Origin of the sequence: Stenotrophomonas sp. EMP41, from assembly GCF_047495535.1 — a bacterium.
Lineage (GTDB): Bacteria > Pseudomonadota > Gammaproteobacteria > Xanthomonadales > Xanthomonadaceae > Stenotrophomonas > Stenotrophomonas sepilia.
This window is the reverse complement of sequence record NZ_CP179923.1, coordinates 3,110,349-3,168,019: the sequence shown is the minus strand read 5'-3', so window position 1 is coordinate 3,168,019 and position 57,671 is coordinate 3,110,349. Positions and strand designations below refer to the sequence as shown.

Genomic DNA, 57,671 nt, shown 5'->3' with positions numbered 1-57,671 from the left:
GGCATCGAACACCAGCTGCACCAACTGCCCATCGCCGTGATCGTCGTCCTCCAGCAGCACCACATGGGCCTGCCGGTGCATCGTGCCCCAGTGGATGTGCAGCGGCGCCCAGTCGCGCAACGGTGCGGCCAGTGGGGAAAGCCGCAGGCGTACGTCGACGCGACGGGTCGCCCGTAGCGCACGTGGATCGGCGATCCAGTCGCCGCGGTGGATGTCGTCGCGGGCGATGGCGGCCAGGTTCAACGCGCAGCGCTGCCCGGCCATGGCGAGTTCGCTGGGCTGGTTCTGCGCGTGAATGCTGCGTACGCGCACGTCCGTGGCGGCCGGCATCAGCTGCAGATGCTCACCCGCGGCAGCGGTGCCGCCGTGCACTGCGCCGGTCACCAGCGTACCGTGGCCGGCCAGCGAGAACACGCGGTCCACCGGCATGCGGAACAGCTCGCTGCGCAGTTCGGCCTGGCGCATGCTGGCGTCGTCCGACGCCCACGCGTGCAGCTGGGTACGCAACGCGTTGATGCCGGCATCATCGGGCGCCGTGCTGTTGCAGGCGAATACGGGGGAATCCTGCAGCGGCGTGCCGGCCAGCAGCGCGGCGATCTCGATCTCGACCCGGGCGATGCGTGCAGCTTCCACGCGGTCGATCTTGGTCAAGGCCACTACGCCGCGGTCCACGCCCAGCAGCTGCAGGATCGCCAGGTGCTCGAGGGTCTGCGGCATTACACCGTCGTCGGCGGCGATCACCAGCAGGGCGACATCGATGCCGGTGGCGCCAGCCACCATCGTATGCACGAAGCGTTCATGGCCCGGCACGTCGACGAAGCCCAGCGTCGACTCGGCATTCCCGCCGCCTGTGTTCTCCACCTGGACATAGGCATAGCCCAGCTCGATGGAGATGCCGCGCGTGCGTTCTTCCTGCAGGCGATCGGTTTCGACGCCGGTCAGTGCGCGCACCAGGCTGGTCTTGCCATGGTCGATATGCCCGGCGGTGCCGACGATCATGCCTGCAGCGTGCTCCATTGCGCGAGGAAGGCGGCTTCGTCGGTGGGTTCCAGGCAGCGCAGGTCCAGCCAAAGCGCGTCATCGGCAATGCGGCCCAGCACCGGCCGCGGCAGCTGGCGCAAGCGCTTGGCCAGGCGATCCAGCCCGCCGCGGCGCGCTGAGGTGATGCGCAGGCCGGCACTGCCCAGCTGCGCCTGCGGCTGGGCACCGCTGCCGATCTGGCTGTACATCGAGGCCGGTTCAAGCGCGTAGTCGGACGCCAGCGACGCGCGCATCGGCTGCAGCAGGCGTTGTGCCTGCTCGTCGATGTCATCCCGCAGGCGCGAAAGGCTGCGCAGGGTCGGCAGCCGCAATGCCAGCAGTTCCGGTTCGCGGTACAGGGCCAGCACGGCTTCCAGTGCGGCCAGGCCCATCTTGTCCATGCGCAGCGCACGCTTGAGCGGGTTGCGGTTGATCCGCGCGATCAGGTCGGCGCGGCCGGCGATGATCCCGGCCTGGGGGCCGCCCAGCAGTTTGTCGCCACTGAACGAGACCAGATCGGCGCCGGCCGCCAGTGCTTCCTGCACGGTGGGCTCGTGCGGCAGGCCGAAGGCCGCCAGATCGCACAGGCTGCCACTGCCCAGGTCCACCACCAGCGGCAGGCCGTGCTCGTGCGCGATCGCAGCCATTGCCGCAGTGTCGACCTTGGCAGTGAAGCCGGTAATCGCGTAGTTGCTGGCATGCACTTCCATCAGCAACGCGGTACGTGCGCCGATGGCATGGGCGAAGTCGGCCGGGTGGGTGCGGTTGGTGGTGCCCACTTCCAGCAGCCGCGCGCCGGCGCTGCGCATCACATCGGGAATGCGGAAGGCGCCGCCGATCTCCACCAGTTCGCCGCGCGAGACGACCACCTCGCGTCGGTTGGCCAGGCTGTTGAGCAGCAGCAGGACCGCCGCTGCATTGTTGTTGACCACGGTGGCGGCTTCGGCGCCGGTCAGCTCGCAGACCAGCGCCTGCGCGCGTGCATCGCGGTCGCCCCGGCGGCCGCGGGTGATGTCGAATTCCAGGTCAACCGGCGCGGTCATCGCGCGGGTGACCGCCTGCACGGCGACATCGGGCAACAGGGCGCGGCCCAGGTTGGTGTGCAGCACGGTGCCGGTCAGGTTGAACACCGGCTGCAGGTCCAGCCGTGCATCGGCAGCCAGTGCGGCTTCGACCGCTGCCACCAGCGCCGGGCCGTCGACCGCTTCCTGCAGCTGCGCGGTCGACAACTGGCCGCCGCTGACGCCCTCACGCAGCAGCTGCAGGTGCGAACGCAGCAGCTGGGTGATGCGGCTTCGACCGTGGCCTTCGATCAGTGGCGCCAGTGCAGGCAGGCGCAGCAGCCGGTCCAGCGAAGGCAGGGCGGCGGCCGATACCGGCGTGGCGTGCGTGCGTGGCATCGGTCAGTCGCCGTCGGATTGCCACAGCAGCGGGTTCTGGCTGGCGCGCGCATAGCCTTCCTCGGCCAGCAGCAGGTCCAGCGCCAGCGTGCCGAGGTCATCGGCCACCGGCTCCAGTGACGGATCCTTCTCCAGGTACAGGATCTTGCGATAGCTGCGGCAGTGGTCGCAGGTCTCGGCGCGCACCGCACTTTCGCGCACCGCCTCGCCGCTGTCGCCGTCCACCTCGGCCAGGGCGCGATAGGCAATGTCCTTGCCGGCGGCGCCGCACTGGCTGCACTGCACGCGCACGTAATGCCACTGGCAGGCACACAGCGAGCACGACAGGTAGCGATAGGCGGCGTAGGGCGGGCGCGCCTGCACCACGCTGGCCACTGGCAGCGTGCCACAGAGCGGGCACAGGCCTGGCGCATCGGCCAGCGGCTTCAGGTCGGTCGGATGGAAGCTGGCGGCGAGCACCGCCCAGAACACCTGCAGCGCGTTCATCACCAGCAGCGCGGCGACGGCGTCGACCGAGGGCGCGTCATCGCGTTCCAGCACCGCATGCGCCTGTGCATCCAACCACGCATCATCAGCAGCCGCGACGCGTTGCAGCTCCTGCCGGGTTTCCGCCGGTAGGCCCGTTTCGTCGGCACAGTGCTGGCACAGCGTGCGCAGCCAGTCGCGCCAGCGTCCATCCAGCTGCAGTGTGTTGGCCGGCCGCAACGGCATGCCGGCACCGGCCGCCGCACTCGACTGCTGCGCACGCGCCTGCGACTGCAGAGCTTCGCGCTGCTGCGGTGTCAGTTCATCCAGCAGCGCCTGCTGGGCATCAGCGAGCGCCGCCAGCAGCTGCAGGTAGCCGCCGATGGCACTATGCGCGGCCAGGCTGCGCAGGCGCTTGGCGCGCTCGGCGAACAGCGACGTGATATCGGGCAGGATGATGCGCGGTACATCGCGCGAGGCCAGCGTTTCGATCTCACCGGGTTCAAGGATGCGTTGCGCCATGCAGGGCCAGCCAGAAGAACCAGGCTCCATCCTCGCTGTTGTCGGCGTCGGCGTCCAGCGTGTTCAAGCAACGCAGTCGAGCAAAACAGTCGAGTATGGCTCGACTCTACAAAATCCGGTTTCTGTCGTTGCCATGTTCATCGTGTCGACCAAGGTCGACACCCACCAAGAGCAGCTCATGCCATTCCGACAGCAGCGGGAAACTGTCGAAGGCGGAGTGGGTCCGGTTGCGGGGGTGTCTGATCTGGCCCCCTGAAAACGGACGCCATGAAGCCGTTTCAGGCGGCAGCCCGGAGCTGCCGGGCATAGTTGTTAGGCGAGTGGTAGCCCAGCGCCGAGTGTAGCCGGGCTGGATTATAGAAGCCGTGGATGTAAGCAGCGATGGACTGGCTGGCTTGTTCCCTACTGGCGTAAGGCTCGGCAGCCTCTTCTGTCTTGAACGTCGCAAAGAAGCTCTCGGCCACTGCGTTGTCCCAGCAATTGCCAGGCCGGCTCATGCTTTGGACCACGCCATGGGACTGCAGCAGCTGGCGAAACTCGTTTCCCCAGTACTGCCCACCACGATCTGAATGGAAGATCAGGCCGGGTCGTTGTGGATGCAGAGCCCAAGCATTGGCAAATGCTTTCACCACCAGCTCTTCAGTCAGACGCTTGGAAACGCTGTAGCCCAGCACCTGCCGGGTCTGGACGCTGATGACCACGGCCAGATGCAGCCATCCCTGGCGGGTGGGGACATACGTGATATCCCCGACCCACGCCGTCGGTCCGGTTCCGGGGGCAAATTGCCGATCCAGCAGGTTGGGAGCGAGCTGAGATGAGCCGCCAGAGGATTGGGGTCGGAATCGGCCTTTGGTCTTGCCCTGGATTCGCTCCTCGGCCATTAACCGTGCCACGCGCTTGTGGCCGACTGGATGATTCCTGGCTCGTAAAGCCCTGACCAGCCGACGTCGCCCATAACTGCGCTTGCTGGTCACATGAATGGCCCGAAGCTCGGTACGGAGGGCCGAATCGACATCGCACGTTTGGGCACACTGCCGGCGCAGGTAGTCATGGAATCCAGAGACAGAAACCCCAAGAACCCGACACAACAACCTGGTCGGGTAGTGAGTCCTTTGACTGGCGACGAAGGCGTACCTCACTTGGACTCTCTGGCAAAGAACGCCGCCGCTTTTTTTAGGATTTCCCGCTCCATCTTCAGATTGGCGTTCTCGGCCCGAAGGCGGCTGATCTCGCTTTCCAGGTCGGTGGCTGGCCTGCGAGCCTCAGAGGTCAACGACCGGCCAGCACGGACCGCGTCAAGCCAATTTGCCAGCGTCTTGACCGACATCTCCAGCTGACGGGCCGCTGCGGCCGGCCCGAGCGACTCGGCCAGCTCCACGGCTTGGTGCTTGAACTCATCGGTGTAGCTACGACGGGTGATACGGGACATAAGGGGCCTCCAAGTGCGATCAAAGTATCGCTTCTTGGCGTCCGCTGACGGGGGGCCAGATCAGTCCGCGGCATGGATGCCGCGGCCAAGCCCCCAAGGACGGGTTTACGGCGTCCCCCGCAACCGGACCCACCCCGCCACCCCTCAGGAAGCCCGCTCTTGACGTTGACGTTGACGTTGACGTTGACGTTGCCTCTGCGGGTGCAGGGCCGCAGGCCCTGCCGCTAACCCTCTTCCCGGCGCCCGCGCAGGATGTCGCGGAACCACTGCCGGTGGTGCTTGTACGCCCAGCCATAGGTCACCTTGCCCTGGGTCATCGCCCGCACCGATCCCTTGATCCAGAGCGCCGCATAGATGTGCACCACGATCGCACACACCAGTACCCAGCCGAACAGCGCATGGGCGAGGACCGAGAAGCGGATCACTCCGATCGGGAAGAAGTGGCTGAAATACTGCCGCCAGATCACGAAGCCGGTCAGCAGCAGCGCCGACAGGCAGCCGATGATGGCCCAGAACAGCAGTTTCTGGCCGGCATTGAAGCGGCCCACCGGCGGCAGCTTCTCATCTTCGTTGCGCAGTACATCGCGCATGCCGTGCATCCATGCGCGATCGTCGGCGGTCGGCAGGTTGTCGCGCCACATGCGGAACGCCAGCAATGTGAAACCCACCACCATGGCCAGCCCGATGAACGGATGCAGGATGCGCGTCCACGGGCCGCCACCAAACAGCTGGGTCAACGGGAACAGGGCAGGGTGGAACAGCGCCAGCCCGGACAGCGCGGTCAGCACGAAGCAGATCGCCACGATCCAGTGATTGATGCGGGTCGGCGCGCGGTAACGGATGATCTGCCGCGGGTGCGGGGCGTACTTCATGGCCGCTGCTCCTCTTCGATCTTCTTCGCTTCGTGTTCGGCGGCCTCTTCTTCCTCGTCATTGACCGTGTTGCGGCCGATGCCGATGTAATGCAGGAACCCAGCAAAGGCCGTGGCGGCGATCGCCAGCACGCCCAGCGGCTTGGCGACGCCCTTCCAGACTTCCACCATCGGGCTGATGCGCGGGTCCTTGGGCAGGTCGGCGTAGAGCTCGGGCTTGTCCACATGCTGCAGCACGTACATCACATGGGTACCGCCGACGCCCTGCGGGTCGTACAGGCCGGCGTTCTCGTAGCCGCGCGACTTCAGGTCTTCGACGCGGCCGGCGGCATGCTCGGTCATCGCCTGCTTGCTGCCGAAGGTGATCGCCCCGGTCGGGCAGGTCTTCACGCAGGCCGGCTCCTGGCCGACCGCCACCCGGTCCGAACACAACGTGCACTTGTACGCCTTGTGGTCCTTCTTGGAGATGCGCGGTACATCGAACGGGCAGCCGGTCACGCAGTAGCCGCAGCCGATGCAGTTCTCTTCCTGGAAGTCGACGATGCCGTTTGCATACTGGATGATTGCGCCCGGCGACGGGCAGGCCTTCAGGCAGCCCGGGTCGCTGCAGTGCATGCAGCCCTCCTTTCGGATCAGCCACTCCAGCTTGCCCTTCTCGTCCTCGTACTCGCGGAACTTCATCACCGTCCACGACTGGTCACTCAGGTCGGGCGGGTTGTCATAGCTGCCGACGCAGCTGCCGACCTCGTCGCGCAGGTCGTTCCACTCCATGCAGGCGACCTGGCAGGCCTTGCAGCCGATGCACTTGCTCACATCGATCAATTTGGCGACCTGGCCGGTGTGCGCACCGCGCGCCTCCGGCGAGGGCGTGGTGGTAGCCGAGCGGCGGATGATGTCCAGCGATTGCAGTGACATGGCGTGTCTCCTACACCTTCTCGACCTTGACCAGGATGCACTTCGACTCGGGCGTCTGCGAGTTGCCGTCACCGATGGCATTGGTCAGCGTATTGGCGATGTATCCAGGCTTGGCCGCACCGAGGAAGCCCCAGTGGATCGGCACGCCCACCTGGTGCACGGTCTTTCCATCGATCTGCAGGGCCTTGATCCGCTTGGTCACCATCGCAACGGCTTCGATGTGCCCGCGCTTGGAACTCACGCGCACGCGGCTGCCGTTGTTGATGCCCAGCTCGTCGGCCAAGGCAGCGCCGATCTCGACGAACTGCTCGGGCTGGATGATGGCGTTGAGCTTGCCGTGCTTGGTCCAGAAGTGGAAATGCTCGGTCAGGCGGTAGGTGGTGGCCACATGCGGGAACTCGTCCGGCGAACCGATCTGGGCACGGTCGCTGGCGAACACGCGCGCCGCCGGGTTGTTCAGCGTCAGGGCCTGGCCGGGGCTGAGCGGGTTGCTGCGCAGCGGGGTATCGAACGGTTCGTAGTGCTCCGGGAACGGCCCCTCGGCCATGCCGGCCTTGGCGAAGAAGCGGGCGATGCCCTCCGGGTTCATGATGAACGGACCCATGCCACCGGCGGGATCTTCGTCGGCCTTGAAGTCCGGCACATCCACATTGCCCCAGTTCTTCCCGTTCCAGGCCAGCAGCGTGCGGCGCGGATCGAACGGCTGGCCGGCCACGTCGCACGAGGCGCGGTTGTACATCACGCGGCGGTTGGCCGGCCACGCCCAGGCCCAGCCCAGGGTGTTGCCGATGCCGGTCGGGTCACTGTTGTCACGCCGCGCCATCATGTTGCCGGTCGGGCCCCAGGCGCCGATGTAGATCCAGCAGCCGGAGGCGGTGCTGCCGTCGTCGCGCAGGTCGCCGAACGTCGCCAGCTGCTCGCCGGCCTTGCGCACCAGCCTGGTCGGATCCTTCGGATCGAACACGTCCGTCAGCGCCTTGCCGTTGTACTCCATCGCCAGCTCTTCAGGCGTCGGCACTTCAGGGTTGGCATAGTTCCAGGCCAGGTCGCGCACCGGCTCCCACCACGCACCGCCGTCCTTCTCGTACATCGCCTTGATGCGATGGAAAAGCTCAGACATGATCTCGATGTCGCTGCGCGCTTCGCCTGGCGGATTGGCCCCCTTCCAGTGCCACTGCAGCCAGCGCGAGGAATTCACCACCGCACCGTTCTCCTCGGCGAAGGACGTGGTCGGCAGGCGGAACACCTCGGTCTGGATCGTGCTCGGGTCGACGTCGTTCAGTGCGCCGTGGTTCTGCCAGAAGGCGATGGTCTCGGTTTCCAGCGGATCCATGCTGACCATGAACTTCAGCTTGGAGAACGCGCTGATCAGCTTGCCCTTGTTAGGCGCCGAGGCCAGGGGGTTGAAGCCCTGGCAGATGTAGCCATGGATCTTGCCCTCGTTCATCAGCTCGTACGCCTGCAGCATGTCGTACGGCTTGTCGAGCTTGGGCAGGTAATCGAAGCACCAGTTGTTGTCAGCGGTGGCAGCATCGCCCCACCACGATTTCATCAGGCTGACGTGGAACTTCGGGTAGTTCTGCCAGAACGACATCTGGTTGGCGCGCAGGGGCTTCTGCGTGCGCTTGGCGATGTACGCGTTGTAGTCCTGCTCATCCTGTTTCGGCAGCGTCAGGTAGCCGGGCAGCAGGTCGGACATCAGGCCGATGTCGGTCAGGCCCTGGATGTTGGAGTGCCCGCGCAGCGCGTTCATGCCACCACCGGCCACGCCGATGTTGCCCAGCAGCAGCTGCACCATCGTGCCGGCACGCACGTTCTGCGCGCCGATCGAGTGCTGCGTCCAGCCCAGCGCGTACAGGATGGTCATCGCCTTGTCCTTGCCGGCGGTGGACGCGATCATGTCCCACACCTGGCGGATGCTGTCGGCCGGCGTGCCGCAGATGCGCTCGACCATCTCCACGGTGTAGCGCGCGTAGTGTTGTTTCAGCAGGTTGTAGACGCAGCGCGGGTCCTTCAGCGTCGGGTCGCTGCGCACGAAGCCATCGTCACCGTAGGCGTAGTCCCAGCTGGAGCGGTCGTAGCTGCGCTTCTCCTCGTTGTAGCCCGAATACAGGCCGTCCTTGAAGGCGAATTCGTCCTTCACCAGGAACGACATGTCGGTGTAGTTCAGCACGTACTCGTGCTGGATGCGGTCCTCGGTCAGCAGGTAGTTGATCAGGCCGCCCAGGAATACGATATCGGTACCGGTGCGGATCGGCGCGTACACGTCGGCCACCGCAGCCGAGCGGTTGAAGCGCGGGTCGACAACGATCAGCCGGGCCTTGTTGTGGGCCTTGGCCTCGGTCACCCATTTGAACCCGCACGGATGCGCCTCGGCGGCATTGCCACCCATGATCAGGATCAGGTCGGCATTCTTGATGTCGACCCAGTGGTTCGTCATCGCACCACGGCCTAGCGTCGGGGCAAGACCTGCCACCGTCGGGCCGTGTCAGACACGTGCCTGGTTGTCGAATGCCAGCATGCCCAGGGAGCGGACGACCTTGTGGGTCAGCACCGCGGTCTCGTTGCTGGTGGCCGAGGCCGCCAGCATGCCGGTGGTCAGCCAGCGGTTGACCGTCTGCCCGGCCTCGTTCTTCTGCACGAAGTTGGCGTCGCGGTCTTCCTTCATCAGCCGCGCGATGCGATCCAGCGCATCGTCCCAGCTCAGCCGCTTCCACTCGTTGGAGCCCGGCGCGCGGTACTCGGGGTAGAGCAGGCGCGACTTGCTGTGGATGATGTCGGCCAGGCCGGCACCCTTCGGGCACAGCGTGCCGCGGTTGACCGGATGGTCCGGGTCGCCCTCGATGTGGAAAATGCTCGGCTCGGCGTTCTTGGCGCCATCGCCGAGGCTGTACATCAGGATGCCGCAGGCCACCGAACAGTAGGTACAGGTGTTGCGGGTCTCGGTCGAGCGGGTCAGCTTGTATTGCCTGACCTCCGCGAGCGCGATGCCGGGCGCGAAGCCCATCAGTGCCAGGCTGGAGCCGACCAGGGTTGTCCCGGTCACTTTCAGGAACTGGCGGCGGCTCATCGATGGCATGCCGTTCTCCTGGGATGGCGGGGAGGCACGGGCCTCCGGGCTGTCGTTGGGTACGGCCCGGTTATAGCACAGGCCCCCGGATGCCCATGTGGCACAAGGCCCGGCGCCTGCCGGACGGGCGCGCAAACGGGCGCCTCTGGTAAAGTTGCGTGCCCGCACCCCGGGGAAGCGTCTGCCGGGCCTGGTTCCAGGATGTTCCGCGCAGCCCCCGCCGTCCTGGCGCGATCCGCCGCGCCGGACCTGGAACACCGAGGAAAAAAGTTTGCGAAATCAACCCGTTGGATCCCCCGCATGAGCGCCCCGTCGAAACCGTCGGACACCGTTGCGCGCGGCACGCTGTACATCGTGGCCGCCCCGTCTGGCGCCGGCAAGAGCAGCATCGTCAATGCCACCCTGGCGCGTGACCCGCAGATCGCCCTGTCGATCTCCTTCACCTCGCGCGCAATGCGCCCCGGTGAGGTGAACGGCCAGCACTACCACTTCGTCAGTGCCGAGAAGTTCGAGCAGATGATCGCCGCCGGCGACTTCTTCGAGCACGCCTGGGTGCACGGCGACTGGAAGGGCACGGCCCGGCAGTCGGTGGAGCCGCAGCTGGCCGCCGGCCAGGACGTGCTGCTGGAGATCGACTGGCAGGGCGCGCAGCAGGTGCGCCAACTGGTGCCGGGCACGGTCACCGTGTTCATCCTGCCGCCGTCCAAACAGGCCCTGCAGGACCGCATGCGCAAGCGCGGCCAGGACAGCGAAGCGGTCATCGCCCAGCGCCTGGGCGCGGCCCGCGATGAAATGCTGCACTTCAACGAGTTCGACTACGTCATCGTCAACGAGGTGTTCGACACTGCCGTGGACGAGCTGTGCGCCATCTTCACTGCCAGCCGCCTGCGCCGGGAGGCCCAGAAGGTGCGCCACGCCGCCCTGATCCAGGCGCTGCTGACCCCCGATGCGGGTGCAACTGACTGATTCCAAAAGAATCGGGTAGGGGTTGGCTTGATTTTGTCCAGCCCCTGCCAGTACACTCCGTCCCCTTTCCCTCATTCGACTGAGCGGCCGATCGGTCGCCGGGAGCCCGTATGGCCCGCATCACCGTAGAAGATTGCCTGGAAGTCGTTAACAACCGTTTCGAACTGGTCATGATGGCGTCCAAGCGTGCCCGCCAGCTCGCCAACGGCGTGCAGGCCACGCTGGACAACAGCGAGACCGAGGACAAGCCGACCGTGCTGGCGCTGCGCGAAATCGCCGCCCGCAAGATCGACAACGCGCTGATCGACGAAGTCGAGAAGGCCGAGCGTGAGCGCGCCGAGCGCGAAGCGCTGGAGTGGGCTGCCGCCGAAGTGGTCGCCGACGAAGACATGTCCAAGAACGACGATTGATCGCATCGATCAACGTCATTGCTGGATCGCCGAACAGCCCGCCCCGTGCGGGCTGTTTCGCATTCAGGATTTGCCGTAAACGTCGCGCTGGAATAGGCTTCGGGCATGAACCCAGGCCCCACTGCCAAGGTCGCCGCAGCCCCCGCTGCCGCCGTACCCGACTACGTCCTCCAGCTCGAACGCGCCGCCCACTACCTGCCGCCGGAACAGCTGCCGCTGTTGCGCCGCGCCTGGGAAGTCGGAGCCTCCGCGCACGCTGGGCAGACGCGCAAGTCGGGCGAGCCCTATATCACCCATCCGGTGGCCGTGGCCCAGGTGCTGGCCGAGCTCGGCCTGGACGTGGAAGCGCTGATCGCCGCGATCCTGCACGACACCATCGAAGACACCCCGCTGACCCGCGAGGCGCTGGCCGCCGAGTTCGGCGAAGCCGTGGCCGAACTGGTCGACGGCGTCACCAAGCTGGACAAGCTGAAGTTCCGCGACCGCCAGGAAGCGGCCGCCGAAAGCTTCCGCAAGATGCTGCTGGCGATGTCGCGCGACCTGCGCGTGATCATGATCAAGCTGGCCGACCGCCTGCACAACATGCGCACGCTGGGCGCGCAGAGCCGCGAAGCGCGTGGCCGCATCGCCCGCGAGACGCTGGAGATCTACGCGCCCATCGCCCAGCGCCTGGGCATGAGCCTGGTCAAGAGCGAGCTGCAGAACCTGGGGTTCAAGGCGCTCTACCCGTGGCGCCACGCCATCATCGAAAAACACATCCGCAGCCAGCCGGTGGTGCGTCGCGAAGCGATGGCGCAGGTGGAAGTGCAGCTGTCGCAGCGCCTGGCCAAGGAGGGGATCGAGCATCGGCTGATCAGCCGCATCAAGACCCCGTGGAGCATCTACAACAAGATGCGCGACGAGAACAAATCCTTCGACCAGGTGATGGATGTGTTCGGCTTCCGCCTGGTCGTGCGCAGCGTGCCCAGCTGCTACCACGCGCTGGGTTCGGTGCACGCCACCTTCAAGCCGCTCGATGGCCGCTTCCGCGATTTCATCGCCATTCCCAAGGCCAACGGTTACCAGTCGCTGCACACCGTGCTGTTCGGGCCGTATGGCTCGCCGATCGAAGTGCAGATCCGTACCGAGGAAATGGACCTGATCGCCGAACGCGGCGTGGCCGCGCACTGGACCTACAAGTTCGGTGGTGACTCGCCCAACAGCGCGCAGAGCCGTGCCCACGCCTGGATCGTCGAGCTGATCGACTCGCAGCGCGCCGCCGGGTCCTCGCTGGAGTTCCTCGACAACGTCAAGGTCGACCTGTTCCCGGACGAGGTCTACCTGTTCACCCCGAAGGGCAAGATCCTGGCCCTGCCGCGCAATTCCACCGCGCTCGATTTCGCCTACGCCGTGCACACCGACGTGGGCAACATGGCCGTGGCCTCGCGCGTGGACAAGAAACTGGTGCCACTGCGCACCAAGCTGGTGTCGGGCCAGTCGGTGGAGATCATCACCGCACGCTCGGCCACGCCGAAACCGCAGTGGCTGGAATTCGTGGTCACCAGCAAGGCACGCACCGCCATCCGCCACCAGCTCAAGCAGCTGGAGCACGAAGATGCCGTGCAGCTCGGCCATCGCATGCTCGACCGTGCGCTGGAAGCGATGGATTCGTCGCTGGAACGGCTGCCGAAGGGGCGCCTGGACGCGTTCCTGGCCGAGCACCGTTTCCCGCGCCTGGAGGCGCTGCTGGCCGAGGTCGCACTGGGCAACTGGATGCCGACCCAGGCCGCGCAGGCGCTGATGGCCTACGCCGAACTGCGTGGCGGCCCGCATTCGCGCCACCACTCGCAGGAGAAGATCCTGATCAACGGCAGCGAGCGCGGCGTGGTCACCTTCGCCGGCTGCTGCCAGCCGATTCCCGGCGACGAGATCATGGGCTACCACACCGCCGGCAAGGGCATCGTGGTGCACCGCATGGACTGCCCGAACCTGGCCGAGCTGCGCAAGTCGCCCGAGCGCTGGGTGCCGATCGGCTGGGACACCACCGTCTCCGGCGACTACGACACCTCGCTGGTGGTGGAAGTGGAGAACGGCACCGGCGTGCTGGCGCAGCTGGCCGCCGCCATCGCGCAGAGCCACTCCAACATCGAGCGCGTGGACTACCTGGACCGCGACTTCAACGCCGCCGTGCTGGCGTTCAACATCCAGGTGCGCGACCGCAACCACCTGGCCGAGGTGATGCGCCGCCTGCGCCGCCTGTCGGTCGTGCAAGCGGTACGCCGCCAATAACCCTGCTTCGGATCCGGGGTCGGATCCCTCTCCAACGGAGAGGGCTCTGACCCCATCGCGTGACCCGATCTCATGCACGGGGTCAGAGCCGTTTCCCGGCGGGAAACGGATCCGACCCCAGCCGACGCGCGCCCCAGCCGGTACAATCACCGCTCTGTTTTCCCCCAAAGCACCGGAGCGACCCATGTCCCGCCAGATCATCAACACCGAAAAGGCCCCTGCCGCCATCGGCCCGTACTCGCAGGCCGTGCGCGCCGGCAACACCGTGTATTTCTCCGGCCAGATCCCGCTCGACCCGGCCACCGGCGACATCGTCGGCGCCGGTGACGTCGAAGCGCAGGCCCGTCGCGCCTTCGACAACCTCAAGGCCGTGGCCGAAGCCGCTGGCGGCTCGCTGGACAAGGTCGTGCGCCTGGGCCTGTACCTGACCGACCTGGGCGAGTTCGCCAAGGTCAATGCGGTCATGCAGGACTACTTCCAGGCCCCGTACCCGGCCCGTTCCACCATCGAAGTGTCCGGCCTGCCGAAGGGCGCCAGCTTCGAGGTCGATGCGGTGATGGTCATCGACTGACCGCCACGTGGCACGCAAGGCGGCGGTCACTCCGGTCCTGTCACCGTCCGGCGAAGCATCCCTGGCGATGCTCGCCGGCGTCGGTCCGGCCGTGGCCGCCAAGCTGCAGGCGCGTGGCCTGGCCACCCTGCAGGATCTCTGGCTTCACCTGCCGCTGCGCTATGAAGACCGGACCCGGCTGACCCGCATCGAAGACCTGCGCAACGGCGTGCCGGCGCAGGTGGAAGGGCGGGTGGTCGCGGTCGAGCGTGGCATGCGCTACCGGCCGATGCTGAAAGTGGCGGTGGAAGACGAAGGGCAGGGCACCCTGGTGCTGCGCTTTTTCCACTTCCGCCAGCAGCAGGTCGGGCAGTTCGCGGTCGGCAACCGGCTGCGCTGCTTCGGCACGCCCAAGCCCGGCCACCTCGGCCTGGAAATCGTCCATCCCAGCTACCAGGTGCTGGGCCGCAACGACGATCCCGAACTCGGCGACCGCCTCGACCCGGTGTATCCCACCGTCGAAGGCGTCGGCCCGATGACCATGCGCAAGCTGATCGGCCAGGCGCTGGACCGCCTGCCCGAGGAAAGCACGCTGGAATTGCTGCCCAGCGGCTGGCTCGATGGCCTGGGCCTGCCTTCGCTGCGCAGCGCGCTGCTGACCGTGCACCGGCCACCGCCGGATGCCGATCTGGCCGCGTTGGCGGCTGGTACCCACCCGGCGCAGCGTCGCCTGGCGATGGAAGAGCTGCTGGCCCACCACCTCAGCCTGCGTCGCCAGCGCATTGCACTGCAGGCACACCATGCGCCGCCGCTGGCCGGCCCCGGCAAGCTGGCCAAGGCGCTGCTGAAGCAGTTGCCCTTTGCACTGACCGGCGCGCAGGCACGCGTGTTCAAGCAGATCCGCCAAGACCTGTCGCGGCCCAGCCCGATGCTGCGTCTGGTGCAGGGCGACGTCGGTTCCGGCAAGACCGTGGTGGCCGCGCTGGCCGCCATGCTGGCGGTGGAGCAGGGCAAGCAGGTCGCATTGGCCGCCCCCACCGAGTTGCTGGCCGAGCAGCACCTCAACAACCTGCGCGGCTGGCTGGAACCGCTCGGTGTGCGCATCGCCTGGCTGGCCGGCAAGGTCACCGGCAAGGCACGTGCCAAGGTGATGGAGCAGGTGGCCAACGGCGAAGCGCAGGTGGTCGTCGGTACCCATGCGCTGATGCAGGAGGCGGTGGTGTTCCAGGACCTGGCGCTGGCCATCGTCGACGAGCAGCACCGCTTCGGCGTGCACCAGCGCTTGGCCCTGCGCGACAAGGGCGCGGGCGGCAACAGCGTGCCGCACCAGCTGGTAATGACCGCCACGCCGATTCCACGCACGCTGGCGATGTCCGAGTACGCAGACCTGGACGTGTCGGCCATCGACGAACTGCCGCCGGGCCGCACGCCGGTGCAGACCGTCGCACTGAACAATGACCGTCGCCCGGAGCTGATCGAGCGCATTGCGCTGGCCTGCCAGGAAGGGCGGCAGGTGTACTGGGTGTGCACGCTCATCGAGGAAAGCGAAGAGCTGGATGCCACCCCGGCGCAGGCCACCTACGAATCACTGCAGGCGCTGCTGCCCGGCGTTCGCGTCGGGCTGGTGCATGGCCGCCTCAAGGCCGCCGAGAAGCTGGCGACGATGGTGGCCTTCAAGGCCGGCGAGATCGACCTGCTGGTGGCGACCACGGTCATCGAAGTGGGCGTGGACGTACCGAACGCCTCATTGATGGTGATCGAGAACGCCGAGCGCCTCGGCCTGGCCCAGCTGCACCAGCTGCGTGGCCGTGTGGGTCGTGGTTCGGCGGTATCGCGCTGCGTGCTGCTGTACCAGGCGCCGCTCTCGCAGATGGCACGCGAGCGCCTGCAGACCATGCGCGAAACCAACGATGGTTTCGTCATCGCCGAGAAGGATCTGGAGTTGCGTGGTCCCGGCGAATTGCTGGGTACGCGCCAGACCGGCCTGGCCGGCTTCCGCATCGCCGACCTGGCCCGCGACGCCGGCCTGCTGCCCGGCGTGCATGAATTGGCCGAGCGCCTTCTGGAACAGCAACCGGCCCTGGCCGATCGCGTGGTTGCACGCTGGATCGGCACCGCCGTGCGTTACGCCTCGGCGTAAGTGCCGGGGGGCGGATCCCTTCGCACAGCAAAGGGCTCTGACCCCATTTCGGGGACGCACATCCACGCACGGCGTGGATCCACTGTAGAGCCGAGCCATGCTCGGCTGCTGTGCGCGCTGCGCGCGGGAGTCGAGCATGGCTCGACTCTACAGACAGCGCTTTTGATCATTTCCATGTTCATCCACGCATTGCATGGATGTGTCGACCAAGGTCGACACCCACCAACAGCCGCGGAAATCTGTCGAAGGCGGGGTGGGTCCGGTTGCGGGGGCGTGAGCCGCATGGATGCGGCGACCGAGCTTACATGGACGTACTTGCAGCGTCCCCCGCAACCGGACCCACCCCGCCATTCCCCAGGAACCAGCTTTTGCCGTTGCTCTGGCGTTTGCCGTTGATTCGGCGGGTGCAGGGCGCAGCCCTGCCGCCCCCCCCCCCATACTTGCAACGGTCATCATCCCGGTCCACACTTCGTTGCCGATCTGAAGACGGCAACGATGACCCACAAGATCCCCCTGTTGATCGACACCGATCCCGGTGTGGACGACGCCCTGGCCCTGCTGATGGCCTTTGCCGATGAACGGCACGACGTGGTCGCCCTGACCATCGCCGCCGGCAATGTCGGCCTCGAATACACCGTCCGCAATGCCCTCAAGCTCTGCGACATCGTCGGCCGCGCCGACGTACCGGTGTTTGCCGGCAGCCCGGATCCGCTGCTGCATCCCTCCGTTGACGCTGCCCACGTGCATGGCCGTGATGGCTACGGCGACGTGGACCTGCCGCCGCCGAGCCGTCAGGCCGAGGCCGAGCACGCCGCCCTGGCCATCCTGCGCCTGTCGCACGAACACGCCGGCGAACTGATGCTGGTGATGCTGGGCCCGCTGACCAACCTGGCGCTGGCACTGAAGCTGGACCCGACCCTGCCCCAGCGCATCAAGCGCATCGTGGTGATGGGCGGCGCGGTCACCTGCCACGGCAACATCACCCCGGCAGCCGAATTCAACATCGCCTTCGATCCGGAAGCCGCGCACGTGGTGTTCACCTCGTTCAAGCACCTGCTGGTGTCGGACTGGGAGGCCACTGTTGCCCACGGCCTGCCGCTGGAGGATGCCGAGAAATGGCTGCAGGCCGATTCCGATCGCGCCCGCTTCTACGAACTGATCTCGCGCAAGACCCGCGCGCTGTCGGAAGATGCCAAGGGCGGCCGCTGGTATACCGCCGATGCGGTGGCCATGGCGTGGGCGCTGAACCCGGAAGGGCAGCTGCAGGTCGAGTCGCGGCCGCTGAACGTGGAACTGAATGGCACGTTCAGCCGCGGCGCCACCATCGTCGACTGGAACCGCCAGACCGGCCAGCCGGACAACTGCGATCTGCTGATGGCCTACGACCAGGGGCGTTTCGAGGCCCTGGTGCGCCAGGCCCTGGGCGCGGACTGACGTCCGTTGCCGGGCACCGGTTGCCCCGAGCGGCAACCGGTGCTTATAATGCCGCTCTTGACCACCAGCCCATTTACGGTGTGAGCCCATGAAGGCCGATATCCATCCGAACTACCGCGACGTCGTCTTCCATGACGTCACCTCCGATTTCAAGATCCTGACCCGCTCGACCATGGCGACGAAGGAAACCATCCAGTGGGAAGACGGCAACGAATACCCGCTGGTCAAGGTTGAAATTTCCTCGGCTTCGCACCCGTTCTACACGGGCAAGCACAAGGTCATCGACACCTCGGGCCGTATCGACAAGTTCCAGAAGCGCTACGCGCGCTGATCTGTCGATCCTGCTTCGAACCGACGGCCGCGCTCTGCGCGGCCGTTTGTTTTTCCCCAACGCGTGCCCAACGGGCGTTTGGATGGGCGGAACACTGCGTTCGGGTGACAACGCTTTTGCCGATCCGGGCCGCTTGCTGGCCGGGTTGTGGCCGCCTGTCGTCTACGACTTCCGTCTAGCACCCGACAAATGCTGCTGTGCGATAATGACCTGATCCCCGGCACAGGCCGAGGACGTCATTCACGTGCCTGACCAATGCGCTTGGGCAGGCGCCTTCCCATGAAGGAGCGCACACAGTGTCCGATCTTGATCAGGTCACGCTCAACGCCGGCGATAAGTCGGTCGTTCTGCCCGTCATCAAACCCACCCTTGGCAACGACTGCGTCGACATCGCGAAGCTGACCAAGGAAACGGGGTATTTCACCTACGATTCCGGCTTCACCGCGACGGCCAGCTGCAAGTCCGCCATCACCTACATCGACGGCGACAAGGGCGTGCTGCTGTATCGCGGCTACCCGATCGAGCAGCTGTCGGAAAAGTCGAGCTACGTCGAAGTGGCCTACCTGCTGATCAACGGCGAGCGCCCGAGCGCCGGGCAGCTGAAGGCCTTCACCGATGAGCTGACCGCCGAAGCCAACGTCGACGACTCGATCAACACCCTGATCGGCAGCTTCGCCAAGGACGCCCACCCGATGGCCATCCTCGCAGCCGCGATCGCGCAGCTGTCGGCCATCTACCACGACTCGCTGGACCTGTCCGACGCCGAACAGCGCCGCCAGGCGGCCGTGCGCCTGATCGCCAAGGTGCCGACCCTGTCGGCGCTGATCTACCGCCATGGCAAGGGCCTGCCGGCCAACAAGCCGGACACCTCGCTGGACTACGTCAGCCGCTTCCTGAAGCAGACCTTCGAGTCGGCTGACGGCCAGTACGATCTGAACCCGGACGTGGTCAAGGCGCTGGACCTGCTGTTCATCCTGCACGCCGACCACGAGCAGAACGCCTCGACCTCGACCGTGCGCCTGGTCGGTTCGACCGGTGCCAACCCGTACGCATCGGTCGCCGCTGGCGTCACCGCGCTGTGGGGTCCGGCCCACGGTGGTGCCAACGAAGCCGTGCTGAAGATGCTGGAAGAGATCGGCAGCGCCGACAATGTCGAGTCCGCCGTGGTCAAGGCCAAGGACAAGACTTCCGGCTTCCGCCTGATGGGCTTCGGCCACCGCGTCTACAAGAACTTCGACCCGCGCGCCAAGGTCATCGGCGAGATGACCAGCAAGGTGCTCAAGCAGCTGGGCGTGCAGGATCCGCTGCTGGACGTGGCCGTGAAGCTGGAACAGGCTGCGCTGCAGGACGAGTACTTCGTCGCCCGCAAGCTGTACCCGAACGTCGATTTCTACAGCGGCATCATCTACAAGGCGCTGCAGATCCCGACCGAAATGTTCACCGTCATGTTCGCCCTGGGCCGTACTTCCGGCTGGGTGTCGCATTGGCTGGAACAGCAGGTCGATCCGGAAATGAAGATCGGCCGTCCGCGCCAGGTCTACACCGGCAGCGACGTGCGCGACTACCAGGGCTGATCGCCCGCAGAGGTTGTGCCGAGAACGCCCCGCATCCGCGGGGCGTTTTTTTTGTGCCCTGATCGTGTTCGACGGACGGTGGGTGCGGACCGCTGGTCCGCACGATTCCCGGATGGTCGCTGTAGAGCCGAGCCCATGCTCGGCTGGCGCCCGTCCACACCGCGCAGCCGAGCGTGGCTCGGCTCTACAAGAGCCCGCTTCCGGGTCTGAACGCGCTCTGATAATGAATGTCGCTTTCATGTCTTTTCGGATCTATTGCATGGGGATCACATCGAAGGCGATAGAACCTGTGCGTACTCATCCCTGTATGGAGAACGCCATGAACCGACTGATCGCCATCGCTTTCATCGCCACGCCGCTGGCCCTGCTGAGCCCGCAGGCCGTCGCGCAGTACACCGGGCCGGGGGCAGGGGCTGCTGCCAGCACTGTCGCCGACGCACGCGCGCAACGTGATGACCATCCGGTGGTGCTGCGCGGCACCCTCATCGCCAAGATCGGTGACGAGCGCTACCAGTTCCGTGATGCAAGCGGCCAGATCGACGTTGAGATCGATGACGAAGATCTGCCGCCGCAGGCCATCGGCGCCGACACCGTGGTCGAACTGCGTGGCAAGGTCGACACGCATCGCTTCAAGCCGACCGACATCGATGTTGATCACGTCACCGTCGTGCCGGCAGGTTGAAGCGAACGGCAGCCGAGCATCGGCTCGGCTCTACAAATTCAATGCAATGAGGTTTGTTGCATTGAACCGATGAGGGAAATTGCATAACCCTCAAACATTGAGCGAATTCAAGAATTCTCCTTAACGTTCAACGTTTTAGGAATGCTTGAATGGCCTGCATGGCAATGGATTTCTAACATTCTCTCCGTCGCCCGCACCCATCCCCGCGGGCGGCGCTTCCCTCCCTTTTCTCCTTGGGGAGGGGAGCTTTCAAATTCCCCCTTGTCCGAGAGAGACAACCATGCACGCCATTCTCAAGAAGGCCGCGCTCGCTGCAGCGCTGGCTACCGCTTCGCTGTCCGCGCACGCTGTTGAAACCAAGATCTCCGTCTACGCCGACGTCGACCCGACCCTGGCGCTGCTGCGCGATGACGGCACCCCGCTGCCGGACACCGTGCAGCTGACCCACGATCCGCTGCGCGGCCTGATTCCGGACACCCAGCGCGTCCGCATCCACTCCAACGATGAAGCCGCCGATATCGAGGCCCGTATCGACGGTCCATTCGTGCTGGCCAACGAGACCGGCGCCGTCACCGTGCCGATGACCATCAGCCTCAACAACCGCGCACTGGGTACCACTGCCATCGAGTACAAGGCGGCCGATCTGTTCAACGGCGCCGGCTCCACCCCGGGCGCCTCGATTTCGATGCCGTTGACCATTGCCCAGACCACGCCGGCGCCGATTGCCACCAAGGGCCGCTACGTCGGCATCGTGAGCGTTGTGCTGAACCAGAAGGCCACCACGCCGTAATCCCCGCGCCGGCCCGCACGCCGGGCCGGCGGCTTCTGCAGTGGTACCCCCATGACCCCACACGCCCCCGCCGTTACCCGGCTGGCGGTCGCGCTCGCCCTGGCACTGGCTGCGCCCCTGGCCGCAGCCCGCGGCGTCCCCGCCGGCTTTGAGGATCTGGTCGAAGGCCAGACCGAACAACTCGACATCCAGCTGTTCGGCCGCTCGGCCGGGCTGTCGCCGGTGCGCGTGACCCTGGAGCACGTGCAGCTGGAAGAGCCCGCGCGCGTGCTGCAGGCGCTGGACCTGCCGGCCGAAGCGCAGGCGGCGCTGCTGCCGGCGTTGTCGCAGCCGCTGCCGCGCAACAGCCACCTGGCGTGCCGCTTTGGCGGCGCCACGGCGGGTTGTGGCTATCTCGATCCACCCGAGGACCCCACTGCGGCGCGCGCGCTGTACGACGAAGGCGAGGGCGCGGTGCGCCTGTTCGTGGCGCGGCAGTGGATTCCCGGCGAGCCGGCCGCCGAGCGCTACCACACGGTCACGGCCAATGCCGAGAACGCCTTCCTGCACCAGCAGACGCTCAACGTCAGCGGCGGCCGCGACCATCAGGCGCTGTCCGCGCGCGGCGTAGGCACGTTGGGACTGTTTGATCGCGCTCACCTGTCCGCCGACTGGTATTACACCCAGCAGCGCTACCGCAGCCGAAGCGACGACGACTTCCAGTTCGACAACGTCTATTACCGCCATGACCTGGGCCAGGCGCACTACCTGCAGGCCGGGCGTATGGACCGCCGCAACCTGTCCAGCCCGCAGGGCGGCACCTTCAGTTTCAGCATGCTGCCGCTGGACCGTTTCCAGGGCGCGCGCGTGGGTACCACCCAGGCCTATGTGGACACCGATGCCGCCGTGCAGGCCACGCCGCTGACGGTGCTGCTGGCGCGCGACGCTCGCGTCGATGTGTTCGATGGCGAGCGGCTGCTGCAGACCTTCTACCTGCAGGCCGGCATCAACCAGATCGACACCCGCAATTTCCCGTTCGGCAACTACCTGGTGCGCATGCGCATCTACGAGGACGGTGTGCTGGTGCGCACCGAGGAGGCGCCGTTCGACAAGGGCGGCGACTGGACCAACAGCCAGTGGCAGTGGTTCGTGCAGGGCGGACGCCGCAACGAGCGCCGCAGCGACCGCTTCGATGGCGAACGCGTGGCGATGGCCGGCCTGCGCGTGCCGCTTGGCCGCGACGCCGCGCTTACCGCCGGTGTCGCCAATCTCGGCGGACACAGCTACGGTGAGCTGCGCCTGGACCTGCGCCACGTGCTGGCCACGCATGAGATGCGCGCCACGCTCAGCGGCATGCGGGGCAGCGACGGCAGCAACGGCCAGCAGCACCAGCTGTCGTACCGGCGCAAGGCGTCGTGGAATCTCTACCAGCAGCGCATGCGCGGCAAGGCCTGCCAGTTCGAGGCCGATGCGCGCGACCAGCTGGGTTGCACCAATTCGCTCAGCGGCTCGATGTCGCTGCCGGTGGCCGGTGGCAATGTCTACGTGGGCTATACGCGGCGCCAGACCTGGCGCACCGGCTGGCATCGCCCCGGGTTCGAGCAGGACCCGTTGTTCGGGCTGGATCCATTGCTGCCGCCCGGCCCGCTGGAGCCGCGCCGCGAACCGGTGCTGAGCCGCACCTGGCAGGCCAGCTTCAGCCGCAGCCATCGCTGGCAGGACTTCAGCGTGTCCACGCGCGTGGGCCTGTGGCAGCAGCGCAGCACCGACAGCGTGCGCGGCAGCAACGAGCGTGACCGTGGCATCTACTTCAACCTCAGCCTGACCCGCCTGCAGCGCAGCCATGACAGCAGCGGCCAGCGCCGCTATGCGGTGGACGTGCGCCAGCCGCAGCATCAGCGCCCGGCCATCGATTACAGCGTAGGCCAGAGCCTGCGCCAGGACCGGGACACGCACTATCGGGAGCTGAACGCCGAACTGCGCGGCAACAACACTGACCGCTACAGCGCCTCGCTGAGCGGCCAGCTGCAGAACGGCATCGGCAACACCACTGCCAGCATCGCGCACTATCAGCAGCGCGGGCGTGGTGAGACCGGCTACAGCGCTGCCCACAGCTCCGGTTTTGCCCTGGGCCGCCGCGGTCTCTACTGGAGCGGTGCCAACGGCGCCGAGGCCGGCCTGGCCGTGCAGGTGGGCGGTTTCGACGATGCCGACCTGCATGGCGTGGCCGCAGAATTGCAGGTGGGTGGGCTGCGCCGACAGCGTTTGCAGATCGGCGAGCGCCGGCTGCTGCCGCTGCAGGCCTATCAGTCGCAGCGCGCCGAAGTGCAGGACGCCAGCACGCTGGACAGCATCGCAGCGATCCGCGTGACTGGCGTGGGCGGCGCACGGCCGATGTTCCTCACCCCCGGCAAGCTGATGCGCATGCCGGTGCCGATTGAAGTGACCTACACCTTCATCGGCAACGCCAAGGACCTTGCCGGGTCGCCGCTGGGCGGCGCCCGCATTCTCAATGCACCGGTGCCCGGCACCAGCGCCAACGGCAGCTTCGTTGCCGATTTCCCGCGTCGCGAAACAACGCTGTACCTGCTGCAGGACGACCGCCTGCTGCATTGCCCGCTGCAGGTGCGCGAGCGCCGCCAGGTGGTGCTGCTGGTCGGCGCCGTGCACTGCGAGCCGCTGGCCGTGGCCCAGCTGCCAGCAGAAATCCGCCAGCAGGCCCGCGTGACCCGCCTGCTGCAGGAACGCGCGTTGATTGCCGCCACGCCCCAGACCGCTGCTGCAGGAGGTACGCCATGAGCCGGCGTTGGATGTGTGTGTTGATGCTGGTGTGTGCGCTGGTTCTGGTGATGCCACGGGCGTGGGCGCAGTGGCCGCCGGAGACCCATCCGACGGACCAGAGCCGGGACATCGTGATGAGCTGGGATCGCTCGGCGGTACCGGGCGATGTGGAGCTGTGGGCGCCGCGGACGGTGCTGGGGTTCAGTCACGACCTGGCGTTCAAGTATGGGCAGATCCATGTGGTTTGTGAGTCTGCTTCTGACAGTGAGTTTGGGAAGTGCCCGACGGAAAGTGAGCCGAGCATGTCAGGGGGGACAACAGAGATTGCGTTACGTCTCGTTGAGCTGAGGACTGGCCTGCAAACGGAGATTCGTGCGGTGGGAAGCCTGCAGCGGGCTATGTCGGGCTATCGCTGCGCTAGCGATCTCTGGGACAGTGACAAGCGCATTCTGAACGGATCATTCTGGTTCACCTGTGGCATAGGAAGCGGGGCAGATCAGCCGCTCGGAACCGGCGTCGAGATGATCCTGCCTCAACGCGAAATTTCGCGACTCGTCGCAGGCCATTGGAAGGCCACGATGCGCCTGAACATCAAGGCCGATCCCGCTGCAGCACCCGTCGCCACAGCCACCTTCAACTTCGATTTCACCGTCACCGATTACGACGCGATCTCGATCTACTTCCCCGGCTTCGACGGCATCGCGCCGCTGGTCAACATGGACCTGCGCTACGACCCCATCCGCAAAGTTGTAGGCGGCTACAAGGAAGTGGACATGTGCCTGTACGACGGCGTGGGCTCGCAGAGCGAGTTCCTCGGCGTCACCGTGCGCGACAGTGGGCCGCGACCACCGCCGGGACGGGACTTCGCGGTCTGGCACGCGGATGGCGGCAGTGACGACACCCAGCGCCTGGACTACCAGGTCGGCCTGAAATACGGCGGAAACCTGCTGGCAATGAAACACGGCGAGGAACAGCTGCTGCGCGGCATCGACAGCGCACAGCTGCGCCTGGTGATGCTGCCGGGCATCAATCAACCCGTGTACTGCGTGCCCACCCCGCTGGTACTGGAAACGCCGCCTACGCCCATCGCCAGCAAACGGCCCGGTCTCTATGACGGCGAGCTGACGGTGGAACTGCGCGTGCCGACCGCCAAACCCTGATCCCCACGGACCCTCATCATGAAGAAGCTGCTGTTCTGTCTGCTGCCGTTGAGCGCGCTGCTGGCGCCGCCGGTACATGCCAACCTCTCGATCCATCCGATGCGCGCCGCCGTCGATGGCAAGCGCGGTACGCAGATCCGCGTCTACTCCCAATCCACCCAGCCGCAGTACGTGCAGGCACGCCTGTTGCGCATATCGAATCCCGCCCAGGCTGGCGAGGAAGAGGTGGAAATGGACGCGGCCGACGCCGCGATCGCCATCACCCCTGGAAAGTTCGCACTCAGTGGCGGCGGTAATCGCCTGATCCGGATCATCCCGCTGCGCGCCGTTGAGAAGGAAGCAGCCTATCGCATCTATTTCGAAGGTGCCCGCGGACCCGAGGACACCGTGCTCGAGGGTGAAGAAGGCGCACAGGCCAATGTGGGTGTCAGCCTGGTCTGGGGAGCGCTGGTGAACGTAATGCCCGCCAACGGCGTAGTCGAACTACGCCTCGTGGAGAACACGCTGCGCAATACCGGAACCCTTCGCGTAGGCATTACCGGTGCCGCGACCTGCACGGCGGAGGGTGCCTGCAGCCCGCAGGAACTGTCCCACAGCCTGTATCCGGATGCCGATCTGAAGTTGCCATTCAAGGTCGCGCCGGGCGGCTCTCTTCAACTCCGCTATCGGCTGAGTCGTGACGGGCACCGCGAGCACACACAGACGCTGGCGCAGAGCGCTGGCTGAAACGGTTGTTTATGGCCCTGCGCGTGACGCGGAGTCTTTTTCCAATTTCCTGTTAAGGAGAGAAAACGTGAATCATATCTATCGTCGTATCTGGAGTACGGCCCGGAAGTGCTGGGTCGTGGCAAGTGAGCTGAGTTCGGCGCGGGGGAAGTCAACAGGTCAGCCAACGCGCATGGCGGCGGCCGCTGTCATTCTTGCTTCGTTGGTGGTGCCGGCGGCGTCCGCTGAAGATGGCACTGAAGAGCACGACGAGGGCATTCCGATTGCCCGCCAAGCCGTGGAGCGGGAGCGGGTCCATCCTTTCGTCGCTGTGCTAACGGCAGCGCCGGCAATGTCCCCTCCCGTGCCAATGGCAACGGTCAAGGCTATCCACGCCCAGCTCGCACTGGTCTCCGATACCTCCTACCGCGACTCGACCATCAGTGGGAATGACATGCTGGTGCTAGGATCCCGGTCGTCGTTGTCGTCCGGGAACCGATCGGTTGGCTATGGCAATGCGATCAGCAGCCGTGGTGAGAACAACACTGCTATCGGCCACAATGCGGAAATCACCAGCGGCTACAGTACGGCAGTCGGCGCCTTCTCCCGGACCAGCGGGATTGGCGCGACAGCGCTCGGCCATGACGCCAGGGCCACTTCGTCCAACGCCATAGCGCTTGGCAGCGGTGCACAGGCGAGCTCCTCCAACTCCGTGGCCATAGGTGCCAACTCTGTAGCGAACAGCAGCTATACCGTCTCGGTGGGTAGCACCTCCAACCAACGGAAGATCGTCAACGTTGCGCGTGGCAGCACCGCCTACGGCAGCACCGACGCTGTAACCGGTGGTCAGCTGTATGAGACCAACCAGGATGTCAGCTCGGTTCGTAGTACGGCCAATTCCGCTTACTCGAACGCCAGCTCGGCCCTGAGTACGGCCAATACAGCCAAGTCGAATGCGGACAATGCTCTGGCCAAGGCCAACATTCGGGAAGGGCTTCTCAACCAAGCATCCGTTTCGGGAAATGTTCGCATAGGTGCAAGCAACAGCGGCACGACGCTTGATATCCGGAACAGCGCGAATGTGAACCGGAAGATCGCCGGTATTGCGGCTGGCACCGTAAACGCCGCAAGTGCCGACGCCGTGAACGGTTCGCAGCTGTATGCCACGGATCAGACCGCAAAGGCCGCGAAGGCGGCTGCCGACAGTGCGTTGGCACAGTCGACGACAGCTTCCTATCTGCTTGCCAATGGCAATACACCCACCGTTGCCATGCGTGCGCAGGCCACTGGTACGGGCGCTCTGGCGACCGGCATCTACACTGAGGCCAACGGCACGGCGGCGATGGCTGTGGGGCGCACGGCCAAGGCCAAGGCGGATGGTGCGATTGCCCTCGGCGATCGTGCCAGTGTGGGCAACGGCACGTCCAAGAACAGTATCGCCATCGGCACGACCGCTACCACCGGAGTACAGGAAGACCTGATGGCGATCGGACGCAATGCGACTGCGTCCGGTGGGGTCGGAGCCATGGCGCTGGGCGCGAACAGTGCGGCTGGTCACCTTCGCTCGGTCGCGCTGGGTTCGGGATCGGTGACTACCGCACAAGACCAGGTGTCGGTGGGTAGCACGTCAATCAAACGCAAGATCATCAACGTGGCCGACGCGACACTGAACTCCAGTAGTACTGAGGCGGTGACCGGCCGGCAGCTCAACGCAACAAACACCAACGTCAGTACGGCGCTTAGTGACGCCAGTTTGGCCAAGGCCAATGCGAATACCGCGCTGACCGAAGTGGGTACGCTCAAAGGGTTGCTCAGCCAGGACGGAGCTAGCGGTGATGTCCGCATCGGTGAGAAGAACAGCGGCACCGTACTGGATGTGCGCAATAGCGCGAATGCGAACCGGAAGCTGACCGGCGTGGCCGATGGCGTGGTCAGCGCCAGCAGCTACGAGGCCGTCAACGGCAGGCAGCTCAGTGCCACCAATGACAAGGTGGCGACAGTGGAGGGCGTGGCCAGGTCTGCGGGTGCAGACGCTGCCGTGGCGAAGACGGATGCGGCTAGGGCACTGGCCGAGACAGCAACGTTGAGCGGTCTGGTGGCGCAGGTTTCTGCGTCCGGCGATGTACGCCTGGGCGGGAAGAATAGTGGTGCGACGTTGGATGTGCGTAATAGTGCCAATGCCAATCGGAAGATCAGTGGTGTGGCGGATGGATTGCTGAGCGCAAGCAGTGCTGAGGCTGTGTCCGGGAAACAACTGTACTCAACGAATTCGCGCGTCTCAGATCTTGAGGATGTCGCGCAGTTTGTGAGTATCGGCTCAGCTCCCTTCAGTGAACGCGCACAAGCCGGTGTGGCAGGTGTCGCGGTCGGAAATTCTGCCAAGACGGGACTGGATGGAGGAACCGCGGTAGGCACGTTTGCGGAGGCGATGGGGAAGAACTCCACCGCAATTGGTCGAGCGGCAGCCGTTTCTGAAGATTCCGAGAATGGATTCGCCATGGGGGCAGGTGCACAGGTTGGCGGAGACGCTGGCGGTGCGTATGCAGGTGTGGCGATTGGTGCTAGCGCAAGCGTTGAAGGTGGTGCTCACGGTTCGCTGGCACTTGGAAATGGCTCACTAGCGGATGAAGAAGGAGTTGCGTCATTCGGGGGTGTCGGCATCCAGCGGCGTCTTGTGAATATTGCCCGAGGCACTGCTGACCACAACGCCACCACTGTCTCCCAGCTCAAGGACTCCCTCGCCACGCTTGGCGGCGGCGCAGGTATGGGTGCCAATGGCGACATCATCGCCCCGACCTACGCGGTGCAGGGCGCGACGCAGAACACCGTCGAGGACGCACTGATGGCACTCGATGGCGCTGTGATCACCGCAGGCCGTCGCGCGGACAAGGTGGAAGGCCAGCTGAGTTCGATCTTCCAGGATTCACCGTCGGCCCGTGCCGATGGCATGAACCAGATCGCGCTGAATGGCGTGAATGGCATGGTGCTGACCAACCTGGCTGACGGCCGAGTGGCGCCGGGAAGCCGTGATGCCGTAACCGGCAGTCAGTTGTACGCCGCCGAGCAGAAGATCTCGCAGAATCGTAATGATCTGGAGACGATGCGCAAGGAGCGGGAGGTGGGCGAGCAGGCAATGCGTGGATTGGATGCGAGCGGTCCAATCGACTTTGGCGGTGCGCGATTGACTGGTGTGGCCGAGGCGACACTGTCGGCTGATAGCTCGGATGTTGTGCGTGGCAGTCAGCTCTATGAGACCAATGAAGAGCTGCAGAGGCTGGCTTCCGCGTCGCGGTTTGTTGCTGTCGGTGACCTAGGGCCTGGACAGGTGGCGAAGGCGGGACCAGTCGGGGTTGCGATTGGTGATTCCGCTGAGGCTTCTTTGCAAAGTGAAGGGGCAGTCGCCATTGGGAGCTTCGCGAAGGCCGCCGGAAAGAACTCGGTGGCACTAGGCAGAGCAGCTTACGTTGATGCTACGGCTGAGCATGGCTTTTCTTTCGGCGTCCATTCTTCTGTCCATGAAGCAAACGGTATTGCAATCGGCGTTGGCAGCACGGTGAAGCAGGGGGCCGGTTCAAGCGTAGCTATTGGTGTTCACTCGGTTGCAGATGAAGCTCGCACTGTCGCGTTCGGTAATGGTGAGATGAAGCGCCGCCTCATAAACATCGCCAACGGCACCGCCAACCACAACGCCGCCACCGTCGGCCAGCTGCGCAGCGCACTGTCTGCACTCGGCAGCGAAGTCGATGCCAACGGCAACATTGTCGACCCCAGCTTCAACGTTCAAGGCCAGTCCCAACCCACCCTCAATGGTGCATTGGAAGCGCTCGACGGCGCAGTCGTCAGCACCACCTCGCGCGTGAACCAGGTCGAGTCCCAGCTCCGCTCGGTGTTCCAGGAAACGCCCTCGGTCCGCGCAGACGGCACCCACCAGCTCACCCTGGCCGGTGCCAACGGCATGGTCATCTCCAACGTGGCCAACGGCCTGATCGCGGCCGGCAGCCGCGATGCGGTCAACGGCGGCCAGCTGCATTCGATGCAGCAGCAGCTCAACGGCCGTATGGATGGGCTGGAGCAGCGCATTGACGATCAGCCGCAGGCCCGCGCCATGGCGGCAGCATCCACGCCTTCGCCATCCACCGAAGAGATCGCGCCGGCATCGGGCACCAGCGGCTCGCCGCAGATCGCCTCTACCGGTGAAGGTGATAAGCCAGCCCCGCAACCGAAGTCGAAGCAGGACGACACGCCCAAGCCGCAGGTCGACACCGCCGACCTGGAGAAGATGCTGGCCCGTGCCAACGAGTACACCGAGGGTGCGATCAGCAATTTCGAGCGCCGCCTGGACAAGATGGACAAGCGCTTCAACCGCATGGCGGCGATGAGCAGCGCACAGACCGCGATGGCGATGAACACTGCCGGCCTGGCCACCTACAACCGCCTGGGTGCGGGCGTGGGTTACAGCGAGGGTGAATCGGCGATGGCGGTGGGCTACCAGCGCGTGCTGAACGAGAAGGGTTCGGCCACCTTCAGCCTCAATGGCGCGTTCACCAACAGCGGTGAGCGCAGCATGGGCGTCGGCGTCGGCATCGGCTGGTAAGCGATGGAGCCCTGGCGTGACGCGCGTAATCCGCCCCGCCGCGCCGGGGCCCTTGCCGAGGAAATGGCCATGTACCGTTGGGTAAGCCGATTCATCAGCTATCGCACGTTCTATCTGTGGCGGGCGCGGTATTACTACTACACCCGCAATCTGGACCGCTGGCTGCTGTTCGCCCTGCTGTGCGTGGCGGGCACGGGCTTGGCGGCCTGGTACACCTGGCGGGTATCGAGCGTGCCGCCGCCGCGCGTGCATCCGGAGGCGGCCGCGCTGCGCGTGGAGAACATCACCCAGGAGGCGATCCATCGCATCGTGCTGGTGCGGCATGGCGGCCCAACCCCGGGTGAGCCGTTCACCACCCCGGAGGATGTCCGTGCCGGCACGCTGCGCACACTGCGGGTGCGGCAGCTGCTGGACAGTGCGATGGTGTGGCAGCTGAAGGCCCACATGCTGGCCGACATGGCGGCGTACATCGATGCGACGGGAAGCTGCTTCCCTTTCCCGTGCTGGCAGGTGAGCCATCGGCTGGAGCTCATGCGTGCGGCGGAGGCGGAGAACGCGGCCATCAACCGGGCACTGGAGCCGGTGCTGGAGATCCCGTTGGACAGGATGCCCAACCTCAACGGCGGTGAGCGCGTTCGGATACAGACGGCGTGGTCGGACCCGTTCGGCGATGTCTACAACCAGACCTGGTTGCTGGGCGATCTGCAGAACATGCACGCGCGGATGATGATGGCGTACCCGCAGCGCGTGGGAGCTCCCTGGTTGATGCGCCTGCTTGGCGATGAGACGGAGGAGCAGCACCATGATGTCTGGTAGGGCAACGCACCTTCTGTAGAGCCGAGCCATGCTCGGCTGCTCTTCGGTCAGCTATCCGGATGCCTGATGCACAGTGCGGACCAACGGTCCGCACCTACCAGAACCTGCGCAACCGTCACCCGCCGATGTACGCGGTGATCTCCGCTTCGGCCAGCAGCTGCCGCAACTGTGCGACAGACGCGCGCCGCATCGGCTTCTCATCCACCGGGGACAGCGGCGCCTGGCGCAGCGCATCGTACGGCAGCACGGCCAGGTCGAAGGTCAGCTCCTCGGCACTGAACACCCACACTGGCACATCCAGGCTGCGCTCGCGGTCCATGCGCAGCCGGCGCGTCCGCGATTCGGCAGGGATGCCGTGCTCGTCCAGGAAGCGGTGCACGGCTTCCGGGTCGTCGCTGTGCAGGTGCAGCTGCACCGGGCTGTTGGCATCGGCGGTACCGTCCAGCACCGGGCCGGCCAGCCGTGGGGCGAAGCCGTGCAGGAACTCCAGCGCGCGCATCGCGGCCTCGCGGCGGCGCTGCAGTTCGTTGCCGTGCTGGGGCCCGGCGAACAGCCGCTGGTATTCGCGCAGGGCGTCTTCGATCTCGGTGTTGCGGGGCAGGGAGGCATCGTCGTGGATGCCGAGCCGGCTGGCGGCCTTCAACTTGGCCTGGTGGTAGTCGCGGATGCCGCCTTCAGCCATCAGGCGGGCGGCTTCGTGGGCGAGGCGGTGGCGCCGCTCGCGGGTCTGGCTGGCAGCATGCTGACGGGCGCGATGCATGCGATGACTCCTGTTGCGACCTGGCTACAGACTAGCGCACGGATGTGACATCCGCGTGGGTATTTCACCGAGACGAGCACGCGGATGCCGTTGATCGTGTAGAGCCGAGCCCATGCTCGGCTGCTCTACCGCACGCCCTGAGCCGAGCACGGGCTCGGCTCTACAGGCGCGTCGGTGCCAACCCACGGTTGGCACCCACCTGACCCTTCCTCAGAAGATATCGAACGCGGCGGCGTCGGCCTGCGGCGTATTGAGGTTCAGGTCGTAGTCGGTCAGGCGGTCCATGTCTTCCACCTTCACCCACTCGGTTGCGCCGTTGAGGGTGGCCTGGACCATGCCGCTGGGCGGCTCGTTCTGCGCGATCGGGGTGTCCTTCAGCGCGGTGCGCATGTAGTCGATCCAGATCGGCAGCGCCGCCTTGCCACCGTATTCGCGGTAACCCAGCGAGCGGAAGTCGTCGCGGCCCACCCACACGGTGGTCACGTACGGGCCGCCGAAGCCGGAGAACCAGGCGTCACGATGGTCGTTGGTGGAGCCGGTCTTGCCGCCCACGTCCTCGCGGCCGAGCACCTTGGCCTGCACACCGGTACCGCGCTGGACCACGTCGCGCATCATCGACACCAGCTGGTAGGCGGTGCGGGCGTCGATCGCGCGCGGGGCAGTGCGGGCGTCCGGGTTGGCCGGAGCGGCGGCAGTTTCGGTCTTGGCTTCGGCCTTGGCCGCAGCGGCCGGGTCCACCTTCGGGGCCGGGGCGCCGAAGTTGAAGCCATCCACCACCTGGTTGACCGGCTGATCGCTGCTGCCCGCGCAGTCGCGGCAGGCCAGTGCCGGGTTTTCCTTGAACACCAGGTTGCCGTCGCGGTCATTGACCTGGTCGATCAGCCAGGTATCCACGCGCGAGCCGCCATTGGCGAACACCGCGTAGCCACGCGCCACCGACAGCGGGGTCAGCGAGGCAGTACCCAGCGACATCGACAGGTTCGGCGGAAGCTCCGATTCGGCGAAGCCAAATTCGCTGATGTACTTGCGCGCATAGTCCACGCCCATGCCATCGAGCAGGCGCACCGAGACCAGGTTGCGCGACTGCACCAGCGCTTCACGCAGGCGCATCGGGCCGCGGAAGCCGCCGCCGTCGTTCTGCGGGGCCCAGGTCTTGCCGCGGCGATCGCGGAACACAACCGGCGCGTCGAGCACAATCGAGGCCGGGTTGTAGCCCTTGTCGAACGCTGCGGCGTAGATGAACGGCTTGAAGCTGGAACCCGGCTGGCGGCGGGCCTGGGTGGCGCGGTTGAACTTGTTGCCGGAGAAGCTGAAGCCACCGACCAGCGCCTTCAGCGCGCCGCTGTGGGCATCCAGCGAGACCAGCGCGGATTGGCCGCGCGGGATCTGGTCCAGCAGCCACTCGCCCTCCTTGGCCCCGGCGCGTACGCGCACGATGTCGCCGCGCTGCACCAGCTTGCCCGGGGTCTTGTTGGTCCACTTGGCGGCACCGGCCGGCAGCGCGATCTCGGTGCGGTTGGCCAGCACCACCGTGGCGCTGCCATCGGCAGCGGTGCTGGCGACGATTGCCGGCAGCAGGCCGGCCTGGCCGTACATGCCGCGCAGGTGCTCGGCCAGGGCGGCGGCATCGTCGCCGGCGCCCAGCTGCACCTGCTTCTCCACGCCGTGCCAACCGTGGCGGTGGTCGTACAGCAGCAGGCCATCACGCACGGCCAGGTTGGCCGCGGTCTGCAGGGTGGAATCGATCGTGGTGGTGACGTGGTAACCCTTGTTGACCACGTCGCCGCCGAAGCGGGCGATCATTTCCTGGCGCACCAGCTCGGCCACGTAGGGCGCATCGACCTGTACCGGCGGCTCATGCGCGGTGGCGTGCATCGGCACGGCCTTGGCCGCGTCGGCTTCGGCCTGGCTGACGAACTTCAGGTCGGCCATGCGCTGCAGCACGTAGTTGTCGCGGCGCTGGCGGGCACGTTCCGGGTTGGAGATCGGGTTGCCCGAGGACGGGAACTTGGGGATACCGGCCAGCGAGGCCATCTCGTCCAGGTCCAGCTCGTTCAGCTTCTTGCCGTAGTAGAACTCGGCGGCGGCGGCCACGCCGTAGGCGCGGTTGCCGAAGAAACTCTTGTTCAGGTACAGCTCGAAGATCTCGTCCTTGCTCAGCTCGGACTCGATCTTCCGCGCCAGCAGGATCTCGGCCAGCTTGCGGGTGTAGCTGTACTCGGAGCTGAGGAAGAACTGGCGGGCGACCTGCTGGGTGATGGTGGAGCCACCCGGCACGCGCTTGTCGTTGGTGGTGGCCAGCAGCCAGACCGCACGGCCGATGCCCATGTAGTCCACGCCGCCGTGCTCGTAGAAGCGGGCGTCCTCGGTGGCCAGGAAGGCCTGCTTCAGCCGCTCGGGCACGTCCTTCATGGTGACCGGGGTGCGCCGGGTCTCGCCGAACACCGCCATCAGCTTGCCGTCGGCAGCGTAGACGTACATCGGCTCCTGCATTTCCACGTCGCGCAGGGTCTGCACGTCGGGAAGCTTGGAGGAAACGGCATAGTACAGACCGCCCACGGCGGCCGCGCCGATCAGCGCCAGGACCAGGACAATCAGGAAGATCCAGCGCAGCCAGCGGCGGAGTCGAGTCATCGGGTTCAGATTCCGATTGCGAATTTCGTGGTCGCAGAGTATAGATTACGCAAGGTGGCGGCTGGGGTCGGCACCGGGGAGCGCAAGGGGAACAGTCAGGGGCTGCATGGTGAATCCGTGAGGGATTTCACAGCAGGGCCGTTGCCATTTGCTAAGAATACGTTATTAATGCTCGGACGCAGGTCTTGCGTCCAAGTGCCCGTCGGCAGGGGAGAAACCGTGGGGCTCATCCCAAAAAGTCAGTCGCCGCTTGTAGGCGTCGACATCAGTTCGACTGCGGTAAAGCTTTTGCAGCTGTCCCGCAGCGGCAATCGTTTCCGCGTGGAACATTACGCTGTGGAACCTCTTCCGCCGAATGCGGTGGTGGAGAAGAACATCGTTGAAGTGGAGGCCGTCGGTGAGGCCATCCGCCGGGCGATGAACCGTTCAGGCAGCAAGGCCAAGTTGGCCGCTGCCGCCGTCGCGGGGTCGGCGGTGATCACCAAGGTGATCCCGATGCCGGCCGATCTCGACGAAAACGACATGGAAGCCCAGATCGAGCTGGAAGCGGTCAACTACATTCCGTATCCGATCGAGGAAGTGAACCTGGACTTCGAGGTGATCGGGTCGATCCCGAACAACCCGGAGATGGTCCAGGTCCTGCTGGCCGCGTCGCGTTCGGAGAATGTCGAGCTGCGCCAGTCCGCACTGGAGCTCGGTGGCCTGCAGGCCAAGGTGATGGACGTGGAGGCCTTTGCGGTCGAGAACGCCTACGCCCTGGTCGCCAGCGAGCTGCCGGTGTCCATCGACGGCGTGGTTGCGCTGGTCGACATCGGCGCCACCATGACCACCCTCAATGTCCTGCGCGGCGGCCGTAGCCTTTACAGCCGCGAGCAGGTGTTCGGTGGCAAGCAGCTGACCGACGAGATCATGCGCCGCTATGGCCTGAGCTACGAGGAAGCCGGGCTGGCCAAGCGCCAGGGTGGCCTGCCGGAAAGCTACGAAATGGAAGTGCTGGAGCCGTTCAAGGAAGCCACGGTCCAGCAGATCAGCCGCCTGCTGCAGTTCTTCTATGCGGGCAGCGAATTCAACCGCGTCGATCACATCGTGCTGGCCGGCGGCTGCGCCGTGCTCGGTGGCCTGCCGGAGATGGTCGAGGAGCAGCTGGGCGTGCCGACCGTGGTCGCCAACCCGCTGGCGCAGATGACCCTGGGGCCGAAGGTGAACGCGCATGCGTTGGCCCAGGATGCCCCCGCGCTGATGATCGCGACCGGTCTGGCGCTGAGGAGCTTCGACTGATGGCACGCATCAATCTATTGCCCTGGCGCGCCGAGCGGCGCAAGCAACGCCAGCGCGAGTTCTACGCAATGCTGGGCATGGCCGCTGTCGGTGGCCTGCTGTTGTCGCTGATGATCTGGTTCTATTACGACCGCCAGGTGAGCGGCCAGATGGACCGCAACGCCTATCTGGAAGCCGAGATCGAGAAGGTCAAGGAACAGAACAAGGAGATCGATCGCCTCGACGCGCAGAAGGAACGGCTGCTGGCCCGCAAGAAGGTGATCGAGGAACTGCAGGCCAAGCGCTCGCAGATGGTCCACCTGTTCGACGCACTGGTGCGCACCATCCCCGACGGCGTGGTGCTGACCGCACTGAAGCAGGAAGGGGATGTGCTGACGCTGGAAGGTCGCACCCAGTCCAATGCCCGCGTTTCGGCCTACATGCGCAACCTGGAGACCTCCGGCTGGATGACCAATCCGGAGCTGTCGATCATCGAAGCGCGTGACCCGGAGAAGGACAAGGATGGCAAGGTCGGTCCGCTGGCCGACATCAAGGCGCTGCCCTACGTGTTCGTGGTCAAGGTGAAACTGCCGGCACAGAGCGAAGAGGTCTCGGCGACGCCGGGCCTGAACGCCGATGGCTCGGTGGCGGCGCCGGCACCGGTGGCTCCGTTGGCCGCAGGTCCGGATGCCGCGACGCCTGCGGCTCCGGCAGCTGGGCAGCCGCCGGCACCTGCCACACCTGCTGCTGCACCGTCGGCCGCTCCGGCCGCTCCGGCCAAGCCGAACCAACCGGCCGCGCCGGCCCCGGCACCTGCCCCGAAGCCTGAGGGCAGCCGCCTGGCGCAGCCGCCGCAGGCCTTCAATGCGCTGCTGCAGGGGGATCGCGCATGAGCCAGAAGATCGACATCAAGAACCTGGATTTCAACGACATCGGCAACTGGCCGCAGAAGGCCAAGATCGTCTTCTGCTCGTTGCTGGCACTGGTCATCATGTTCGTGGCGTGGATGCTGCTGATCAGCGGCAAGCGCGAGGAGCTGGCCGGCCTGGAATCGAAGGAAGTCGAGCTGCGCACCGAGTTCACCAAGCAGCAGGAACGCGCGGTGAACCTGGAGCCGCTGAAGCAGCAGCTGGCGCAGATGGAGCAGGTGCTGCAGCAGATGCTGCGGCAGCTGCCGAGCAAGACCGAAATGCCCGACCTGATCATCGACATCTCGCAGACCGCGCTGTCCAGCGGCCTGACCAACGAGCTGTTCGAACCGGAGCAGGAGCAGATCAAGGAGTTCTACGCCGAGAAGCCGATCAAACTGCGCATGGTCGGCAGTTACCACCAGTTCGGCGCATTCGTCAGTGGCGTGGCCTCGTTGCCGCGGGTAGTGATCCTGACCATGCATGACATCAACCTCAAGCCCAAGGAAAAGACCGGCGGCAACGTCCGCAGCGGTGCACTGGAACTGTCCGGTACGGTCAAGACCTACCGTTACCTGGACGAGACCGAAGTGCAGGCGCAGCAGGCGGCTGACGCTGGCAAGGAGGGCAAGAAGTGATGCGCGCGCAGACCGTACGTGGTGCGATGGTGCTGGCTGTACTGCTGCTGGCCGGTTGCGGCCGTGGCGTGACCAGCACGCCCGGCGACGCACCGAACCTTGAAAAGTGGGTGGAAGGCGAGCGTGCGCGACCGGCGCAACCGCTGGAGCCGCTGCCGGTGATGCAGCAGTTCGAGACCTTCGAATATTCCGCGCAGGGCATGCGCGATCCGTTCACCGATGCCTGGACCAATCCGCAGCAGGGGAACGGCGGATTGCGACCGGACCCGAACCGGCGCAAGGAGCCGCTGGAAGGCTTCCCGCTGGATGCGCTGGACATGGTCGGCACCATCGGTACTGGTGCAGGCACCGTGGCGCTGGTGATGGGGCCGGACAAGGTCACCTACCGGGTTCGCCCGGGCGGTTACCTGGGGCAGAGCGACGGGCGGGTCACGGCGGTCTTCGAAGACCGCGTGGAGCTGATCGAACTGGTGCCGGATGGCGCGGGTGGCTGGCTGGAACGGCCGGCAACGCTCTCGCTTGAAGATCAATGATCGTTTACTGGGGATAGCACGATGACCTTTCACCAAGCCAAGGGGCTGCGTCCCATCCGGCGCTCTACCTTGAACCGTGTCAGCGCGCTGGGAGTCGCGCTGATGCTGGCCTGCGCTCCGGCGCTGGCTGCCGCACCGGCGGAAAAGCCGGTGGGCGCCACCGTGGCACCGGCCGCTGCGCCGGCAGGCCTGTCGGTGGCCAAGATCGATTTCAAGCGTGGCGATGACGGCGCCGGGCGCCTGATCGTGCAGTTCGACGGGCAGGGCGCGATCCCTGACCTGCGCACGCAGGGCAACAGCGTCGTGGTCGACGTCGGCAATGCCCGACTGCCGGCCAACCTGCAGAAGCCGATGAACGTCACCGACTTCGCCACGCCGGTACAGCGCATCGACGCCAAGCCGTCCGGTGCCGGTACCCAGCTGGTGCTGAGCACCGGGGGTGCCGTGGAGTCGCTGGCCTACCAGAGCGGCAATGAGTACGTGGTCGAGATCAGCCCGCGACAGGCCCCGGCCGCCGTCGGCGCGGTCACCGCCGGCAGCGTCACCCAGGCGGCCAAGGCCGTCGGCCAGCGTGGTTTCACCGGCAAGCCGGTGACCTTCAACTTCCAGGACGTGCCGGTGCGCACCGTGCTGCAGTTGATCGCCGAGGAGTCCAACCTGAACGTGGTTGCGTCCGACTCGGTGCAGGGCAATGTGACCCTGCGCCTGGTCAATGTGCCGTGGGACCAGGCGCTGGACATCGTCCTGCGCGCGAAGGGCCTGGACAAGCGTCGCGATGGCAGCGTGATCTGGGTGGCGCCGCAGGCTGAACTGGCCAAGTTCGAGCAGGAGAAGGAAGACGCGCGCATCGCCATCGAGAACCGCGAAGACCTGCAGACCGACTACATCCAGATCAACTACCACAGCGCCACGCAGATCTTCAAAGCGCTGACCGAGGCCAAGGGCATCGGCGGCAGCGGTGGCGGTGGCAGCGGCGGTGGTTCGGGCAGCTCTTCGCAGGAAGACAGTGGCTTCCTGTCCTCGCGCGGCCGCATCGTGGCCGACGAGCGCACCAACACGCTGATGATCAGCGACATCCCGAAGAAGATCGCGCGCATGCGCGAGCTGATCAACGTGATCGACCGCCCGGTCGACCAGGTGCTGATCGAAAGCCGCATCGTCATCGCCACCGATACCTTCGCCCGCGAACTGGGCGCGAAGTTCGGTGTCAGCGGCAGCCGGGACAATGTGTACTTCAGTGGCAATCTCGAAGCCAACCGCTTGACCCGGGAATCGCAGGTCAAGTCCGCGCAGGACAACGCCAAGGCCGAACGTGACTGGATCGCAGGTGGCCGCGTCGGCCCGCCGCCCGTACCGGTGGGCTCGACCATCACGCGTGGTTTGAACTGGAGCCTGCCGGTTGCCGCGGCCAGCAACCCGGGTTCGCTGGCGCTGTCCATCCTCAATGCCGGCTACCTGCTGGACGTGGAACTGTCGGCCATGCAGGAAGAGTCCCGGGGCGAAGTGATCTCCAACCCGCGCGTGGTCACCACCAACCAGCGCGAGGCGCTGATCAAGCAGGGCAAGGAAATCGGCTACGTCACCATCAGCGGTGGTGGCGCTGGTGGCGTGGCGACCCCGAACGTCCAGTTCAAGGAAGTGGTGCTGGAACTGAAGGTCACTCCGACCATCACCAACGACAACCGCGTGTTCCTCAACATGCAGGTGAAGAAGGACGAAGTCGACCAGCTGATCCAGCTGGAAGGCTACGGCACCGTGCCGTCGATCAACCGCCGCGAAGTCAACACCGCGGTGCTGGTCGAGGATGGGCAGACCGTGGTCATCGGCGGCGTCTACGAATTCACCGATCGCAGCAGCATCAGCAAGGTTCCGTTCCTGGGCGACGTGCCGTTCCTGGGCAACCTGTTCAAGAAGCGCGGCCGCAGCAAGGACAAGGCCGAGCTGCTGGTGTTCGTCACCCCGAAGGTGCTGCGCGTGGCCAAGCAGAACTGAGCCATCGCTCCGAAGTCTTCGAAGAAGGGCCGCCCTGTGCGGCCCTTCCTCGTTTTCGCCAGTAGATCCACGCCGTGCGCGGATGCGCCGTTCAGCCGTTCTTGATGCCAATCGCAAGGCACCCTGCGATGATGTCGGGAACCCGTGCCGTCCTGCGCCGGTCAAAGGCCCCCATGAACCTGCCACCGCCGATGCCCGAAACCATCTCGCCGCCGCCCGCGCCGGCCATCTCCCGCCTGCATGCGGCATTCACCGGACTGCGCGACGCGCTGTCGGCCGAGATCGTCGGCCAGGCGGCACTGGTCGAACGCCTGCTGATCGCGCTGCTGGCCGACGGCCATCTGCTGGTGGAGGGGGCACCGGGCCTGGCCAAGACCACGGCGATCCGTGCGCTGGCTTCGCGCCTGGAAGCGGACTTTGCCCGCGTGCAGTTCACCCCCGACCTGCTGCCGGCCGACCTCACCGGCACCGAGATCTGGCGCCCGCAGGAGGGCCGGTTCGAGTTCGTGCCTGGCCCGATCTTCCACCCGATCCTGCTCGCCGACGAGATCAACCGCGCGCCGGCCAAAGTGCAGTCGGCACTGCTGGAAGCCATGGGCGAGCGCCAGGTCACGGTTGGCCGCCATACCTATGCGCTGCCGCCGCTGTTCCTGGTGATGGCCACGCAGAATCCGATCGAACAGGAAGGCACGTTCCCGCTGCCGGAAGCGCAGCTGGACCGCTTCCTGATGCATGTGCGCATCGGCTACCCGGACCAGGCCGCCGAATCGGAGATCCTGCGGCTGGCCCGTGAGCGTGCCCGTGGTGCATTGGGCGAGGCCGCGCCGGCGCCCGACAAGATGCCGATGCAGGACGTGTTCGATGCCCGCCGTGAAGTGCTGGACCTGCACATGGCACCGGCCTTGGAGCGCTACCTGATCGAGCTGGTGCTGGCGTCGCGTGACCCCTCGCGCTACGACGCCGGCCTGGGCCGCCGCATCGCCTGGGGGGCAAGCCCGCGCGGCTCCATCGCACTGGAGCGCTGTGCCCGTGCGCGCGCCTGGCTGGCCGGTCGTGATTTCGTCACGCCCGACGACGTGCGTGCGGTCGCCGCCGACGTGCTGCGCCATCGCGTGCTGCCCAGCTATGAAGCCACCGCCGAGGGCTGGGATGGCGAGCGGCTGGTGCAGGAGCTGCTGGCCCGGGTGCCGGCACCCTGAGCCTGCCCATGACCGATCCATCCCTGGAACAGGCACCGTCTGCGCTCGGAGGTGACGGCCTGCGCCCGCAGCTGGCCGAACTGGTCGCGCTGCGCCGGCTGGCACAGCGTCCGCCGCCGCCGCGCCGTGGCCGCACCGGCAACGCCGGCCAGGCGCCATCCCCGCTGCGCGGCCGCGGCATGGAGTACGCCGAGTCGCGCGACTATGTGGCCAGCGACGACGCGCGCCACATCGATTGGCGCGTGACCGCGCGCACTGGTCGCGCCCATACCAAGTTGTTCCAGGCCGAGCGCGAGCGGATCAGCCTGATCGTGGCCGATACGTCGCCGGCGCTGTACTTCGGTACCCGCGTGCGCTTCAAATCGGTGCAGGCCGCGCGCGCCGGTGCTGTTGCCGCGTGGTCGGCGCAGCGCCGTGGCGACCGCGTGGGCGCGCTGCGTGGCAGCGACCGCGAAGCGCCGATCGCCCCCGCGGGTGGGCCACGCGGCGTGCTGCGCGTGCTCGACGCGCTGACCCGCTGGTACGCACAGCCGCCGGCCGATGATCTGGGCCTGGAGCGCGCGCTGGATCATGCCGGCCGCGTGCTGCGCCCAGGCGCGCGCATGCTGGTGCTGGCCGATCCGCAGCAGGCCATCCGCATTCCGCCCGCGCGCTGGAGCGCGCTGGCCCAGCATCACGACCTCAGCCTGGTGCTGCTGGTCGATCCGCTGGAACTGCAGCCCCCCTCGGCGGCGCTGCAGTTCCAGACCGCACAGCAGCGCATCGGCCTCGACCTGCGCCGCAGCGACGTGCAGGCGCACTGGCAGGCACACTTCGTCGAGCCGCTGCAGGAACTGCGGCGCCAGCTCGGCGCACGCCGTGTCGACGTACAGGTGCTTTCCACCGATGCGCCCAGCGACGCCTGGCTGGCGCCGTCACCGACCGAGGTACCGGCGTGAGCGCCGCGCTGCCGCTGCGCGATGTGCAGTTGCCACCGGCACCTTCCTGGTGGCCGCCGGCCCCCGGTTACCTGATGATCGGCGCGGCGGTCGTGCTGGTGCTGCTGGTGATCGCCGTACTGATGTGGCGGCGTCGCCGCCGTCGCCAGCGCTGGTTGCAGCTGTTCGATCAGGAACTGGCAACCGCTCCCGACGCTGCGGCTGAGCTGGCGGCCATCGCCGGACTGCTGCGCCGTGCCGCACGCCATGCACGGCCGGGCAGCGAATCGCTGCGTGATGACGCCTGGTGGCAACGCCTCGACCCGCAGCGCACGTTGGCCGATGACCACCGCAGCCTGTTGGCCGAAGGCGCCTATCGCCCGCGCGTCGATAACCGCGACGTGGCGGCCGTACGCAGCTGGGCCCGCGAACGCTACCTGGCGATGCTGCTGGAGCGCCGCCGATGAACCTGCTGGCAAGTTACTGGCCATGGCCGGACCTGCAACTGGCGTGGCCGCTGGCCCTGCTGGTCCTCCCGATGCCGCTGCTGATGCGCTGGTGGAAGCGCCGTGCAGCGCCGGGTGCTGCACTACGCGTCCCCTACGCTGCCGCCGAGCTGGAAGCGCTGTCCGGTGGTGGCCGCGTCGACGTGTCGTGGCTGCGCACGCTGTTGCTTTGGCTGGGGTGGTGTGCACTGTGCATCGCGCTGGCGCGACCGCAGCAGCTGGGCGAAGCCATCACGCCTCCGCAGCAGGGGCGGCAGATGATGCTGGCGATGGACGTGTCCGGCAGCATGGGCGAGGGCGACATGGTGCTGGGCGGCCAGGCGGTCGATCGCCTGACCGCAGCCAAGGCCGTGCTTGCCGACTTCCTTGATCGTCGTGCGGGTGACCGCGTCGGCCTGCTGATCTTCGGCGACCGCGCCTACACCCTCACGCCGCTGACTGCGGATCTGGCCAGCGTGCGCGACCAGCTGCGCGACAGTGTGGTCGGCCTGGCCGGGCGCGAGACCGCCATCGGTGATGCCATCGGCCTGGCGGTCAAGCGCCTGCGCAGCCAGCCGGAGGGGCAGCGCGTGCTGATCCTGCTGACCGATGGTGTCAGCAATGCCGGTGTGCTGGAGCCGCTGCGCGCCGCGGAAGTGGCGCGCGCCGAGGGCGTGCGCATCCACACGGTCGCATTTGGCGGCGATGGCAGCATGCGCTTGTTCGGCATTCCGATTTCCACCGACCAGGACCCGGTCGATGAGGCCACCCTGAAGAAGATCGCCAGCATGACCGGTGGCCAGTTCTTCCGCGCGCGTGACACCGCGCAGCTGGCCGGGATCTACGCCGAGCTCGATCGCCTGGAGCCGGTCGCCGCGAAGGGGCCGAGCCTGCGTCCGCGCGAAGAACGCTATGCCTGGCCGTTGGGGCTGGCGTTGCTGCTGGGCGTGCTGGCCTGGCTGTGGCCGGAGCGTCGCCGATGATCGCGTTTGCTTCCAATCTCCCCGATTGGAGCGCATTGCACTTCCTGCGACCGGAGTGGTTGTGGGCGCTGCTGGCGCTTCCCCTCATCCTCGCGCTGTCGCTGTACCGGCAGCGACGCAGTGATGCGTGGCGGCAGGCGGTGGACGCACACCTGTTGCCACATCTGCTGGCTGCGGGTGCGAAGCGTCGCGTGCGCCTGCCATGGGCGCTGCTGCTGGGCTGGACACTGGCATCGCTGGCGATGGCCGGGCCGAGCTGGCGGCAGCAGGCGCAGCCGATGTTCCAGGCCAGCTCACCGCTGCTGGTGGTGCTGGACCTGTCCAGCCGGATCAGTGCAACCGATCTGCCACCGTCGCGCCTGCTGCAGGCGCGCGCGAAAGTGGGCGAGCTGCTGCGCGCCCGCCAAGGCGGGCAGGTGGGCCTGGTGGTGTATGCCGATGATGCCTACACGGTGGCGCCGCTGACTGATGACGGCAGCAATGTTGCGCTGTATCTGGATGCGCTGTCGCCGGACGTGATGCCACGCGATGGCCAGCGTGCCGACCGCGGCATCGACTGGGCAACACGGCTGATGCGGCAGATCGGTGCGCTGCAGGGGCAGATCCTGCTGGTCAGCGACCAGGCGGATGGTGAAGCTGCACTGGCGGCAGCGCAGGCGCACAGCCTGGGCCTGCAGGTGTCGGTGCTGGGCCTGGGCACGCCTGCCGGTGCGGCCTACCGCGATGGCAGCGGACAGATCCGCCAGGCCGCCCTGGACGAGAGCAGCCTGCGCGCAGTCGCCACTGCCGGTGGCGGCCGCTATGCACGCATCTCCGCCGATGACAGCGATCTGCGTGCGCTCGGTGTACTCGACGCGCGCGAAGGCACGGCGGCGCAGCGGCCGGGCGAAGGCAAGCAGTGGCGTGACGAAGGCTTCTGGTTGCTGCCGCCGGTGATGCTGCTGGCATTGCTGGCCTTCCGTCGTCGTACGGTGCTGGCAGCGGTGCTTGCGGTCGGCATGATGCCGTGGATGAATGACGCACAGGCGCAGGCGCCTGCGACGCACGCTTCGCCGGCCGCGCAGGGCACGCTGTGGAAGCGTGGCGACCAGGTGCAGCATCAGCGCCTGGCCGAGGGGGTTCAGGCGTACCGCAACGGCGACTTCGCCACTGCACGCAAACAGTTCGAAGGCATCGACAACGATGCCGGTTGGTACAACCTGGGCAACACGCTGGCACGCGAAGGCAACTATGACGAAGCGATCGCCGCCTACGACCGCGCGCTGGCGTTGCATCCCGGCATGGCCGATGCGGTCGCCAACCGTGCCGTGGTCGATGCCGCACGCAAGCGCAGGCAGTCGGGTGGCAAAGGGCAGGATCAGCAGAAGCCACCGCAGAACGGGCAGCAGAAGCAGCAGAACGATTCCCCGGGCCAGCAGAACCCGCAGGGCCAGAAGCCGCAGCAGGGCCAGCAGAATCAAGGCCAGGGCCAGCCGCAGTCGGGCCAGCAGGGGCAGCCCAGGGCGGGTGACGACAATAACCCGTCGAACCCGCAGCCCGGCGAGCGCGGCCGCGATGGCCAGCAGGCACCGCCGCAGGTGGAAGATGCCAAGGCGCAGGCGCAGGCCGACGAACAGCAACGCCAGCGCATGCAGCAGGCGATGCAGCAGGCACGCGAGGGCGAGGCCGGCAAGGACGGCAGACCCGTACCGGGTGGTGAGGGCCGCACGCCGCGCGAGCGCGAGGAGCAACAGGCGGTGGAGGCGTGGATGCGGCGTGTGCCGGATGATCCGGGCGCGTTGCTGCGGGCCAAGTTCCAGCTGGAAAACGAACGCAGGAAGAGGGAAGGGCGATGACGCGGGCGATCAACATGCACGGGCGCTGGTCACTGCCGGTACTGGCGGCACTGTTGCTGTGGCTGCCGCTGCTGGCCTGGGCGCAGCCGCGCGCCTGGCTGGATCGCGACCGCATCGCGATGGGTGATACGGTCACCCTCAATGTCGAGAGCGATCAGGGCGCTCCCGACTTCACGCCATTGCGCACCGACTTCGACCTGAGCGGCCAGACCAGCAGCCGCCAGGTGGAATGGAGCAATGGCAGCATGCAGCAGCGCAACCTGTATGGGGTGGCGCTGACGCCGCGACGTAGTGGTGCGCTGGTGGTACCGGGCCTGCAGGTGGGCAGTGTGCGAACCGCGCCGCTGACGCTGCAGGTCGATGCGGCCGCCGTGGCCGGGCCGGACAGCAATGCGATGGCCTTCATCGAAACCGTCGTCGATGACGATACGCCGTATGTGCAGCAGAGCGTGGGCGTGGTGGTGCGCTTGTATTTCGCCTCGCAGCTGGCCTCTGGCGAACTGGTGCTGGACACCCCGGCGGGCGCGTCGTTGCAGCGCGTGGGCGACGACCGCACCGATGTGCGCCAGGTCAACGGGCGCCGCTACAACGTGGTCGAACGGCGTTTCCTGCTGATCCCCGAGCGCAGCGGCGCGTTGCGGCTGTCCGGTGCGCGTTTCAGCGGGCGCAGCGCCGGAGGTTTCTTCGATGACTTCTTCGGCGGCGGCGACGGCCGCATGAATGCCACCGGCGCAGACCGCACGTTGCAGGTGCAGGCACAGCCGGCACAGGCGCCGCAGCCGTGGTTGCCCCTGCAGAGCCTGCAGCTGCGCTACACCAGCGCGCCCACCCGTGCCCGTACCGGCGAGGCAGCCAACGTGGTGGTCGAAGCGGTTGCCGAAGGCGCAACGCGCGCGCAGTTCACCGACCTGCCGGTGCCGGATGTCGGCGCCAATGCGCAGGTGTTCGCCGAACCGGCACAGTACGAAGAGACCTTCAACGGCAGCACGCCACGCCTGAAGATCACCCGCCGCTATTCGATCGTGCCGCGCCAGCCGGGTTCGCTGGTGGTGCCGGGGCCGCGCCTGCCCTGGTGGGATGTGCGCAATGGCAAGGCGCAGGAGGCGAAGCTGCCGGACCTGACGCTGGCCGTTGCGGCCGGTACCGGCGCCGCCACTGCCTCGCCGGCAGCGCTGCCACCGATCGACACCGCTGCCGCGCTGCCCGGCAGTGATGGACAGGATGCGCGTATCGCCGCGACCGATCCACGCGCCAGCGGCCTGTCCGAGCGACCGTGGCCATGGATGGCGGCGGCCATCGGCCTGGCACTGCTGTGGCTGTTGACCCTGTTGTGGGGCTGGCAGCGAGGCCGACGCCCGCGTGCGGCGGCGCCTGCAGCCGGCAAGCCCTCTGTGACGACCGTGGTGAGCGGGCGTGCCGGCCTGGCCGAACTGCGCCGCGCGCTGGATGGTGAGGGTTTCGATCAGGTGGAGGCGCGTCTGTGTGCGATGGCGGGCGTGGAGCGCATCGAGCAGGTGATCGCCCGGCTGGATGACCCGGCCCAACGCCAGGTGTTGCTGGACCTGCAGCAGGCGCGCTGGGGCGGGCAGGGCGAACTGGCCCCGTTGCGCACGCGCCTGCGTGAGGTCTTCCGTGACGGACCGCACTGGTCGGCCGCTACGGGTGCCGCAGAAACTGGCCTGGCGCCGCTTTATCCGCCACGGCGAACCTGAACCGGCGCCGCTTGCGCGCTTTGTTAGAGTGCATTCATTTTTCGAGGAAACCCGCGTATGACAGCAGCTGCTGCCGACAAGAAGAAGTTGCCCCTGCATTGGAAGATGGGCATCGGCTTTGCGATCGGCCTGGTCCTGGGACTGATCGTGCACGCCCTGGGCGGCAGCGTCGATGGTCTGCAGGCCGGTGCCAAGTGGGTCATGGACTACGTCACCACCCCGGCGTCGGGCCTGTTCCTCAACCTGATCTTCATGCTGATCGTGCCGCTGATCTTCTCGGCGCTGATCATGGGCGTGTCGGAGATGGGCGACATCCGCGCCCTGGGCCGCATCGGCTGGAAGACCCTGGCCTATACCGTGCTGCTGTCCGGCATTGCCGTGGGCATCGGCCTGGTGCTGGTCAACCTGCTCAAGCCGGGCGCCGGCGTGGATCCGCAGGTCGCCGCGATGATGCTGTCGGAGAACGCCGAGCGCAGCAAGGAAATCGTCGCTGGCATCCATGGCACGCCGAAGGGCATGGACATGCTGCTGTCGATCGTGCCGAGCAATGTGCTGCAGGCCGCGTCGGACAACGGCGCGATCCTGTCGCTGATGTTCTTCGCGCTGATGTTCGGCATCGGCATGGTGCTGACCGACAATGAGAAGGTCGCCCCGTTGCGCCGCGCCATCGAAGGCGTGTTCGAAATCTCGATGACCCTGATCAACCTGGTCATCCGGCTGGCCCCGTACGCAGTGGCCTGCTTCATGTTCAACCTGGCCGCGCTGTTCGGCTTCGAGCTGATCATCCGCCTTGGCGCGTACGTGGGCGTGGTGGTGCTGGCACTCGGCCTGCACATGGTGGTGACCTACGGTACTGCCGTATGGCTGTCCGGCCGCTCGCCGCTGTCGTTCTTCCGCGATACCCAGGAAGCGACGGTGATGGCGTTCTCCACCGCCTCCAGCAACGCCACCCTGCCGACCGCGCTGCGCGTGGCGGACCAGATGGGCCTGCCGCAGCGCGTGTCGCGCTTCGTGCTGACCGTGGGCGCCACCGCCAACCAGAACGGCACCGCGCTGTTCGAGGGCGTGACGGTGATCTTCCTGGCCCAGTTCTTTGGCGTGGACCTGAGCATTGGCCAGCAGATCATGGTGATGGCGGTCTGCATCCTCGGCGGCATCGGCACGGCGGGCGTGCCGTCGGGCTCGCTGCCGGTGGTGGCGATGATCTGCGCGATGGTCGGTGTGAACCCGCTGGGCATCGGCCTGATCCTGGGCGTGAACCACTTCCTGGACATGTGCCGCACCGCACTGAACGTGACCGGCGACCTGGCCCTGACCACGTTGGTGGCCAAGGGCGAGTCCCATGACGGACCGGCGCTGGGCACGCCCCTCGATTGAACGCGCCCTGAATGCCATGGATACTATCCCGACGCATGGAAGGCGTCGGGATTGGCGCCGTGCGAAAGGGAGCAGAAATGAGGATTTCGTACGTGATGGTCGCCGCCCTGGGCCTGCTGGCTTTCGACGCCAGTGCCCAGAAGGCCTGTGAAACCAACTACACCAAGACCGGCAGCTTCTTCTCCGGGCGCACCTTCACCACCTGGGACGTGGTACCCACCGTTACCCCGGCCGACGCTCTCAAGCGTATCCAGATCGAGGGCGTGAAGTCGGGCCTGAAGGTAGCCAGCGTGGACAAGGACCTGGGCATGCTGACCCTGGAACAGAACGTCCAGTTCAATGGTGGCCAGACCACCCTGCCGTGGAACGTGCTGGTTGAAGCCGAGGGCAAGGGTTCCAAGATCACCGTGACCAAGACCACCCCGGCCACCTACGCCACTGGCGAGGACTTCCAGAAGAAGTCGATGTGTGGCGTGATCGAGGCCGCCGCGCCCAAGTAAGGGGTTGGCGGGACCAGATCCCTTTCACTGGCAAGGGATCTGGTCCTACGCCTGAACCCGGCCCCGGGTCTGTGGGACAATAGGCCGCCCGCACGTCCGCGGCCGCCTCCCGATTCCGACAGAACCATGACGCAGCCTACCCGTCGCCAGTTGGCCAACGCCATCCGCTTCCTCGCCGCCGATGCGGTTGAAACCGCAAAGTCCGGCCACCCCGGCATGCCCATGGGCATGGCCGACATCGCCGAAGTCCTCTGGAACGACTACCTCCGCCATAACCCGAGCAACCCGCACTGGTTCAACCGCGACCGTTTCGTGCTGTCCAACGGCCACGGTTCGATGCTGCAGTACGCGCTGCTGCACCTGAGCGGTTACGACCTGCCGATCGAGCAGCTCAAGCTGTTCCGCCAGCTGGGCAGCCACACCGCCGGCCACCCAGAGCGTCATGAGACCCCGGGCGTGGAAACCACCACCGGTCCGCTGGGCCAGGGTTTCGCCAATGCCGTGGGCTTCGCCCTGGCCGAGAAGCTGCTGGCACAGCGCTTCAACCGCCCGGAGCTGGAAGTGGTCGACCACCGCACCTGGGTGTTCATGGGTGATGGCTGCCTGATGGAAGGCGTGTCGCACGAAGCCGCCTCGCTGGCCGGCACCTGGGGCCTGCACAAGCTGGTCTGCTTCTGGGACAACAACCACATCTCCATCGACGGCAACGTCGAGGGCTGGTTCACTGACAACACCCCGGAGCGTTTCGAGGCCTATGGCTGGAACGTGGTCCGCGATGTTGACGGCCACGACCCGGACAGCATCAAGGCCGGCATCGAGGCCGCGCTGTCGCAGAGCGACAAGCCGACCCTGATCTGCTGCCGCACCACCATTGGTTTTGGTTCGCCGAACAAGGCGGGCAAGGAATCCAGCCACGGTGCCCCGCTGGGCAAGGACGAGCTGGAAGCCACCCGCAAGCAGCTGGGCTGGGAGTACGGCCCGTTCGAGATCCCGCAGGCGATCTACGACGGCTGGCGCGCCAATGGCGCCGGCACCCTGCGCCAGGCCGAGTGGGAACAGCTGTTCGACAAGTACGCCAGCCAGTATCCGGCGGAGGCGGCTGAGCTGACCCGCCGCTCGCACGGCGAGCTGCCGGCCGACTTCGTTGCCAAGGCCGATGCCTACATCGCCCAGGTGGCCGCTGAGGGCCCGACGATCGCCTCGCGCAAGGCCTCGCAGCTGGCCATCGAAGCCTACGCCCCGCTGCTGCCGGAAATCGTCGGCGGCTCGGCCGACCTGGCGCACTCCAACCTGACCCTGTGGAAGGGCAGCAAATCGGTTGCCAGCGACGACGCCAACGCCAACTACGTGTATTACGGCGTGCGCGAGTTCGGCATGACCGCCATCGCCAACGGCCTGGCCCTGCACGGTGGCTTCATTCCGTTCGACGCCACCTTCCTGGTGTTCAGTGATTACGCCCGCAACGGCGTGCGCATGAGCGCGCTGATTCCGGCCCACGCCATCCACGTCTATACCCACGACTCGATCGGCCTGGGCGAAGACGGCCCGACCCACCAGCCGGTGGAGCACCTGGCCTCGCTGCGCTATATCCCGAACAACGACGTGTGGCGCCCGTGCGATGCGGTCGAGTCGGCCGTGAGCTGGAAGGCGGCGATCACCCGTCAGGACGGCCCGAGCTGCCTGGTGTTCAGCCGCCAGAACCTGCCGCACCAGCCGCGCAGCGCCGAGCAGATCGCCCAGATCGAGCGCGGCGGTTACGTGCTGGCCGATGCCGCCGGTACCCCGGACGTGATCCTGATCGCCACGGGCTCGGAAGTCTCGCTGGCCACCGAAGCCAAGGCCCAGCTGGACGCGGCCGGTATCAAGACCCGCGTGGTCTCGATGCCGTCCACCGACGTGTTCCTGCGCCAGGATGCGGCCTACCGTGAATCGGTGCTGCCGAATGCGGTGCGCAAGCGCGTGGCCGTGGAAGCTGGCGTCACCGGTTTCTGGCGCCAGTTCGTCGGCCTGGACGGTGCGGTGATCGGTATCGACACCTTCGGTGCCTCGGCTCCGGCAGACCAGCTGTACAAGCACTTCGGCATCACCACGGCGCACGTGGTGGAAGCTGCCAAGGCGCTGTAAGCAGCGACATGGAGTGATGAAGGAAAGGCCGGCGCAAGCCGGCCTTTCCCTTTTTCTGTGGGGCGAAACGAATCGGCCGCCGTGCCAGTGGATCCACGCCATGCGTGGATGAGCGTTACATCGCGTCGCGCACGTCCATCAACGCGAACCCCAGCAGGTTCAATCCGCGCCATTGCGCCGGGTTGTGCGCGTCGGCGTGATCCTTGGCCAGGCCGATGCCCCAGATGAAATCCACCGGGCTGGCTTCGACCAGCACCCAGCCTGCGGTCGCGCGCAGGAACGCTCCCAGTTCCGGGTTCTGCGCGAACTTGGCCTTGTTGCCTTCCACCACCAGGTCGTAGCGGGACTGCGTCCAGCGCGCTTCATCGAAGCCCTCGATCTGGCGGCCGAAAGCCTTGGCCTTGTCCGGCGTAGTGCTGGCGATGATCTTCTCAAGCAGTTCGGTGGCGCCGAACAGACGTGCCTTTCCGGCCATCATGTAGTGCTCGGCAGTGCGGTAGTGCACGCGATCGATCTCGAAGCCGGCGTCATACCACTGGCTGAAACAGGACGCGGAAACCCCGCTACGCGGCGGCTGGTGGCCCCAGAAGCAGAGGTAACGCAGGTCTTCGCCTGCAGCCTGGCGCTGCTGCAGGTCACGCAGGAAACGGGAGTCGTCTTTCATCGCTACAGGATACCGCGTCAAAAAAGGGGACGGAGGGGATTAAGTCGTTTGTGCACAAACGACTTAATCCCCTCCGTCCCCTTTTTTCAGGCGGTGCGTGCCAACGCCAGGCGCAGCAGTCGCGCGTCCAGGCGTTCGGCGACATCTTTCGGTGCCTGCAGGCCCATGCGCTGCAGGTACACGGCATCGCCGTCGCCGGCCGGTTGCCGCAGCGCTGCCCAGACGGTGCGCAGCTTGTCGCTGCGGGTCTGCGTGTTGGCCTTCAGCCAGGCCAGCGCTTTGACCAGCACCTGTTCGATCTCGTTGAAATCGCTGCCCAGCGGGTAGTCCGGCAGGCTGCCATCGGCGCGGAATGGTGCCAGTGCCGCCGCCAGCGCCTGTGGCGTGTTGCGCTGCTGGCGCTCCGGATCCGGTTGCGTGGCCGCCAGCAGCTTGCGCGAGGCCTGTGCCTGCTGCAGCAGATCGCCCTGGAACGGCGCTTCGGTAATTGCGGTCATCGCATGCACGCAGTCTTCGTCGGTCAAGCCGCGCAGATCGGCGATGCCGTACTCGTTGAGGTAGATGTCACGCAGGTGGCGAGGGATGGTGGTGTGGCCGTAGTTCCAGCGCACGTTCGATTCCCGACGGCCCTTGTCATCGCGTGCGGCACGGAACATCAGCACGCTGCGCGCTTCCGGCAGGGCATGTGCCATCGCCACGAAGTTGTACTGGCCGCCCACGCCGGACACCACGCGTCCATCGTCCAGCGCATCCGATACCGCCGCGCCGAGCGCGGTAGCCATCATGCAGGAATTGAAGAAGCGCGCATGGCGGCGCTGCAGGCGCTCCAGTGCCTCGTTACCGCCATACAACTGGTTGATCTCGCTGATGCGGCGCATGCCGATCGCACGGCATTCGTCTTCCGGCAGCGTGCGCAGCCACTCGTAGAACTCCGGCGAGCCCAGGTAGAACGCGCCGTGCAGGTACTCGCCTTCTGCGGCGAGGGTGGCGTGGTCGATCGACAGCGTGCTGCCGTTCTCGATGCGCTGCATCAGCGCCAGGTCGTCGTGCACCTTGCGCCTGATCACCCCGGTCTGTACCAGGCGGCGGAAGCCCTCATTGAGCATCTCGCTGCAGCCGTACAGGCCCACCTCGAACGGATCCACACCGCCGATTTCCTGCACGAGCGGGTGGCTGGCCAGCTGCGGATCAAGTGCATGCAGCACGCGGCGGTAGCGTGCGTTGTCGGTGTGGCGCAGCACCAGCGCATGGCTGAGGGCATCGGCCAGCGTGCCGATGCCGATCTGCAGGGTCCCGCCGTCGCGTACCAGGGTGCTGGCATACAGGCCGATGGCGTAGTCGGCATCGCCGACCGGCTGCCGCGGCAGCCCGAACAGCGCCGGGTACGGTGGCGGTGGGGTGATCACCAGATCGAAGAACGACACATCGACCGTAGCCGAGCCGGCCAGGTAGGGCAGCTGCGGATCGATCTCGGCGATCAGCAACGGACGCGGCAGGCCGCGCGCGGTCATCGCATCGAGCGTGTCCTGGGTGATGTCGTTGTTGCACGACAGCGAAAGCCGACGGTCATTCGGCCGCATCGCCACCTTCTGCACGATCACCTGCGGTGCGCGCTGAGCGACCGCATCGGCGGCGTGGGTGTAGTTCAGGCTGGTATAGCTGGATTGCGCCTGCCGCGAACCGAGCAGGGCGCCGGACTGCATGTAGAACTCTTCCACCTGCACGTGCGCTGGCAACGCGTCGCGCGCGATCGCATCGGCATAGGCCAGGCGCGGGAAATCGTCGCCGAAGTGGCGCTGCGCGAACGGCGCCAGGAAGCGTGCCTCCAGGCCGTTGCCACGCGCCTTCGGCGGGTTCAACGACAGCGCGGTATACAGCTGCAGCGGCCGTGAGGGATCGTGCTCGACGCGCGCATACAGGGCGTTGAGCAGTCGATGCGGCTTGCCCAGTGCCAGCGGTGCCCCGATCCGCAGCGGCCCGTCCACGCGCGCAAACAGCCAGTCGACAGCGGCGTCCAGGTCGGTGAGGTGTTCGGTCATGCGCGGCGGTCCTGCGTGTGGGGGAGTGCGGGCATTACAGCATGTCGGGCTTGAACCGCCGTCGACGCGAGACTTCTGCGCCGGACACCATGAACTGCCCATCGCCGCGGTAATGCACCGTGCGCGGCAGTTTCGGCCGGGGCGCAACATGGGCGCGCACGATCTCCCAGATGAACAGATTGCTCGACGCCACCTGGCTGTCGTCGTACAAGCGGCATTCGAAGCACGAATGGCATTGCCCCACCAGCGGCGCGCCGACCTCGCGCGCGGGCAGGGCATCGAGCCGGAAACGGGCGAACTTGTCGACCTCACGGCCGCTGCAGTTGCCGATGTCCACCACGGTATCGAGCAGTTCCACGCCGGGCACGTTGATCACGCACTCGCCACTGCCGACGGCCAGTGCATGGCTGTGGTTTTCATTCCACAGGTAGGTGGCGACCAGCGACGGCGAGAAGCCCATCACCATGTGCCAGCCCATCGTCATCAGGTTGCGCCGGCCACCCCAGGCGGTGCTGACCAGCACGATCGGGCCGGGTTCGAGGAAGCGGCGAGCCTGCTCGACCGGGAATTCCTTCTTGGGAAGCGCTTTCATCCGAAGCCTCGACCGGGAGGGCTCGATGCTGGCGCACAGCCGATGAATCCGGAGTCGAGGGGCTTGACCGGAGATTCGATTACGCGCGTAATCAGACCATCGATTACGGATGTAAATCATGAGCCCGATCAGCGAAGCCGAAGCCGTTGTGATGGAGGTGCTGTGGCAGCAGGCACCGCGTAGCGCCGATGACGTGGTGGCCGCGCTGGCCCACCGCGACTGGGCCGAGCCGACCATCAAGACCCTGCTCAACCGCCTGTTGACCAAGGGCGCGATCGCCGCCGAGCGCGATGGCCGGCGCTACCTGTACCGGCCGCTGCTGCAGCGCCAGGCCTGGGTGGAGGCACAGAGCCAGGACTTCATCGGCCGTGTCTTCGAAGGGCGCGTGGCGCCGCTGGTCGCGCACTTCAGCGAACGCGGCCAGTTGAGCGCACAGGACATCGCCGAACTGAAGAAGCTGATCCAGGAGCTGGACCATGACTGAGCTGCTCGGTGGACTGTGGCAGGCCAGCGTGTGGCTGGCCATGGGGGTGATCCTGCTGGCCGTGCTGCGACCGCTGCTGGTGTGGATGGGCGGCGCTGGGCTGGCCTATCGCAGCTGGTGGTTGTTGCCGATGCTGCTGGTGACCTTGCTGCTGCCATTGCCGCAGGCTGCGCTGCTGCAGCACGTGCCGACAGTGCCGCTGAAAGTCGAGCCAGGGGCCGTGGACGAACTGGCAGGGCCGTCGCTGCCATGGGCACCGCTGTTGCTGCTGGCCTGGGCGCTGGGCATGGGCATCTGCCTGCTGCGCGACCTGCGCGCACAGCGTCGTTTCGAACGGCGCATGGGCCCGCTGAAGCCGCGCGCCGATGGCAGCTGGCAGGCCAGTGGTGACCCAGGCCTGCCAGCACTGGTTGGCCTGTGGCGGCCGCGAATCGTGGTTGGCCCGGACTTCGATCAACAGTTCAGCGCACAGGAACAGGGGCTGATCCTGCAGCACGAGCGCAGCCACCGCCGCAATGGCGATCACTGGGCCAATGGTGCGTTGCTGCTTATGCGTGCGGTGTTCTGGTTCCACCCGCTGGTGCTCTGGGCTGCACGCTGCTTCCTGCGCGACCAGGAACTGGCCTGCGACGCCCGCACCATGGCCCCGCAGCCGGCGCTGCGCGGCCTCTACGCCAGCACGCTGCTGAAGGCGCAGCTGGTCCACCCGGTTGCGCCCGCGGTCTGCCATTGGCGCAGCCAACCCGTGTTGAAGGAGCGTATCGCCATGTTGAAGCAGTCCAAGCGGAAGGCATTGCCGTGGGTGTCCGGGCAGGTGCTGGTGGTCGGGTTGTGTGTGGGCATGGGGGCGGTGGCATGGGCCAGCCAGGGCGGCGCGGCCGGGAGCCCGGGGATCGGTGTCGAGCCGTTCGAGCACGCTGAGGAAGATGCGGCCAAGGCTGGGCTGGACCGTCCGATCCAGGTCGACAGGATGCCACCGCCGTCCTATCCAAAATCCGCGTTCGAGCAGCGCCAGGTAGGCGTGGTGAACCTGCGCGTGGAGGTGGATGCGCAGGGGCGTCCCAGCGATGTCAGGGTGCTCAGTGCCACCAATCCGGGCGTGTTCGACGCGGTGTCGATCACCGCAGCGCGCAGCTGGACCTATCGGCCGGCGATGAAGAACGGCAAGCCGGTGGCAGGCGCAGTGAAGATTCCGATCACCTTTGCGATGGACAACAGCGAGGACGCCCAGTGAAGTCCGCGCCGCTGCTCGTGGTGGCGGCGCTGATGATGGGGTGTGCGAGCCAGGAACGGCTGGCCACCGTGCACACCCGCAGCGAGAATGTCGGCCACCAGCGACTGCAGCCGCAGGCGGGCGGTGGCAGTGGGCAGTTGCAGGCGTATTCGCTGGGTGCGACCGAGGGCTACCGGATGCCGCAGTTGTACGCGGCACCGGACCCGGAGGTCGGCGATCGTGACCCGCGTGCGGAACTGGCGCCGACCACCATCTGCCTGCAGGTAGTGGTGGATGCGCAGGGCGGTGTCGAACGCAGCATGCCGCTGACTGATCGCCAGGACTGCGCCGCAGGAGCCGCACGCGAGAATGCGCCCCTGATTGAGGCTGCGCAGGAGGCCGTGGCGATGTGGAAGTACTCGTCCGCAGCGGTCTGCCACTTCGCGGCTGGCAAGGTGCCTGCCGACCGCGGTGACTGCCGGGGCGCCGAACGGGTCGAGCCGGTGGCGGTCACCCTGCAGTACGCCTTCACCTTCGAGATCGTGAAGGGCCAGCATGTGGTGCGCACGCAGGGAAAATGAACGCTCGCGGTCCGTGATGGAAACCGGGAACGCCGGATTCTGCCCCGGCGCGCGCAGACACGAGCGTCAGGCTCCGCCCTGGATGTTGGCCTTCACCGCCGGCTGCATCAGCTTCGGTTCTTCCAGCGTGGCATCGCGGGCCTGGCGCACGCTGACGAACTCCGCCTCGGCCACGCCGTCGTGCACGTGGATGTTGTGCGCGCGCTGTTCGCCGATGGTGGTTTCGTTGGAGAAGTCACGGCCGCCCGGGCCGTAGTCGTGGCAGACGAACACGCGGGTGGCATCGGGCAGGGCCAGCAGGCGCTGGATTGAGCGGTACAGCTGTGCGGCGTCACCGCCCGGGAAGTCGCAGCGGGCGGTGCCGCCGTCGGGCATGAACAGCGAGTCGCCGGTGAACAGCGCATCGCCGATCAGGTAGGCGATGCTGTCGCTGGTGTGGCCGGGCACGGCGATCACCTGTCCTTGCAGCTCGCCAATGGCAAAGGTTTCGCCGTCGCTGAACAGGTGATCGAAGATCTCATCGGCGGCCGGAAGCTGCAGGCCATAGCGCGGCGCGAACGTGGCCTGCACCGCGCGGATGCCTTCACCGATGGCCAGCGTGGCCTGCGGGAAGCGCTGCTTGAGCCGGCGCCCGGCCGACACATGGTCCGCATGGGCATGGGTTTCCAGCAGCCAGCGCAGCTGCAGGCCCTCCCGTTCGATGGTCTGCAATGCCGCACGCAGCGGTGATTCGCTGCTGGCGTCGGTGTCCGGGTCGTAGTCCAGGACCGGGTCGATCAGCGCCGCCTCACCGCTGGCCGGGTCGCTGACCAGGTAGCTGAAGGTATTGCTGTCACGGTGGAAGAACGACTGCACCTGGACCGGCATCGGGACTCTCCTCAGCGCGTGCCGAGCACGCGGTTCAGCAACTGCGCCAGGTTCTCACCGGCCAGTCGCAGCTGCGCTTCGGCCAGCGGCCGGTAGCGCTCGGTGTATTCGTCACCGATTTTATGCGACGCCGGATAAACGCCAGCTTGCATGGAGATGCGGCAGCTGGCTTCGGCCCAGGCCTGCGGGTCGCGCTGCGGGTTGGACTGGCGCGCCAGCTTTGGCGCGCGCTGGCCCTGCAGCACCGGCAGGTAGCCGGCATCGTCCAGCTTGCGGGTGTTGAGCATGCCGCTGTCCCACAGCGAGTGCAGGTTGGTACCGCGGTTGCCGAACTGCAGCTGGAAATCGTTGCCGCCCTTGTCGTGAGCGTAACCGGCATGCATCGGCTGGTGGATGTCGCCGACCAGATGCACGACGAACTTCAGTGCCTGCAGGCGCTCGCCATCGGTCAGGCTGCGGTCGCCCAGGATGGCGCTCTGTGCCTTCAGGGCCTCGACAATGCAGT

General features: G+C 66.4%; 48 protein-coding genes (2 of these 48 cut by a window edge). 33 read left to right on the top strand and 15 right to left on the bottom strand.

From position 1 onward, the window contains the following. The 3 genes in view from selB to fdhE are tightly spaced (at most 3 nt apart) and all read right to left on the bottom strand, a layout consistent with a single transcriptional unit that may run on beyond the window. On the bottom strand, positions 1-999 hold the 5' portion of the coding sequence (gene selB, locus ACMGRF_RS14570) for a selenocysteine-specific translation elongation factor (protein ID WP_414485354.1). It extends 933 nt beyond the left edge of the window; 999 of the gene's 1,932 nt are visible here — the first part of the coding sequence; it begins with the start codon at positions 997-999; its stop codon lies beyond the left edge, outside the window. Then, complete coding sequence (gene selA / locus ACMGRF_RS14565; RefSeq protein ID WP_414485353.1) at positions 996-2,420, bottom strand: L-seryl-tRNA(Sec) selenium transferase; 1,425 nt, start codon at positions 2,418-2,420, stop codon at positions 996-998. Before selA ends, selB begins: the two co-directional genes overlap by 4 nt. 3 nt (positions 2,421-2,423) lie before the next feature. Next, positions 2,424-3,407, bottom strand: a complete 984-nt coding sequence (fdhE, locus tag ACMGRF_RS14560) for a formate dehydrogenase accessory protein FdhE (RefSeq protein ID WP_414485352.1) — start codon at positions 3,405-3,407, stop codon at positions 2,424-2,426. On the opposite strand from fdhE, the gene ACMGRF_RS14555 reads away from it, so the two are divergent. Next, positions 3,406-3,663, top strand: a complete 258-nt coding sequence (locus ACMGRF_RS14555) for a hypothetical protein (RefSeq protein WP_414485351.1) — start codon at positions 3,406-3,408, stop codon at positions 3,661-3,663. The two genes, fdhE and ACMGRF_RS14555, sit on opposite strands and share 2 nt — an antisense overlap. Positions 3,664-3,685: 22 nt before the next feature. On the opposite strand, the gene ACMGRF_RS14550 is transcribed toward ACMGRF_RS14555, so the two are convergent. The 5 genes from ACMGRF_RS14550 to fdnG all read right to left on the bottom strand — a co-directional run bounded on the left by ACMGRF_RS14550 (position 3,686) and on the right by fdnG (position 9,701). Next, positions 3,686-4,546, bottom strand: a complete 861-nt coding sequence (locus tag ACMGRF_RS14550; RefSeq protein WP_099485319.1) for an IS3 family transposase — start codon at positions 4,544-4,546, stop codon at positions 3,686-3,688. After that, the gene (locus ACMGRF_RS14545) at positions 4,543-4,836 is read right to left on the bottom strand and encodes a transposase (protein ID WP_006388655.1); all 294 of its coding nucleotides are present in this window, start codon (positions 4,834-4,836) and stop codon (positions 4,543-4,545) included. The genes ACMGRF_RS14550 and ACMGRF_RS14545 overlap by 4 nt, the downstream gene beginning before the upstream one ends. Before the next feature lie 224 nt (positions 4,837-5,060). After that, positions 5,061-5,708 (bottom strand): formate dehydrogenase subunit gamma, encoded by a 648-nt coding sequence (locus ACMGRF_RS14540; protein WP_180881171.1) that lies wholly within the window; start codon positions 5,706-5,708, stop codon positions 5,061-5,063. Then, a complete protein-coding gene (fdxH, locus tag ACMGRF_RS14535) occupies positions 5,705-6,622 on the bottom strand; it encodes a formate dehydrogenase subunit beta (RefSeq protein WP_049412770.1) in 918 nt (305 codons plus the stop codon). The genes ACMGRF_RS14540 and fdxH overlap by 4 nt, the downstream gene beginning before the upstream one ends. A gap of 10 nt (positions 6,623-6,632) precedes the next feature. Next, on the bottom strand, positions 6,633-9,701 hold the full coding sequence (gene fdnG, locus ACMGRF_RS14530) for a formate dehydrogenase-N subunit alpha (RefSeq protein WP_414485350.1): 3,069 nt from the start codon (positions 9,699-9,701) through the stop codon (positions 6,633-6,635). 291 nt (positions 9,702-9,992) lie between these two features. On the opposite strand from fdnG, the gene gmk reads away from it, so the two are divergent. The 15 genes from gmk (at position 9,993) to ACMGRF_RS14455 (ending at position 30,872) form a co-directional block, all read left to right on the top strand. Continuing rightward, positions 9,993-10,658, top strand: a complete 666-nt coding sequence (gene gmk, locus ACMGRF_RS14525; RefSeq protein WP_049412766.1) for a guanylate kinase — start codon at positions 9,993-9,995, stop codon at positions 10,656-10,658. A gap of 110 nt (positions 10,659-10,768) precedes the next feature. Continuing rightward, complete coding sequence (gene rpoZ, locus ACMGRF_RS14520) at positions 10,769-11,068, top strand: DNA-directed RNA polymerase subunit omega (RefSeq protein WP_005410877.1); 300 nt, start codon at positions 10,769-10,771, stop codon at positions 11,066-11,068. A 105-nt stretch (positions 11,069-11,173) separates the two neighbouring features. Continuing rightward, positions 11,174-13,336, top strand: a complete 2,163-nt coding sequence (locus ACMGRF_RS14515) for a RelA/SpoT family protein (protein WP_049412764.1) — start codon at positions 11,174-11,176, stop codon at positions 13,334-13,336. A 184-nt stretch (positions 13,337-13,520) separates the two neighbouring features. Continuing rightward, positions 13,521-13,907 carry a RidA family protein gene (locus ACMGRF_RS14510; RefSeq protein ID WP_005418954.1) on the top strand — a complete coding sequence of 129 codons (387 nt, stop codon included), beginning with the start codon at positions 13,521-13,523 and terminating at the stop codon, positions 13,905-13,907. Between the two features lie 7 nt (positions 13,908-13,914). Next, a complete protein-coding gene (recG, locus tag ACMGRF_RS14505; protein ID WP_414485349.1) occupies positions 13,915-16,026 on the top strand; it encodes an ATP-dependent DNA helicase RecG in 2,112 nt (703 codons plus the stop codon). Between the two features lie 495 nt (positions 16,027-16,521). Further along, complete coding sequence (locus tag ACMGRF_RS14500) at positions 16,522-17,460, top strand: nucleoside hydrolase (RefSeq protein ID WP_414485348.1); 939 nt, start codon at positions 16,522-16,524, stop codon at positions 17,458-17,460. Between the two features lie 88 nt (positions 17,461-17,548). After that, positions 17,549-17,791, top strand: coding sequence for a type B 50S ribosomal protein L31 (locus ACMGRF_RS14495; protein ID WP_005410871.1), 243 nt, complete (start codon positions 17,549-17,551; stop codon positions 17,789-17,791). A 296-nt stretch (positions 17,792-18,087) separates the two neighbouring features. Continuing rightward, positions 18,088-19,365, top strand: coding sequence for a citrate synthase (locus ACMGRF_RS14490; RefSeq protein WP_414485347.1), 1,278 nt, complete (start codon positions 18,088-18,090; stop codon positions 19,363-19,365). Positions 19,366-19,684: 319 nt separating this feature from the next. Next, a complete protein-coding gene (locus ACMGRF_RS14485; RefSeq protein WP_061480589.1) occupies positions 19,685-20,047 on the top strand; it encodes a NirD/YgiW/YdeI family stress tolerance protein in 363 nt (120 codons plus the stop codon). A 280-nt stretch (positions 20,048-20,327) separates the two neighbouring features. Continuing rightward, positions 20,328-20,837, top strand: a complete 510-nt coding sequence (locus tag ACMGRF_RS14480; RefSeq protein ID WP_414485346.1) for a CS1 type fimbrial major subunit — start codon at positions 20,328-20,330, stop codon at positions 20,835-20,837. A 51-nt stretch (positions 20,838-20,888) separates the two neighbouring features. Further along, entirely contained in the window at positions 20,889-23,615 is a 2,727-nt protein-coding gene (locus ACMGRF_RS14475) for a TcfC E-set like domain-containing protein (RefSeq protein ID WP_414485345.1), read from the top strand. Then, the gene (locus ACMGRF_RS14470; protein ID WP_049438259.1) at positions 23,612-24,757 is read left to right on the top strand and encodes a CfaE/CblD family pilus tip adhesin; all 1,146 of its coding nucleotides are present in this window, start codon (positions 23,612-23,614) and stop codon (positions 24,755-24,757) included. Before ACMGRF_RS14475 ends, ACMGRF_RS14470 begins: the two co-directional genes overlap by 4 nt. Positions 24,758-24,775: 18 nt before the next feature. Beyond that, the gene (locus ACMGRF_RS14465) at positions 24,776-25,483 is read left to right on the top strand and encodes a pilus assembly protein (RefSeq protein WP_414485344.1); all 708 of its coding nucleotides are present in this window, start codon (positions 24,776-24,778) and stop codon (positions 25,481-25,483) included. A 67-nt stretch (positions 25,484-25,550) separates the two neighbouring features. After that, entirely contained in the window at positions 25,551-30,056 is a 4,506-nt protein-coding gene (locus ACMGRF_RS14460) for an ESPR-type extended signal peptide-containing protein (protein WP_414485343.1), read from the top strand. A gap of 69 nt (positions 30,057-30,125) precedes the next feature. Continuing rightward, positions 30,126-30,872, top strand: coding sequence for a hypothetical protein (locus ACMGRF_RS14455; RefSeq protein ID WP_049411390.1), 747 nt, complete (start codon positions 30,126-30,128; stop codon positions 30,870-30,872). A 115-nt stretch (positions 30,873-30,987) separates the two neighbouring features. Here the strand turns inward: ACMGRF_RS14455 and ACMGRF_RS14450 are convergent, their stop codons facing one another. Together ACMGRF_RS14450 and ACMGRF_RS14445 are read right to left on the bottom strand one after the other, a co-directional pair. Next, entirely contained in the window at positions 30,988-31,632 is a 645-nt protein-coding gene (locus ACMGRF_RS14450) for a hypothetical protein (protein WP_005418931.1), read from the bottom strand. Between the two features lie 210 nt (positions 31,633-31,842). Continuing rightward, on the bottom strand, positions 31,843-34,266 hold the full coding sequence (locus ACMGRF_RS14445; protein WP_414485341.1) for a penicillin-binding protein 1A: 2,424 nt from the start codon (positions 34,264-34,266) through the stop codon (positions 31,843-31,845). A gap of 219 nt (positions 34,267-34,485) precedes the next feature. On the opposite strand from ACMGRF_RS14445, the gene ACMGRF_RS14440 reads away from it, so the two are divergent. From ACMGRF_RS14440 to tkt, 14 genes are all read left to right on the top strand, one after another. After that, the gene (locus ACMGRF_RS14440; protein WP_014038321.1) at positions 34,486-35,544 is read left to right on the top strand and encodes a pilus assembly protein PilM; all 1,059 of its coding nucleotides are present in this window, start codon (positions 34,486-34,488) and stop codon (positions 35,542-35,544) included. Beyond that, positions 35,544-36,416, top strand: a complete 873-nt coding sequence (locus ACMGRF_RS14435) for a PilN domain-containing protein (protein ID WP_100478696.1) — start codon at positions 35,544-35,546, stop codon at positions 36,414-36,416. The genes ACMGRF_RS14440 and ACMGRF_RS14435 overlap by 1 nt, the downstream gene beginning before the upstream one ends. Continuing rightward, positions 36,413-37,069, top strand: a complete 657-nt coding sequence (locus ACMGRF_RS14430; RefSeq protein ID WP_049411380.1) for a type 4a pilus biogenesis protein PilO — start codon at positions 36,413-36,415, stop codon at positions 37,067-37,069. The genes ACMGRF_RS14435 and ACMGRF_RS14430 overlap by 4 nt, the downstream gene beginning before the upstream one ends. After that, the gene (locus ACMGRF_RS14425) at positions 37,069-37,602 is read left to right on the top strand and encodes a pilus assembly protein PilP (RefSeq protein ID WP_005418914.1); all 534 of its coding nucleotides are present in this window, start codon (positions 37,069-37,071) and stop codon (positions 37,600-37,602) included. Before ACMGRF_RS14430 ends, ACMGRF_RS14425 begins: the two co-directional genes overlap by 1 nt. A gap of 21 nt (positions 37,603-37,623) precedes the next feature. Then, entirely contained in the window at positions 37,624-39,594 is a 1,971-nt protein-coding gene (locus tag ACMGRF_RS14420) for a type IV pilus secretin PilQ (protein ID WP_049438328.1), read from the top strand. A 173-nt stretch (positions 39,595-39,767) separates the two neighbouring features. Continuing rightward, positions 39,768-40,793, top strand: coding sequence for an AAA family ATPase (locus ACMGRF_RS14415; protein ID WP_049411374.1), 1,026 nt, complete (start codon positions 39,768-39,770; stop codon positions 40,791-40,793). Between the two features lie 8 nt (positions 40,794-40,801). Continuing rightward, a complete protein-coding gene (locus ACMGRF_RS14410; protein ID WP_134709385.1) occupies positions 40,802-41,731 on the top strand; it encodes a DUF58 domain-containing protein in 930 nt (309 codons plus the stop codon). Next, complete coding sequence (locus tag ACMGRF_RS14405; RefSeq protein WP_049411369.1) at positions 41,728-42,177, top strand: DUF4381 family protein; 450 nt, start codon at positions 41,728-41,730, stop codon at positions 42,175-42,177. The genes ACMGRF_RS14410 and ACMGRF_RS14405 overlap by 4 nt, the downstream gene beginning before the upstream one ends. After that, positions 42,174-43,178 carry a vWA domain-containing protein gene (locus ACMGRF_RS14400; RefSeq protein WP_049438325.1) on the top strand — a complete coding sequence of 335 codons (1,005 nt, stop codon included), beginning with the start codon at positions 42,174-42,176 and terminating at the stop codon, positions 43,176-43,178. The genes ACMGRF_RS14405 and ACMGRF_RS14400 overlap by 4 nt, the downstream gene beginning before the upstream one ends. Then, entirely contained in the window at positions 43,175-45,013 is a 1,839-nt protein-coding gene (locus ACMGRF_RS14395; RefSeq protein WP_180879791.1) for a tetratricopeptide repeat protein, read from the top strand. The genes ACMGRF_RS14400 and ACMGRF_RS14395 overlap by 4 nt, the downstream gene beginning before the upstream one ends. Next, a complete protein-coding gene (locus ACMGRF_RS14390; RefSeq protein ID WP_180879789.1) occupies positions 45,010-46,725 on the top strand; it encodes a BatD family protein in 1,716 nt (571 codons plus the stop codon). Before ACMGRF_RS14395 ends, ACMGRF_RS14390 begins: the two co-directional genes overlap by 4 nt. 57 nt (positions 46,726-46,782) lie before the next feature. After that, the gene (locus ACMGRF_RS14385) at positions 46,783-48,102 is read left to right on the top strand and encodes a dicarboxylate/amino acid:cation symporter (protein WP_005418900.1); all 1,320 of its coding nucleotides are present in this window, start codon (positions 46,783-46,785) and stop codon (positions 48,100-48,102) included. Between the two features lie 77 nt (positions 48,103-48,179). After that, complete coding sequence (locus ACMGRF_RS14380) at positions 48,180-48,602, top strand: hypothetical protein (RefSeq protein WP_238378513.1); 423 nt, start codon at positions 48,180-48,182, stop codon at positions 48,600-48,602. Positions 48,603-48,728: 126 nt separating this feature from the next. After that, on the top strand, positions 48,729-50,726 hold the full coding sequence (gene tkt / locus ACMGRF_RS14375) for a transketolase (RefSeq protein WP_134709382.1): 1,998 nt from the start codon (positions 48,729-48,731) through the stop codon (positions 50,724-50,726). Positions 50,727-50,841: 115 nt separating this feature from the next. On the opposite strand, the gene ACMGRF_RS14370 is transcribed toward tkt, so the two are convergent. The 3 genes from ACMGRF_RS14370 to ACMGRF_RS14360 all read right to left on the bottom strand — a co-directional run bounded on the left by ACMGRF_RS14370 (position 50,842) and on the right by ACMGRF_RS14360 (position 54,021). Continuing rightward, positions 50,842-51,390: an NADAR family protein gene (locus ACMGRF_RS14370; protein ID WP_049411350.1), complete on the bottom strand. Its 549-nt coding sequence runs from the start codon at positions 51,388-51,390 to the stop codon at positions 50,842-50,844. A gap of 86 nt (positions 51,391-51,476) precedes the next feature. Next, the gene (locus ACMGRF_RS14365) at positions 51,477-53,429 is read right to left on the bottom strand and encodes an acetyl-CoA hydrolase/transferase C-terminal domain-containing protein (RefSeq protein ID WP_099486095.1); all 1,953 of its coding nucleotides are present in this window, start codon (positions 53,427-53,429) and stop codon (positions 51,477-51,479) included. A 34-nt stretch (positions 53,430-53,463) separates the two neighbouring features. Beyond that, a complete protein-coding gene (locus ACMGRF_RS14360) occupies positions 53,464-54,021 on the bottom strand; it encodes a flavin reductase family protein (RefSeq protein WP_049410618.1) in 558 nt (185 codons plus the stop codon). A gap of 118 nt (positions 54,022-54,139) precedes the next feature. Between ACMGRF_RS14360 and ACMGRF_RS14355 the strand changes: the two genes are divergently transcribed. From ACMGRF_RS14355 to ACMGRF_RS14345, 3 genes are read left to right on the top strand one after another with little or no spacing between them, the layout of a single operon-like run. Beyond that, positions 54,140-54,505 (top strand): BlaI/MecI/CopY family transcriptional regulator, encoded by a 366-nt coding sequence (locus ACMGRF_RS14355; RefSeq protein ID WP_049410615.1) that lies wholly within the window; start codon positions 54,140-54,142, stop codon positions 54,503-54,505. After that, positions 54,498-55,739 (top strand): M56 family metallopeptidase, encoded by a 1,242-nt coding sequence (locus ACMGRF_RS14350; protein ID WP_414485337.1) that lies wholly within the window; start codon positions 54,498-54,500, stop codon positions 55,737-55,739. The genes ACMGRF_RS14355 and ACMGRF_RS14350 overlap by 8 nt, the downstream gene beginning before the upstream one ends. After that, positions 55,736-56,299, top strand: a complete 564-nt coding sequence (locus tag ACMGRF_RS14345) for a hypothetical protein (RefSeq protein WP_049439784.1) — start codon at positions 55,736-55,738, stop codon at positions 56,297-56,299. The genes ACMGRF_RS14350 and ACMGRF_RS14345 overlap by 4 nt, the downstream gene beginning before the upstream one ends. Before the next feature lie 66 nt (positions 56,300-56,365). Here the strand turns inward: ACMGRF_RS14345 and ACMGRF_RS14340 are convergent, their stop codons facing one another. Both ACMGRF_RS14340 and ACMGRF_RS14335 read right to left on the bottom strand, forming a co-directional pair. Continuing rightward, positions 56,366-57,166: an MBL fold metallo-hydrolase gene (locus ACMGRF_RS14340; RefSeq protein ID WP_414485335.1), complete on the bottom strand. Its 801-nt coding sequence runs from the start codon at positions 57,164-57,166 to the stop codon at positions 56,366-56,368. 11 nt (positions 57,167-57,177) lie between these two features. Continuing rightward, positions 57,178-57,671, bottom strand: the 3' portion of a protein-coding gene (locus tag ACMGRF_RS14335; RefSeq protein ID WP_049410602.1) for a S1/P1 nuclease. It continues 325 nt past the right edge of the window; 494 of the gene's 819 nt are visible here — the last part of the coding sequence; its start codon lies beyond the right edge, outside the window; the stop codon is at positions 57,178-57,180.

Bases quoted from the DNA above. Each gene is read 5' to 3' on its own strand.
- ACMGRF_RS14430 (WP_049411380.1), top strand. From the start codon at position 36,413: ATGAGCCAGAAGATCGACATCAAGAACCTGGATTTCAACGACATCGGC.
- fdhE (WP_414485352.1), bottom strand. From the start codon at position 3,407: ATGGCGCAACGCATCCTTGAACCCGGTGAGATCGAAACGCTGGCCTCG.
- fdxH (WP_049412770.1), bottom strand. From the start codon at position 6,622: ATGTCACTGCAATCGCTGGACATCATCCGCCGCTCGGCTACCACCACG.
- ACMGRF_RS14545 (WP_006388655.1), bottom strand. From the start codon at position 4,836: ATGTCCCGTATCACCCGTCGTAGCTACACCGATGAGTTCAAGCACCAA.
- ACMGRF_RS14395 (WP_180879791.1), top strand. From the start codon at position 43,175: ATGATCGCGTTTGCTTCCAATCTCCCCGATTGGAGCGCATTGCACTTC.
- ACMGRF_RS14495 (WP_005410871.1), top strand. From the start codon at position 17,549: ATGAAGGCCGATATCCATCCGAACTACCGCGACGTCGTCTTCCATGAC.
- ACMGRF_RS14420 (WP_049438328.1), top strand. From the start codon at position 37,624: ATGACCTTTCACCAAGCCAAGGGGCTGCGTCCCATCCGGCGCTCTACC.
- ACMGRF_RS14445 (WP_414485341.1), bottom strand. From the start codon at position 34,266: ATGACTCGACTCCGCCGCTGGCTGCGCTGGATCTTCCTGATTGTCCTG.
- ACMGRF_RS14415 (WP_049411374.1), top strand. From the start codon at position 39,768: ATGAACCTGCCACCGCCGATGCCCGAAACCATCTCGCCGCCGCCCGCG.
- ACMGRF_RS14480 (WP_414485346.1), top strand. From the start codon at position 20,328: ATGCACGCCATTCTCAAGAAGGCCGCGCTCGCTGCAGCGCTGGCTACC.
- ACMGRF_RS14555 (WP_414485351.1), top strand. From the start codon at position 3,406: ATGCAGGGCCAGCCAGAAGAACCAGGCTCCATCCTCGCTGTTGTCGGC.
- tkt (WP_134709382.1), top strand. From the start codon at position 48,729: ATGACGCAGCCTACCCGTCGCCAGTTGGCCAACGCCATCCGCTTCCTC.
- rpoZ (WP_005410877.1), top strand. From the start codon at position 10,769: ATGGCCCGCATCACCGTAGAAGATTGCCTGGAAGTCGTTAACAACCGT.
- ACMGRF_RS14475 (WP_414485345.1), top strand. From the start codon at position 20,889: ATGACCCCACACGCCCCCGCCGTTACCCGGCTGGCGGTCGCGCTCGCC.
- ACMGRF_RS14400 (WP_049438325.1), top strand. From the start codon at position 42,174: ATGAACCTGCTGGCAAGTTACTGGCCATGGCCGGACCTGCAACTGGCG.
- ACMGRF_RS14540 (WP_180881171.1), bottom strand. From the start codon at position 5,708: ATGAAGTACGCCCCGCACCCGCGGCAGATCATCCGTTACCGCGCGCCG.
- ACMGRF_RS14450 (WP_005418931.1), bottom strand. From the start codon at position 31,632: ATGCATCGCGCCCGTCAGCATGCTGCCAGCCAGACCCGCGAGCGGCGC.
- ACMGRF_RS14465 (WP_414485344.1), top strand. From the start codon at position 24,776: ATGAAGAAGCTGCTGTTCTGTCTGCTGCCGTTGAGCGCGCTGCTGGCG.
- ACMGRF_RS14360 (WP_049410618.1), bottom strand. From the start codon at position 54,021: ATGAAAGCGCTTCCCAAGAAGGAATTCCCGGTCGAGCAGGCTCGCCGC.
- ACMGRF_RS14365 (WP_099486095.1), bottom strand. From the start codon at position 53,429: ATGACCGAACACCTCACCGACCTGGACGCCGCTGTCGACTGGCTGTTT.
- ACMGRF_RS14390 (WP_180879789.1), top strand. From the start codon at position 45,010: ATGACGCGGGCGATCAACATGCACGGGCGCTGGTCACTGCCGGTACTG.
- ACMGRF_RS14340 (WP_414485335.1), bottom strand. From the start codon at position 57,166: ATGCCGGTCCAGGTGCAGTCGTTCTTCCACCGTGACAGCAATACCTTC.
- ACMGRF_RS14500 (WP_414485348.1), top strand. From the start codon at position 16,522: ATGACCCACAAGATCCCCCTGTTGATCGACACCGATCCCGGTGTGGAC.
- ACMGRF_RS14370 (WP_049411350.1), bottom strand. From the start codon at position 51,390: ATGAAAGACGACTCCCGTTTCCTGCGTGACCTGCAGCAGCGCCAGGCT.
- gmk (WP_049412766.1), top strand. From the start codon at position 9,993: ATGAGCGCCCCGTCGAAACCGTCGGACACCGTTGCGCGCGGCACGCTG.
- ACMGRF_RS14515 (WP_049412764.1), top strand. From the start codon at position 11,174: ATGAACCCAGGCCCCACTGCCAAGGTCGCCGCAGCCCCCGCTGCCGCC.
- ACMGRF_RS14510 (WP_005418954.1), top strand. From the start codon at position 13,521: ATGTCCCGCCAGATCATCAACACCGAAAAGGCCCCTGCCGCCATCGGC.
- ACMGRF_RS14455 (WP_049411390.1), top strand. From the start codon at position 30,126: ATGTACCGTTGGGTAAGCCGATTCATCAGCTATCGCACGTTCTATCTG.
- ACMGRF_RS14425 (WP_005418914.1), top strand. From the start codon at position 37,069: ATGCGCGCGCAGACCGTACGTGGTGCGATGGTGCTGGCTGTACTGCTG.
- ACMGRF_RS14435 (WP_100478696.1), top strand. From the start codon at position 35,544: ATGGCACGCATCAATCTATTGCCCTGGCGCGCCGAGCGGCGCAAGCAA.
- ACMGRF_RS14385 (WP_005418900.1), top strand. From the start codon at position 46,783: ATGACAGCAGCTGCTGCCGACAAGAAGAAGTTGCCCCTGCATTGGAAG.
- ACMGRF_RS14355 (WP_049410615.1), top strand. From the start codon at position 54,140: ATGAGCCCGATCAGCGAAGCCGAAGCCGTTGTGATGGAGGTGCTGTGG.
- selA (WP_414485353.1), bottom strand. From the start codon at position 2,420: ATGCCACGCACGCACGCCACGCCGGTATCGGCCGCCGCCCTGCCTTCG.
- ACMGRF_RS14470 (WP_049438259.1), top strand. From the start codon at position 23,612: ATGAGCCGGCGTTGGATGTGTGTGTTGATGCTGGTGTGTGCGCTGGTT.
- ACMGRF_RS14380 (WP_238378513.1), top strand. From the start codon at position 48,180: ATGAGGATTTCGTACGTGATGGTCGCCGCCCTGGGCCTGCTGGCTTTC.
- ACMGRF_RS14410 (WP_134709385.1), top strand. From the start codon at position 40,802: ATGACCGATCCATCCCTGGAACAGGCACCGTCTGCGCTCGGAGGTGAC.
- ACMGRF_RS14485 (WP_061480589.1), top strand. From the start codon at position 19,685: ATGAACCGACTGATCGCCATCGCTTTCATCGCCACGCCGCTGGCCCTG.
- ACMGRF_RS14350 (WP_414485337.1), top strand. From the start codon at position 54,498: ATGACTGAGCTGCTCGGTGGACTGTGGCAGGCCAGCGTGTGGCTGGCC.